The 57,671-nt window shown below is 46.0% G+C and carries 51 protein-coding genes and 1 pseudogene (1 of these 52 running past the window's edge); 12 read left to right on the forward strand and 40 right to left on the reverse strand.

The window, feature by feature from the left end:
• Nucleotides 1-162: 162 nt before the first annotated feature.
• The 8 genes from fusA to fkpA form a co-directional block, all read right to left on the reverse strand.
• Nucleotides 163-2,259: an elongation factor G gene (fusA, locus tag KI743_RS11635; RefSeq protein ID WP_032550048.1), complete on the reverse strand. Its 2,097-nt coding sequence runs from the start codon at nucleotides 2,257-2,259 to the stop codon at nucleotides 163-165.
• 151 nt (nucleotides 2,260-2,410) lie between these two features.
• The gene (gene rpsG / locus KI743_RS11640) at nucleotides 2,411-2,881 is read right to left on the reverse strand and encodes a 30S ribosomal protein S7 (RefSeq protein WP_004737195.1); all 471 of its coding nucleotides are present in this window, start codon (nucleotides 2,879-2,881) and stop codon (nucleotides 2,411-2,413) included.
• Between the two features lie 97 nt (nucleotides 2,882-2,978).
• A complete protein-coding gene (gene rpsL, locus KI743_RS11645) occupies nucleotides 2,979-3,353 on the reverse strand; it encodes a 30S ribosomal protein S12 (RefSeq protein ID WP_004399892.1) in 375 nt (124 codons plus the stop codon).
• Between the two features lie 181 nt (nucleotides 3,354-3,534).
• Entirely contained in the window at nucleotides 3,535-3,810 is a 276-nt protein-coding gene (tusB, locus tag KI743_RS11650) for a sulfurtransferase complex subunit TusB (protein WP_285466515.1), read from the reverse strand.
• 9 nt (nucleotides 3,811-3,819) lie between these two features.
• Nucleotides 3,820-4,176 carry a sulfurtransferase complex subunit TusC gene (gene tusC / locus KI743_RS11655; protein WP_285466516.1) on the reverse strand — a complete coding sequence of 119 codons (357 nt, stop codon included), beginning with the start codon at nucleotides 4,174-4,176 and terminating at the stop codon, nucleotides 3,820-3,822.
• The gene (gene tusD / locus KI743_RS11660) at nucleotides 4,173-4,571 is read right to left on the reverse strand and encodes a sulfurtransferase complex subunit TusD (RefSeq protein WP_150869367.1); all 399 of its coding nucleotides are present in this window, start codon (nucleotides 4,569-4,571) and stop codon (nucleotides 4,173-4,175) included. Before tusD ends, tusC begins: the two co-directional genes overlap by 4 nt.
• On the reverse strand, nucleotides 4,568-5,290 hold the full coding sequence (locus KI743_RS11665; RefSeq protein WP_032550043.1) for a transcriptional regulator: 723 nt from the start codon (nucleotides 5,288-5,290) through the stop codon (nucleotides 4,568-4,570). Before KI743_RS11665 ends, tusD begins: the two co-directional genes overlap by 4 nt.
• A gap of 182 nt (nucleotides 5,291-5,472) precedes the next feature.
• Nucleotides 5,473-6,249: an FKBP-type peptidyl-prolyl cis-trans isomerase gene (fkpA, locus tag KI743_RS11670; RefSeq protein ID WP_150869368.1), complete on the reverse strand. Its 777-nt coding sequence runs from the start codon at nucleotides 6,247-6,249 to the stop codon at nucleotides 5,473-5,475.
• Nucleotides 6,250-6,380: 131 nt separating this feature from the next.
• Here fkpA and KI743_RS11675 point away from each other — a divergent pair, with 131 nt between their 5' ends.
• Both KI743_RS11675 and KI743_RS11680 read left to right on the forward strand, forming a co-directional pair.
• The gene (locus KI743_RS11675; RefSeq protein ID WP_150893272.1) at nucleotides 6,381-7,358 is read left to right on the forward strand and encodes a WD40 repeat domain-containing protein; all 978 of its coding nucleotides are present in this window, start codon (nucleotides 6,381-6,383) and stop codon (nucleotides 7,356-7,358) included.
• A 5-nt stretch (nucleotides 7,359-7,363) separates the two neighbouring features.
• Entirely contained in the window at nucleotides 7,364-7,591 is a 228-nt protein-coding gene (locus KI743_RS11680) for a SlyX family protein (RefSeq protein WP_032550040.1), read from the forward strand.
• Between the two features lie 110 nt (nucleotides 7,592-7,701).
• Here KI743_RS11680 and KI743_RS11685 read toward each other — a convergent pair whose 3' ends face one another.
• The 5 genes from KI743_RS11685 to kefG all read right to left on the reverse strand — a co-directional run bounded on the left by KI743_RS11685 (nucleotide 7,702) and on the right by kefG (nucleotide 12,193).
• On the reverse strand, nucleotides 7,702-8,667 hold the full coding sequence (locus KI743_RS11685) for an isoaspartyl peptidase/L-asparaginase family protein (protein ID WP_285466518.1): 966 nt from the start codon (nucleotides 8,665-8,667) through the stop codon (nucleotides 7,702-7,704).
• Nucleotides 8,668-8,876: 209 nt separating this feature from the next.
• Nucleotides 8,877-9,443, reverse strand: a complete 567-nt coding sequence (slyD, locus tag KI743_RS11690) for a peptidylprolyl isomerase (protein ID WP_032550038.1) — start codon at nucleotides 9,441-9,443, stop codon at nucleotides 8,877-8,879.
• A gap of 94 nt (nucleotides 9,444-9,537) precedes the next feature.
• A complete protein-coding gene (locus KI743_RS11695; RefSeq protein WP_032550037.1) occupies nucleotides 9,538-9,738 on the reverse strand; it encodes a YheV family putative zinc ribbon protein in 201 nt (66 codons plus the stop codon).
• Between the two features lie 71 nt (nucleotides 9,739-9,809).
• The gene (kefB, locus tag KI743_RS11700; RefSeq protein WP_285466520.1) at nucleotides 9,810-11,606 is read right to left on the reverse strand and encodes a glutathione-regulated potassium-efflux system protein KefB; all 1,797 of its coding nucleotides are present in this window, start codon (nucleotides 11,604-11,606) and stop codon (nucleotides 9,810-9,812) included.
• Nucleotides 11,606-12,193 carry a glutathione-regulated potassium-efflux system ancillary protein KefG gene (gene kefG, locus KI743_RS11705; protein ID WP_285466521.1) on the reverse strand — a complete coding sequence of 196 codons (588 nt, stop codon included), beginning with the start codon at nucleotides 12,191-12,193 and terminating at the stop codon, nucleotides 11,606-11,608. Before kefG ends, kefB begins: the two co-directional genes overlap by 1 nt.
• 170 nt (nucleotides 12,194-12,363) lie before the next feature.
• On the opposite strand from kefG, the gene KI743_RS11710 reads away from it, so the two are divergent.
• The 6 genes from KI743_RS11710 to crp all read left to right on the forward strand — a co-directional run bounded on the left by KI743_RS11710 (nucleotide 12,364) and on the right by crp (nucleotide 18,027).
• Nucleotides 12,364-14,286, forward strand: coding sequence for an ABC transporter ATP-binding protein (locus tag KI743_RS11710; protein ID WP_285466522.1), 1,923 nt, complete (start codon nucleotides 12,364-12,366; stop codon nucleotides 14,284-14,286).
• Nucleotides 14,283-14,771, forward strand: a complete 489-nt coding sequence (locus KI743_RS11715) for a TIGR02444 family protein (RefSeq protein ID WP_150869372.1) — start codon at nucleotides 14,283-14,285, stop codon at nucleotides 14,769-14,771. The genes KI743_RS11710 and KI743_RS11715 overlap by 4 nt, the downstream gene beginning before the upstream one ends.
• A 155-nt stretch (nucleotides 14,772-14,926) precedes the next feature.
• Nucleotides 14,927-15,904: a hydrolase gene (locus KI743_RS11720; RefSeq protein ID WP_285466524.1), complete on the forward strand. Its 978-nt coding sequence runs from the start codon at nucleotides 14,927-14,929 to the stop codon at nucleotides 15,902-15,904.
• Nucleotides 15,905-15,993: 89 nt separating this feature from the next.
• Nucleotides 15,994-16,206, forward strand: a complete 213-nt coding sequence (locus tag KI743_RS11725; protein WP_032550029.1) for a YheU family protein — start codon at nucleotides 15,994-15,996, stop codon at nucleotides 16,204-16,206.
• Between the two features lie 77 nt (nucleotides 16,207-16,283).
• Nucleotides 16,284-17,153: a phosphoribulokinase gene (locus KI743_RS11730; protein ID WP_032550028.1), complete on the forward strand. Its 870-nt coding sequence runs from the start codon at nucleotides 16,284-16,286 to the stop codon at nucleotides 17,151-17,153.
• 241 nt (nucleotides 17,154-17,394) lie between these two features.
• A complete protein-coding gene (gene crp / locus KI743_RS11735) occupies nucleotides 17,395-18,027 on the forward strand; it encodes a cAMP-activated global transcriptional regulator CRP (protein ID WP_004410522.1) in 633 nt (210 codons plus the stop codon).
• 180 nt (nucleotides 18,028-18,207) lie between these two features.
• Here the strand turns inward: crp and KI743_RS11740 are convergent, their stop codons facing one another.
• From KI743_RS11740 to pilM, 21 genes and pseudogenes are all read right to left on the reverse strand, one after another.
• Entirely contained in the window at nucleotides 18,208-18,999 is a 792-nt protein-coding gene (locus KI743_RS11740; protein WP_150869374.1) for a DUF1338 domain-containing protein, read from the reverse strand.
• A gap of 207 nt (nucleotides 19,000-19,206) precedes the next feature.
• Complete coding sequence (astD, locus tag KI743_RS11745; RefSeq protein WP_285466525.1) at nucleotides 19,207-20,664, reverse strand: succinylglutamate-semialdehyde dehydrogenase; 1,458 nt, start codon at nucleotides 20,662-20,664, stop codon at nucleotides 19,207-19,209.
• A gap of 32 nt (nucleotides 20,665-20,696) precedes the next feature.
• Nucleotides 20,697-21,716, reverse strand: a complete 1,020-nt coding sequence (gene astA / locus KI743_RS11750; RefSeq protein ID WP_152469571.1) for an arginine N-succinyltransferase — start codon at nucleotides 21,714-21,716, stop codon at nucleotides 20,697-20,699.
• A gap of 109 nt (nucleotides 21,717-21,825) precedes the next feature.
• Nucleotides 21,826-23,037 carry an aspartate aminotransferase family protein gene (locus KI743_RS11755; RefSeq protein ID WP_032550023.1) on the reverse strand — a complete coding sequence of 404 codons (1,212 nt, stop codon included), beginning with the start codon at nucleotides 23,035-23,037 and terminating at the stop codon, nucleotides 21,826-21,828.
• Nucleotides 23,038-23,417: 380 nt separating this feature from the next.
• Complete coding sequence (locus KI743_RS11760; RefSeq protein WP_285466528.1) at nucleotides 23,418-23,996, reverse strand: aminodeoxychorismate/anthranilate synthase component II; 579 nt, start codon at nucleotides 23,994-23,996, stop codon at nucleotides 23,418-23,420.
• Nucleotides 23,997-24,143: 147 nt separating this feature from the next.
• Nucleotides 24,144-25,028: an endonuclease I family protein gene (locus KI743_RS11765; RefSeq protein ID WP_285466529.1), complete on the reverse strand. Its 885-nt coding sequence runs from the start codon at nucleotides 25,026-25,028 to the stop codon at nucleotides 24,144-24,146.
• Between the two features lie 47 nt (nucleotides 25,029-25,075).
• The gene (locus KI743_RS11770; protein WP_285466530.1) at nucleotides 25,076-28,450 is read right to left on the reverse strand and encodes an ExeM/NucH family extracellular endonuclease; all 3,375 of its coding nucleotides are present in this window, start codon (nucleotides 28,448-28,450) and stop codon (nucleotides 25,076-25,078) included.
• A 113-nt stretch (nucleotides 28,451-28,563) separates the two neighbouring features.
• The gene (locus KI743_RS11775; RefSeq protein ID WP_285466531.1) at nucleotides 28,564-31,761 is read right to left on the reverse strand and encodes an ExeM/NucH family extracellular endonuclease; all 3,198 of its coding nucleotides are present in this window, start codon (nucleotides 31,759-31,761) and stop codon (nucleotides 28,564-28,566) included.
• 21 nt (nucleotides 31,762-31,782) lie between these two features.
• Nucleotides 31,783-32,883 (reverse strand): porin, encoded by a 1,101-nt coding sequence (locus tag KI743_RS11780; protein ID WP_032550016.1) that lies wholly within the window; start codon nucleotides 32,881-32,883, stop codon nucleotides 31,783-31,785.
• Between the two features lie 591 nt (nucleotides 32,884-33,474).
• Nucleotides 33,475-34,491: a tryptophan--tRNA ligase gene (gene trpS, locus KI743_RS11785; RefSeq protein ID WP_032550015.1), complete on the reverse strand. Its 1,017-nt coding sequence runs from the start codon at nucleotides 34,489-34,491 to the stop codon at nucleotides 33,475-33,477.
• Between the two features lie 174 nt (nucleotides 34,492-34,665).
• On the reverse strand, nucleotides 34,666-35,352 hold the full coding sequence (locus KI743_RS11790) for a phosphoglycolate phosphatase (protein ID WP_150893257.1): 687 nt from the start codon (nucleotides 35,350-35,352) through the stop codon (nucleotides 34,666-34,668).
• 117 nt (nucleotides 35,353-35,469) lie between these two features.
• On the reverse strand, nucleotides 35,470-36,144 hold the full coding sequence (rpe, locus tag KI743_RS11795) for a ribulose-phosphate 3-epimerase (RefSeq protein WP_032550011.1): 675 nt from the start codon (nucleotides 36,142-36,144) through the stop codon (nucleotides 35,470-35,472).
• Nucleotides 36,145-36,354: 210 nt separating this feature from the next.
• Nucleotides 36,355-37,194, reverse strand: coding sequence for a Dam family site-specific DNA-(adenine-N6)-methyltransferase (locus KI743_RS11800; RefSeq protein WP_032550009.1), 840 nt, complete (start codon nucleotides 37,192-37,194; stop codon nucleotides 36,355-36,357).
• 69 nt (nucleotides 37,195-37,263) lie between these two features.
• Nucleotides 37,264-38,808 (reverse strand): SPOR domain-containing protein, encoded by a 1,545-nt coding sequence (locus KI743_RS11805; protein WP_285466535.1) that lies wholly within the window; start codon nucleotides 38,806-38,808, stop codon nucleotides 37,264-37,266.
• 82 nt (nucleotides 38,809-38,890) lie between these two features.
• Complete coding sequence (gene aroB / locus KI743_RS11810) at nucleotides 38,891-39,979, reverse strand: 3-dehydroquinate synthase (protein ID WP_032550007.1); 1,089 nt, start codon at nucleotides 39,977-39,979, stop codon at nucleotides 38,891-38,893.
• A gap of 25 nt (nucleotides 39,980-40,004) precedes the next feature.
• Complete coding sequence (gene aroK / locus KI743_RS11815; RefSeq protein ID WP_032550005.1) at nucleotides 40,005-40,523, reverse strand: shikimate kinase AroK; 519 nt, start codon at nucleotides 40,521-40,523, stop codon at nucleotides 40,005-40,007.
• Nucleotides 40,524-40,697: 174 nt separating this feature from the next.
• Nucleotides 40,698-42,329 (reverse strand): annotated as a pseudogene (locus tag KI743_RS11820) (type IV pilus secretin PilQ); the annotation flags it as partial.
• A gap of 125 nt (nucleotides 42,330-42,454) precedes the next feature.
• A complete protein-coding gene (locus KI743_RS11825; RefSeq protein ID WP_285466537.1) occupies nucleotides 42,455-42,973 on the reverse strand; it encodes a pilus assembly protein PilP in 519 nt (172 codons plus the stop codon).
• On the reverse strand, nucleotides 42,960-43,553 hold the full coding sequence (locus KI743_RS11830) for a type 4a pilus biogenesis protein PilO (RefSeq protein ID WP_150893246.1): 594 nt from the start codon (nucleotides 43,551-43,553) through the stop codon (nucleotides 42,960-42,962). The genes KI743_RS11825 and KI743_RS11830 overlap by 14 nt, the downstream gene beginning before the upstream one ends.
• Nucleotides 43,546-44,145, reverse strand: a complete 600-nt coding sequence (locus KI743_RS11835; protein ID WP_285466539.1) for a PilN domain-containing protein — start codon at nucleotides 44,143-44,145, stop codon at nucleotides 43,546-43,548. Before KI743_RS11835 ends, KI743_RS11830 begins: the two co-directional genes overlap by 8 nt.
• Nucleotides 44,129-45,154 carry a type IV pilus assembly protein PilM gene (pilM, locus tag KI743_RS11840; protein WP_285466540.1) on the reverse strand — a complete coding sequence of 342 codons (1,026 nt, stop codon included), beginning with the start codon at nucleotides 45,152-45,154 and terminating at the stop codon, nucleotides 44,129-44,131. Before pilM ends, KI743_RS11835 begins: the two co-directional genes overlap by 17 nt.
• A 147-nt stretch (nucleotides 45,155-45,301) precedes the next feature.
• Between pilM and KI743_RS11845 the strand changes: the two genes are divergently transcribed.
• A complete protein-coding gene (locus KI743_RS11845; protein WP_285466542.1) occupies nucleotides 45,302-47,860 on the forward strand; it encodes a PBP1A family penicillin-binding protein in 2,559 nt (852 codons plus the stop codon).
• An 84-nt stretch (nucleotides 47,861-47,944) separates the two neighbouring features.
• Here the strand turns inward: KI743_RS11845 and oxyR are convergent, their stop codons facing one another.
• Nucleotides 47,945-48,832: a DNA-binding transcriptional regulator OxyR gene (oxyR, locus tag KI743_RS11850; protein WP_150893240.1), complete on the reverse strand. Its 888-nt coding sequence runs from the start codon at nucleotides 48,830-48,832 to the stop codon at nucleotides 47,945-47,947.
• Nucleotides 48,833-49,037: 205 nt separating this feature from the next.
• On the opposite strand from oxyR, the gene KI743_RS11855 reads away from it, so the two are divergent.
• Both KI743_RS11855 and KI743_RS11860 read left to right on the forward strand, forming a co-directional pair.
• Nucleotides 49,038-49,766: a glutathione peroxidase gene (locus KI743_RS11855; protein WP_032549993.1), complete on the forward strand. Its 729-nt coding sequence runs from the start codon at nucleotides 49,038-49,040 to the stop codon at nucleotides 49,764-49,766.
• A gap of 200 nt (nucleotides 49,767-49,966) precedes the next feature.
• Nucleotides 49,967-51,433 (forward strand): dihydrolipoyl dehydrogenase, encoded by a 1,467-nt coding sequence (locus KI743_RS11860; RefSeq protein ID WP_285466544.1) that lies wholly within the window; start codon nucleotides 49,967-49,969, stop codon nucleotides 51,431-51,433.
• Nucleotides 51,434-51,571: 138 nt separating this feature from the next.
• Here KI743_RS11860 and KI743_RS11865 read toward each other — a convergent pair whose 3' ends face one another.
• Nucleotides 51,572-51,934 (reverse strand): RidA family protein, encoded by a 363-nt coding sequence (locus tag KI743_RS11865; RefSeq protein WP_285466545.1) that lies wholly within the window; start codon nucleotides 51,932-51,934, stop codon nucleotides 51,572-51,574.
• A gap of 87 nt (nucleotides 51,935-52,021) precedes the next feature.
• On the opposite strand from KI743_RS11865, the gene KI743_RS11870 reads away from it, so the two are divergent.
• Entirely contained in the window at nucleotides 52,022-52,285 is a 264-nt protein-coding gene (locus KI743_RS11870) for a DUF3624 domain-containing protein (protein ID WP_084181824.1), read from the forward strand.
• Nucleotides 52,286-52,501: 216 nt separating this feature from the next.
• Here the strand turns inward: KI743_RS11870 and argH are convergent, their stop codons facing one another.
• The 4 genes from argH to argC all read right to left on the reverse strand — a co-directional run.
• The gene (gene argH / locus KI743_RS11875) at nucleotides 52,502-54,376 is read right to left on the reverse strand and encodes an argininosuccinate lyase (RefSeq protein ID WP_032549990.1); all 1,875 of its coding nucleotides are present in this window, start codon (nucleotides 54,374-54,376) and stop codon (nucleotides 52,502-52,504) included.
• Nucleotides 54,377-54,679: 303 nt separating this feature from the next.
• Entirely contained in the window at nucleotides 54,680-55,891 is a 1,212-nt protein-coding gene (locus KI743_RS11880; RefSeq protein ID WP_032549988.1) for an argininosuccinate synthase, read from the reverse strand.
• Nucleotides 55,892-56,015: 124 nt separating this feature from the next.
• Nucleotides 56,016-56,804, reverse strand: a complete 789-nt coding sequence (gene argB / locus KI743_RS11885) for an acetylglutamate kinase (RefSeq protein WP_032549987.1) — start codon at nucleotides 56,802-56,804, stop codon at nucleotides 56,016-56,018.
• A gap of 11 nt (nucleotides 56,805-56,815) precedes the next feature.
• Nucleotides 56,816-57,671, reverse strand: the 3' portion of a protein-coding gene (argC, locus tag KI743_RS11890) for an N-acetyl-gamma-glutamyl-phosphate reductase (RefSeq protein WP_285466548.1). It continues 149 nt past the right edge of the window; the window shows 856 of its 1,005 coding nt (coding positions 150-1,005); its start codon lies beyond the right edge, outside the window — the gene reads right to left on this strand; the stop codon is at nucleotides 56,816-56,818.

Below are 57,671 nucleotides of genomic sequence, written 5' to 3' on the forward strand. Positions count from 1 at the left end.
TTTTCTTTAGACACGATCGTGTTCCTTCCTAGTTATGATTCGCCACGACCATTATTGGTCGAGACGCGCCAGAAATTGCTATTTTATGCGCCAACTCTCGTTAGCGCAATATTTGGACGCATTAGATCTTTCAAAAAAATGAAAAAAATGCAGCCCTATTGTTTAACCACGCTCTGCAATGATTGCTTTTGCAACATTGTTAGGCACTTCAGCGTACTCACTAAACTCCATAGAGTAAGAAGCACGACCTTGTGTCGCAGAACGTAAATCAGTTGAGTAACCGAACATGACAGACAACGGAACTTGTGCACGAATTATCTTCAGGCCAGCTGTCCCCTCGTCCATACCTTCGATGATGCCGCGACGACGGTTAATATCGCCAACAACGTCACCCATCCAGTCTTCTGGAGTAGTTACTTCAACTTTCATCATAGGCTCAAGCAGAACTGGTTGCGCTTCAAGTGCACCTGTTCTGAAAGCCATAGAGGCAGCGATTGTAAACGCCATCTCACTTGAATCTGTTTCATGGTAAGAACCATCGTATAGTGTAGCTTTGATATCCAGAACTGGATAGCCAGCAAGCACACCATTGTTCATCTGCTCTTCAACGCCTTTAGCCACTGAAGCGATAAACTCTTTAGGTACCGTACCATCGGCAATTTCATCCACGAAGACAAAGCCTTCGCCAACTTCTGATGGTTCCAGTTTCAGCCAAACATGACCGTATTGACCTTTACCACCGTGTTCACGGATAAATTTACCTTCCGCTTTCGCTGTACCACGAATTGTTTCACGGTAAGCCACTTGCGGGTTACCAACGTTGCAGTTCACGCTAAATTCACGCTTCATACGGTCAACGATGATATCTAAGTGTAGTTCACCCATACCAGAAATCAGTGTCTGGCCAGTTTCGTCGTCCATATCGACGCGGAACGATGGGTCTTCTGCTGCTAGCTTAGCTAGAGCGATCGTCATTTTATCTTGATCAGCTTGTGAGCTTGGCTCTACAACGATCTGGATAACTGGATCTGGGAACTCCATACGCTCAAGAACAATCTTATGGTTCTGGTCACATAAGGTTTCACCAGTGGTCACATCTTTTAGACCGATAATAGCGGCGATGTCACCTGCTCGTACTTCTTTTACTTCTTCACGCTTGTTTGAGTGCATCTGAACGATACGCCCCAAACGCTCACGCTGTTGCTTCACTGAGTTATAAGCCGTTTTACCGCTTTCAACTACACCAGAGTAAACACGGATGAAAGTTAGAGTACCAACGAATGGGTCGGTTGCGATCTTAAATGCAAGTGCAGAGAACGGTTCATTGTCATCTGCGTGACGTTCTGCTTCATTCTCGTCTTCATCGATACCTTTGATTGCAGGTACATCAACTGGAGAAGGAAGGAAGTCAACCACTGCATCAAGAACAGCTTGTACACCTTTGTTTTTGAATGCACTACCACAAGTTGCTAGTACGATTTCATTGTTAAGGGTACGAGTACGAAGACCTTGTTTAATCTCTTCTTCTGATAGCTCACCTTCTTCAAGGTATTTGTCCATCAATTCTTCAGAAGCTTCAGCTGCAGCTTCAACAAGTTCTGTACGGTATTCTTCAGCCATTTCTTGCATGTCTGCAGGAATGTCTTCGTATGTGAACGTCATGCCTTGGTCAGCTTCGTTCCAGTTGATTGCCTTCATCTTGATAAGATCGACAACACCTTGGAAGTTTTCTTCAGCACCAATGTTCAATTGAATTGGAACAGGTGTCGCGCCTAGGCGATCCTTGATCTGATCAATTACACGCAAGAAGTCTGCGCCTGTACGGTCCATTTTGTTAACGAAAACCATACGTGGAACTTGGTACTTGTCAGCTTGACGCCATACTGTCTCTGATTGGGGTTCAACACCAGATGAACCACAGAACACAACAACTGCACCATCAAGTACACGCAGAGAACGTTCTACTTCAATCGTGAAGTCAACGTGTCCAGGGGTGTCGATGATGTTGATACGGTGATCTGGGAATTGCGCTTCCATACCACGCCAAAACGTAGTGGTTGCTGCTGAAGTGATTGTGATACCACGTTCTTGCTCTTGCTCCATCCAGTCCATGGTTGCTGCACCATCGTGAACTTCGCCGATTTTGTGAGAAAGACCGGTATAGAACAGAATACGTTCACTTGTGGTTGTTTTACCTGCATCTACGTGAGCAACAATACCGATATTACGGTAGCGCTCAATAGGAGTTTTACGAGCCACGGTTGAATCCTCTTTACTTAGAGACTTAGGGACTATTGCTATACCCAGAGTAGTTGCTAAAAAAGCATCCCTCTAGAAATAGCAATAGTTCCTAGCATACGCATAGGAACTAAAGAAGTGCTGCAAGGAACCTTGCAGCACTGAAAAGGTATTACCAACGGTAATGTGCGAACGCTTTGTTTGCGTCAGCCATGCGGTGAACGTCTTCACGCTTCTTAACCGCAGTACCTTTGTTCTCAGACGCGTCTAGCATTTCAGCTGCTAGGCGTTGAGCCATAGATTTTTCACCACGCTTACGCGCAGCTTCAACTACCCAACGCATAGCAAGTGCGTTACGGCGAACCGGACGTACTTCTACAGGTACTTGGTAAGTTGAACCACCTACACGGCGAGATTTAACCTCTACCGCTGGGCGAACATTTTCAAGAGCTTCTTCAAATACAGCTAAGTGATCTTTACCAGATTTCTCAGCCATTGCATCTAGTGCAGTGTAAACGATTTTTTCTGCAGTAGATTTCTTACCGTCAACCATTAGGATGTTAACGAATTTTGCCAGCAGTTCAGATTTGAACTTTGGATCTGGAAGGATCTTACGCTGACCGATGACGCGACGACGTGGCATGGATTTTCTCCGTTGTCTTCTTCAGGTTATCCAAAACTTTTCAGTTTCTTCAAAAATTAAAATTAATTTAGTGTTTGGCCTTACTTAACGGATACCATTAAGATTTTGGACGCTTAACACCGTACTTAGAACGACCTTGCTTACGGTCGTTAACGCCAGCACAGTCTAGTGCGCCGCGAACTGTGTGGTAACGTACACCCGGAAGGTCTTTTACACGACCGCCACGGATTAGAACAACACTGTGCTCTTGAAGGTTGTGACCTTCACCACCGATGTACGAAGTTACTTCGAAACCGTTAGTTAGACGTACACGACATACTTTACGTAGTGCCGAGTTAGGTTTTTTAGGTGTAGTAGTGTAAACACGAGTACATACACCACGTTTTTGTGGACACGCTTCTAGTGCAGGCACGTTGCTTTTAACAACTTGCTTTGCACGAGGCTTACGTACCAACTGGTTAATAGTTGCCATTAACTAGCTCCTGAAATTTACTTGAAAGTAAGCTTTGTGAAAAATCTATCCCTAACTACACGTGGCAATTAGGGACGCAAAATTCTATTCAGCAGTGGGATGTGTGTCAAGAAATATACAGATCTTTTTTAGCCATCTAGAGCTAAGGATGCTCTATTTGGTCGATAAAAGTGGTAAAGGGTTACCAAGTGATGGATTGCTGGTGCTGTTCAGTGAGTGTAACGAAGCCCAAATAATCCACTTTTGTTAATGATTTCGACGCGAGGTTTTGCAAACCACGGCTGTTGAGATCTGGCTCGAGCACAGACACTTCTTCGATATTCATTAGCTGCTGCGCAAGCTCATGGTTTGGCAATGCTGCGTAAACCGCGTCTTCCGTTAACAGTAAGTGTTCACTCGGCTGGCGATAGGCAAGCGCGAGATTAAGCTTTTCGATCGTCTTAATGATGTGCAGCATGTTAAACCTTTAAAATGTGAGTATCTGGTCGCATTGAGCAAACTGCTGCGCCATAGCACTTGGTGCCAGTACTTGAGTATCAATAACCAGTTGTTCACTCGATAGTCCGAAGCGCTGTAAGCTCTGCTCACACACGTAAACCTGCTCGATATCGTAAAGCTCCATCAACTTAAATGCCGCAATGTAATCACGAGACAAAGACTCGCCTGGCCGCTGTTGCTCTAGCAGTTGTGTTACGCCATTGCCGACGAAGAACACCGAAATCTCCTCGGTGTAAGCGGAAGCCGCTAGAAGTGCATCTAAGCCTTCTCTGCCCGATGCTGTACTATGAGGAAAGCTGTTAAATACGTACCCTAACTTTTTCAAAACTGCACTACCCTATCTTGAGTCAACATCGCCTCAGCAAGACTGCCTAGCCCTGCTTGCTCAAAACCATCCGCCAAGTTGTGATTTTCAAGCTGATGTTGATTCGCTTCATCTTCACTGACAACGCCTCGACGCAATGCAGCTGCAACACAGGTTTCCAAGCGAACTTCATGTTGTGATGCAAGCTTTTGCCACGCTCCAGCAAGATCAAATTCATCGTTAGCCGGCACGGTCAGTGCGGAACCATTACTCACCCCGTCTTGATAAAAGAAGACACTCTTCAGTTGGTGTCCTCTCTCTATCAAAGCAAGCGCAAACTGGTAGGCATTTTTCGCAGATTGGGAGCCATAGATTGGCCCATTAACTAACAGGGTATACGTTAGGCTTGAACTCAACTCTCATCATCCTCTGTTTTACGCTGACGGATATACAGGTAAACCGTATGTTTTGAGATATTTAGGCGCTCTGCAACGCGGTTAATCGCATCTTTAATATCAAAGATACCTTTGTCGTAAAGCTCCATCACGATCTGACGGTTCTTAGTGTTGTTCGATACCGACTTATCAGCATTGATCTCTTCGATGGTACGCTCCACGGTTTGGTCTACCAGCTCTTCAACGTCACTTGCAAAGTTCACTGAAGACGCCGCTTCATCTGCATCTTGCGTTGGCATGAAAGATTGCAGTACTTGTGAGAACGGAGCATCAAGGTTTACGTTGATACAAAGCAGGCCGATAACTCGGTCGTCACCATTACGGATAGCCACCGTAATCGACTTCATCAATACACCGCCTTTTGCGCGTGTAAAGTACGAACGAGAGAAGTTACGCTTAGAGCCTTCAATATCTTTCAGCATCTTCAGCGCTAAATCGGTGATTGGAGAACCAACCTGACGCCCAGTGTTCTCGCCGTTGGCAATCTTAATCGCAGAGGTATTGAGATCCTCTAGCGAGTGCAAAACGATTTCACAAAACGGACCAATAAGACTTGCGATGCCATCAACAACGGCTTCATAAGACCTCAGAATGATTTTATCGTGTTCACTGAATGGCATGACATTGACTGATTCCATTTCAAGTAACACATCCGCATTGACTGTTTCTGTAGTAGTCACTTAATTCCTTACCTTCGTGTGAAAAATCAACAAATTTATGTAAGTTTATCAGAAATTTTTAATTGCACACCTAGCTAACATTGCAACTAGTGATTTAGAACAAGTTAAAAAACCAATTACTCAAAATGACAGCATAAAAAAAGGCCTAACTGAGTTAGGCCTTAGAACACTTCGTGAAACGATTATTGTGCAGCTGTTTCTTCTGCGTTATCAATCTTCAGTAGCTCAACTTCAAATACAAGCGTTGAGTTTGCTGGAATTGTTGGTGTGTCTTGCTCACCATACGCTAGCTCTGGCGGGATAACGAACTTGTACTTAGAGCCCACTTGCATTAGCTGTACGCCTTCCGTCCAACCTGGGATTACGCGGTTTAGTGGGAATGTTGCTGGTTCGCCACGATCGTAAGAGCTATCAAACTGAGTACCGTCAGTTAGTGTGCCTTTGTAATGTACTTGTACAGTGTCAGTATCTTTTGGAGACTCACCTTCCGCCGCTGTCATTACTTGGTATAGTAGGCCAGAGTCAGTTTTTTGAACGCCTTCTGTTTTCTCAAACTCAGCACGGTAGTCTTCACCCGCTTTCTTAGTTGCTGCTGATTTCTCTGCAGCTTGAGCTTGCATTGTTTCTGCTACACGCTGATCAAGAGCTTCTAGTGCAGCGCGCGTCTCGTCTTCGTTTAGTGCAGTGTTACCTGCGAATACATCTTCGATACCTTTCAGTACCATCTCTTTATCTAGGTTGATGCCTAGTTCGCTTGGCTTATCAATGCTTGTACTTAGGTAGTTTGCAAATGAAACACCGATTGCGTAAGCCGCTTTGTCGTCTTCTGTTTTAAAGTTTACTGCTTCAACTTTCACTTCTTCGACTTGAGGAGCTTCTGCCTTTGGTTCTTCTTTCTGACAACCAACTGCTAGCATAACCGTCGCGGCAAGCAGTGATACTTTTAAAACTGATTTCATTGAATACTCCAATTAATGGCCAAGCCATTGGTTATTGTGCACAAATCTAATGATTAGATTGGTGTGAATACGTTAGTTATAACAATATACTAGTTCTATGTCTTCTGACACAAACCGGATTGTTAGACGTGATGCGAATATTTTTTCACTCATTACTATATGCAATTGTCATCACTCTGTTAAATGGATGTTTTTTCTTCCAAGAGGATGATCAACGTTGGGATATCGAACCCAGCGGTGCCACCAGCTTTGCGTTAAGCAGAGACGGTCGTTTTGCCCTGCTCTATTCCCAGCAGAAACACTTGCTGCTATGGGATCTTGCAGAGAATCAAGAACTCGCCCAACTTGGAGAGCAAGATCAAGAAAGCTCTCCTGTTACACGAATCAAAATCTCTGACAATGGTCGCTATGCGGTGACAGCCAGTCAGATGAACTTTGCCGTTTGGGACCTAACTTGGACGCAAGCCGAAGGACTTTGGTCGATCTCTGACGGATTGATCCGTGATGTCGACATCTCCAGTAACGGCGAGAAAGTCCTACTCGGGTTATCAAACGGTAAAGCCATCTACGTGGACTTAGTCACTGGTCGCCGCTTAGAGTTCCTTGCTCACCGAGAAAAAGTCAATTCAGTGTCGCTCTCGTCCAATGGCCGCTATGCGCTTTCAGGTGGCAACGACTACAAAGCCTACCTTTGGGATACAGAAACAGGGCTGGTTTTGCGTACCTTCGAGCATGAACAGCGCGTTGTGCGAGTCGTACTCCAACGGGATGGTGAGCTGGCTTTTACCTCTGATGGCGGAAACCAAGCCATAGTTTGGGATCTTGAAACGGGTGAGCCACAAGCGGAGCTACAAAGCTGGTCGCGCCAACTGATCTTCTCAACCGCTCGCTTCTCTGATGATGGTCTGCAACTCGTCACGGGTACACCATCAAGCCAGGTTAGTATTTGGGATACGCAGACCGGCAAGCGCATCGCTCGCTACGAAGCGGAGCCGTTAAAAGATGCTCGCCCTCCTCGTGCGGTAGTGTATGATGCAGCCTTTGATAATCAGAGCCGTGTAATATCGGGAACATCAGCGGGCATTGCCCAAGCTTGGAACGTGGATTAAGAACGATGACAGAGAAGCTAGTTGAACAACTAGAGAGCCGAGTGAATGACCTTGAGTGTCAGCTGGCTTTCCAAGAGCAGACCATTGAAGAACTCAATGAGGCACTGAGCCAACAACAATTGCTGATCACTAAGATGCAAGACCAAATGAAATATGTTGTCGGTAAGGTTAAGAATATCGACGGCTCAAATCTGGCTGACGCATCAGAAGAGACGCCACCGCCACACTACTGATATTCAGATGTCGGCAGTGAGAGTTTCTGTGAATGCAAAAAGGGTGACCATGAGTCACCCTTTTTGTTTTATACACATCAGTTAATGCTCAACCCTGCCGATAAGTCCGTTTAATCATCGGCGTAGATTTTCACTTCTACGGTACCATCTACATCAACACTCGCACGATACATACCTGAGCTGTTCATGCCGAAGTGAATCTCACCTTGGCTATCAATGGCGATTAAGCCACCTTCTCCGCCCATCTCTTTCAATTCACCCTGAATGATATGTTCACAAGCTGTATGCACGTCTTCTTTCAAGTAACGCATACGCGCCGCCACATCACTTGCAACCATCTTACGCAGGAAGAACTCACCCATTCCTGTGGTAGAAACGGCAACATTGCCATTCTCAGCAATAGTCCCTGCACCTATGATGGGTGAATCGCCAACACGACCGTACTTCTTGTTCGTTACGCCACCGGTACTGGTCGCTGCAGCGAGATTACCCGCTTGGTCTAATGCGACAGCACCTACCGTGCCGTACTTTTTATCATCTGGGTATTTGTTGGCTTGCTGTTCATCATATTTCGCCTCAGACAGTGCGAAGATACCTTTCTCTTTCATCGACTGCAGCTGATCGTAACGACGCTCGGTGAAGAAGTAATCTTGCTCAGTAAAGGTATAGTCATGTTCAAAGGCAAATTTCTCTGCCCCTTCACCAATCAGTAATACGTGATCGCTTTTCAACATCACATCGCGAGCCAGCTCGATCGGATTTTTAATATGACGCACTCCAGCAATGGCACCCGCATCCATCTCTTTACCATGCATCACAGATGCATCCATCTCGACGAATTCATCATGAGTCAAAACCGAGCCTTTACCCGCATTGAAGTGTGGGCTGTCCTCCATCACTTTAACAGCGGCCACAACGGCATCCAGTGCATCACCACCCGACTTTAGAATTTGATGCCCTGCCAATACGGACTTTTCTAAGGCTTCAACGATGCCAGTTTTGAGCTCATCACTCATCTGTTCTCGTAAAATCGTCCCAGCGCCACCATGTATCGCGATAGAAAAAGGGTGTGACATAGATGCTCTCCATTTGCCTGTCTTGGTCTTTTGCTTACCAATACCATATTCATCAGGCTGTGTCTGGTAAAGGCGAATAATTTAGGTCCGCCAGCTCGAAGAGTCTGTCTCAAAAGTAACGACGTAAACCCGCATCGACAACGACCATACAGCAGATACAAAAAAGCCTCCACGAGGGAGGCTTTCTATATTCAGCTTGGGTTCACTAATTAGTGAGAACCACAGCCACCGCCACCGCAGCAGCCTTCTTTTTTCTCTTCACCGTGGTCGTGACCTTCGCCACCACAGCAGCCGCCTTCATGGTCGTGACCTGCTTGGTGAATGTGACCGTGTTGAATCTCTTCTTCAGTCGCTTCACGAACCGCTACAACTTCAACGTCGAACGTTAGAGTTTGGCCAGCTAGCATGTGGTTGCCGTCTACAACAACTTCGTCGCCGTCAACTTCAGTCACTTCTACTGGGATTGGGCCTTGGTCTGTGTCAGCTAGGAAGCGCATACCAACTTCGATCTGCTCAACACCTTGGAATACGTCTGCTGGTACACGTTGAACAAGTGCATCGTTGTGCTCGCCGTATGCTTCTTCAGGTGCAACTGTTGCAGAGAATTTGTCACCCGCAACTTTACCTTCAAGCTCTTTTTCAAGACCTGTGATTAGGTTGTTATGACCGTGAAGGTAATCTAGTGGAGCTTCTGCAGTTGATTGGTCAACTACTACGCCATCTTCAAGTTTCACTTGATATGCAACACTAACTACTACGTTCTTTTCAATTTTCATGAGAGCTCCAAGGAGGTTTGGACTAAGCTCCAACAATTGAGCTTAGGAAAAATTCTGTACCGGGATATTATGGGGATCAATTAACGAAACTCAATCATTCCGGCTTAAAAATACCGATCATTTCTTGATTAGCGTGTTCAGATTTCTCTACAGTTTTCGGTTTACGCTGCTCTGTAAAGTCACAATCAACACACTCAACCAGCTCAATATTGTTCTCTACCCACCAGCGCAGAGTATCTTGAGAGTTGCAGCTTGGGCAGCTAGCGCCAGCAATAAAGCGTTTTTTCTGTTTCACGTTATCTATCCTTTACAACTTGGATGCGTGCCATTTAACCATGGCTGTTATCTTATTATTTTATCGGCAGTTTACTGCCAGTAGTTTCGAGATTGATGATCATTTTCCATCTCATGCCCAAAAATCTCTTCCAACTCTTTACGAGCCTCTTTGGCCCTTTGTGCTAATTCCGCATCTTCACTGTGCTGAGGAAGCAGGTCTTTTAGCATGGCGTTATCGAGTTTGCGGAAATGCGCCTCCGCACGTTTTGCTTTGTATGGGTGCATGCCGAGTTCAGTCAGAGCTTGTCTACCCAAGTCTAACGCTCCTAAGAAGGTTTCACGAGAGTAGTTGGTCACACCGTGGTTCAATAGTTGGTACGCTTCAACACGACTTCGAGCACGTGCCAAGATTTTTAGGCGCGGGAAGTGTTGGCGACACAGATCGACCGTTTTCATGATCTCATCTGGTGAGTCAGTACAAAGAATAATGGCTTCGGCTTTATCAGCGCCCGCAGCACGCAAAAGTTCTAGATGCGTCGAGTCACCGTAAAACACTTTATAACCGAACTTACGCAAGATATGGATTTGGCTCGCGTCGCTCTCAAGAATAGTGATACGAATCTTATTGGCATACATCAAGCGCCCAATGATCTGACCGAAGCGACCAAAGCCCGCAATGATCACGCGTGGGCTGCGATCCACGACGTCAGAAGACATCGCATTCTCACTGATTTGATTCAACTGACGTGCAAAGAACCTATCTTGCAATTTAAGCATCAGTGGCGTGGTGACCATTGATAGGCTCACAACAACTAATAGGAAAGAGACTTGCTCCATACTCAAGATGCCTTGAGCGCTCGCTGCCGTGAAGATAACGAAAGCAAACTCACCACCTTGGCTTAAGATCATCGCCATACGGCTACGCGCTTTCGCTTGTGTACCAAAGATACGAGCAAGGGCATACAACACCAGGCCTTTCATCACAACCAAAGCAGATACAGCCATCAAGATTGCAAACGGGCTTTCGGCAAGTAGTCCTAGGTTTACTGCCATACCCACAGAGATAAAAAACAGACCTAAGAGCAGCCCTTTAAATGGTTCAATCGCAATCTCTAACTCGTGGCGGTATTCACTCTCAGCCAGTAGAACGCCCGCCAAGAAAGTACCGAGAGCCATCGACAATCCAATCTGCTGCATGATCACCGCAATACCAATTACCAGCAGTAGCGCTGCAACGGTAAACAGTTCACGAACACCGCTCAATACTACGTAGCGAAACAACGGACGAAGTAGGAAGTGACCACCGACCAACAAACCGACGACACCAGCCAGCATCCACAACATGTCTGCCCAACTACCACCGGTATTACCCGCGAGCAATGGTAGCAGCGCCAGCATTGGGATCACCGCAATATCTTGGAACAGCAATACTGCAAAGCCTGACTGCCCGGCCTCCTTGCCGCTCAGCTCACGCTCTTCAATAACGCGCAGCGCAATCGCGGTTGATGAGAGTGCCAGACCCATACCGATAACCAAACTGGTCTGCCAACTCAAACCAAAGAGACACGCTACCCCTGTGATCAGTAGCGTTGTTATAACCACCTGAGCGCCACCGAGGCCTAATATGGGCCCCCGCATGGTCCAGAGTTTTTTGGGATTAAGTTCGAGACCAATGAGAAAGAGCAGCAGCACCACCCCGAATTCGGAGAAATGGAGAATCGCTTCGACGTCGCTGATTAATCCAAGTCCCCAAGGGCCAATCGCCACGCCCGCCAAGAGGTAACCAAGTACAGAGCCTAGTCCAGCACGCTGAGCAATAGGCACCGCGACGACGGCAGCCGATAGGAAAATCACACTGCTTTGGAGGAATTCATTGGTTAATGCCATTACTGCGCCTCCCTGTGCTGCTGTTCAAGAAGTTGCAATGGTTCTCTCAACCAATTTCGGTACGACTCGGCGTGTTGATAACGCGTCATGTCTGATACATTTCGAGCCCAATGCAGAACCAGAGGCTCTAGCCAGTGCATTTGACACAGGGCTGCCGTCAGCTCAAAGGGTTGCAAGATCTCTTGTAGTGGATATTTATTATAGCCCGAAGCACCAAATGCCTCCTCTTTACCACCTGTCGTGATCACACTGCGCCAGTACTTACCTTTCAATGCACTTTGATCACCAAACGCAAAACCTTTACCTAGTACGCGATCAAACCACTCTTTGAGTAACGCAGGGCAAGAGTACATAAACAGAGGGTGTTGGAAGACGATGATGTCATGTTCAAGAAGCAGCCCATGCTCAAACGGAACATCAATAAAGAAGTCCGGATAGGCCGCATAGAGATCATGAATTTTAACATGACCGAGCGACTCTATTTTTTTCAGCATCACTTGATTAGCAATAGAGGTTTGAGGCTCTGGGTGAGCAAAAATCACCAAGACCTTGGGTACTGTGTTATTTGTAGATAACAAATCACTCATTCCTTTGAAACATTCCTTACAGGGCAAACGGTGGCAATGCCAAGAAAATTCTAACAAAAGTTATTAATATGTTATTGGCATCATAACCCAATTTGCATTGTGATCGACTTTTATCTGGTTTCCGCCTACTATGCAGGCGTCTGTTCACCTCTTAATTCTTTGCGATTTCTATGATTACTTTCTCGGATATTCAACTACTGCGCGGCGGTAAACCTCTGCTTGACCAAGCATCTGCGACTCTACACCCTGGCGACAAGGTGGGTTTAGTTGGTAAAAACGGTTGTGGTAAGTCCACACTGTTCGCTCTTATCAAAGACGAACTATCGATTGATGCAGGGTCATTCAGCAAGCCAGCACACTGGGAGCTGGCATGGGTAGCTCAAGAAACGCCAGCGCTCGAGAGAACCGCAATTGAGTATGTGATTGATGGTGATCGTGAATATCGTGGTTTAGAAGAGCAGCTGCTGAAAGCAGAACAAGCGGATAACGGTACACTGGTGGCCGAGATTCACGGCAAGATCGAAACTATTGGCGGCTACAGCATCAAAGCAAGAGCTGCAGAACTACTGGACGGCTTAGGCTTTAGCCAAGAGCAGATGAGTTGGAACCTGACTCAGTTCTCGGGTGGTTGGCGTATGCGCCTGAACTTAGCACAGGCTCTATTGTGCCGAAGTGACCTACTGCTACTCGATGAACCGACCAACCACTTGGACTTAGACGCTGTAATGTGGCTAGAGCGTTGGCTGCAAACCTACCCAGGCACACTTATCCTAATTTCGCACGATAGGGACTTCCTAGACCCTATCGTCAATCGCATCGTTCACGTTGAGAACCAGAAACTCAATGAGTACACAGGTAACTACTCATCGTTCGAGAATCAGCGTGCCCAGAAGTTAGTGCTGCAACAAGCAATGTACCAGAAGCAACAGAAACAGATGGCGCATATGCAGAGCTACATCGACCGCTTCCGCTACAAAGCATCAAAAGCACGCCAAGCACAAAGCCGTATCAAGGCGCTCGAAAAGATGGAGCAAGTATTGCCGGCTCAATTCGATAACCCATTCAGTTTCGAATTTAGAGAGCCTGACGCGCTGCCAAACCCTATCTTGATGATGGATGAAGTATCAGCAGGCTACGGCGATAATCTGATCCTCGAGAAGATCCGCTTGAACCTTGTTCCAGGTAGCCGCATTGGTCTACTGGGTCGTAACGGTGCAGGTAAATCGACGTTAATCAAGCTGCTGTCTGGTGAGCTGAAGCAACAAGCCGGTGAGCTGAGCTACTCGCAAGGTGTCAAGATTGGTTACTTCGCACAGCATCAATTAGAAACCTTGCACCCAGAAGAGACGCCACTACAACACATGATGCAGATTGCGCCAAAGCATACTGAGCAACAACTGCGTGATTACTTAGGTAGCTTTGGTTTCCAAGGAGACAAAGCGCTGGATAAGGTCGCCCCTTTCTCTGGTGGCGAAAAAGCACGCCTCGTACTGGCTCTGCTGGTTTGGCAGAAACCGAACCTATTGCTACTCGATGAACCAACCAACCACCTAGATTTAGACATGCGCCAAGCACTCACCATGGCGTTGCAAACCTTCGAGGGCGCAATGGTGATTGTATCGCACGATAGATACCTACTTCGTGCAACAACCGATGATTTATACCTAGTGCATGACCGTCAGGTCGCGCCTTTCGACGGTGATCTAAACGACTACTACAAATGGCTCACTGACCAGCAAAAAATCGAGCGTAAAGAGGCACAGGCGCAGGCACCAGCTAAAGATGGCACCAACAGTGCTGCAGCTAAGAAAGAGCAGAAACGCCGTGAGGCAGAATTTAGAAAACTGACTGCTCCGCTGCGCAAGAAACTGACCCAGTTCGAGAAACAAATGGATAAGTTCACAGCGGATCTAGAGGAAGCTGAACAGCAATTGTCTGACACTTCGCTGTATGAAGCCGAAAATAAAGCTAAACTTAATCAAGTACTCGCACTACAAGCCACCAGTAAATCTCAACTTGAAGAGGTTGAAATGGAGTGGATGTCTGTTCAAGAAGAGCTTGAGCAGATGGAACAGGATATGGAAAATTTATGAGTTCAGAGCATGCACCGACAACGCTAACACTAGAGAGACTGTGGCAATTTAGCCTCAGCTATTACAGTGCTCGCGGCGTTAAAGATGCATGTCTGACCCTACAAAACCAATATCATGGTAACGTGAATCTACTGCTGCTCCTCAAATGGTTAGACGAGCAGCAATTGGCCTTCAAAGAGACTGAGTGGCACAACATTCAACAGTGTTTAAGCCGCTCAGAATCCCTGCTGCTCAGTTATCGAGAGCTACGTAAACACCTTAAGCCTCATGTGGTCGACTCACTGTATCGAGAAGCGCTGCAGTTCGAACTCCAACTCGAAAAGCAGCAACAATCGGATCTGGTAGACTGTATCAATCGCCTTCCTCTGACATCAAACGCAACTACACCGCTGGTGTTGCAGTACTGTCGCTTGCTCTCTGCCGAGTCACTATATGAATTCTTTTCAGAGCCACTGGCACCCGAAGAACATAGCGCTATTAACTAGACGTCACATTACTACACTTATTTTTCAATACATTAGCTGCGTCAATTCTTGGTCAACACTCATCACTCACCACTTGCGCACCGCGTCAAGATAGACCAAGCTCAAAGAGAAACGCGAGTGATATCTCAGCCCCAGAGAATGATGGAACCTCTACTATGACAATTTTTACCGCTGCGACTGGCCTATCTAACCCCCACCTTCAGACCTTGGTCCCTAGGTTTATTCGTAAGCAGGCGCTGTTCCACCCTCACTGGCAAACACTTGAAACGCCTGACCATGATTTTCTCGATTTAGCGTGGAGCGAAGACCCAAGTAACGAAGGTCTCGATCGCAAGCCAATCTTCGTGCTCTTTCATGGCCTTGAGGGCAGCTTTGAAAGCCCCTATGCCAACGGTCTTATGAACGCTTTTGCCGAAGATGGATGGTTATCGGTAATGATGCATTTTCGTGGCTGCAGCGGTAAACCCAACCGCCTAGCTCGCGCGTATCACTCCGGTGAAGTAGAAGATGCACGCTTTTTCTTAAGAAACCTGCATGCTCAGTTTCCGAATAATCCTAAGGTAGCTGTCGGTATCTCTTTGGGCGGTAACATGTTGGCCAACTACCTCGTTGAATACGCTGACGATCCTCTACTTTCCGCGGCGACCATTGTCTCAGCGCCGTTTGATCTTGCCAGTTGTTCAAGCCGAATCGAACAAGGGTTTTCTAAGGTCTACAAGAAATACTTGTTGAACTCACTTAAATCCAATGCGCTCAAGAAAGAGAAGCTGCTTTCAGAAAAGTTAGGCATCACCGCAGACACGATCAAGAAGATCGAAAAGCTGTATGAGTTCGATGATTTGATCACCGCACCTTTGCATGGCTTTAAGAATGCACAAGATTACTACGCGCAATGTTCTGCACTACCAAAGCTTAATCGCATTAAGCTGCCTACGCAGATCATTCATGCCAAAGACGATCCTTTCATGACCGATGATGTGATTCCGAAATTCATTCTACCGGATAACATAGATTACCGGCTGTTTCAGAAAGGTGGGCACGTTGGCTTCATTACTGGTAGCACCTTCAACCCTAAGTTTTGGTTAGAAGAGGCACTGCCTGCCTATTATGAAAGTATTCAAGATTCGGCATAATAGCGCCACATTAAGGCCAGTACTCAAAAACTAAAGCGAACCTTAGTAACCTTTAAACATATCCATGAACATAAAAGAGAGATGTATTTATGATCATTCCATGGCAAGACATCGCCCCTGAAACTCTAGAAAACCTTATCAAGGAATTCGTGCTCAGAGAGGGTACCGATTACGGCGATGTTGAGATCTCACTGCAATCAAAAATCGACCAAGTAAAACAGCAACTGCAATCAGGAGAAGCGAGCATTGTTTTTTCTGAACTACACGAAACTGTCGATATACAACTCACTAAACGCTTCTAGGCTGCCATAAAAAAATAGCCGTGTTATAGTGGAAAACGATTGCTAACAAGTAAGTTATTCTAACGACAAGGGTTGTCATGTCCGCTAAACATCCAATTATTGCGGTTACGGGTTCTTCAGGAGCCGGTACCACCACTACCTCAGAAGCCTTCCGAAAAATGTTCAACATGATGGATGTGAAGGCGGCTTGGGTTGAAGGCGATAGTTTCCACCGCTTTACTCGTCCAGAAATGGATGTCGAGATCCGAAAGGCTCGAGAGCAAGGCAAGCACATCAGTTACTTTGGCCCACAAGCCAACGACTTTGGTGCGCTTGAAGAGTTCTTCCGTCAGTATGGTAACGAGGGGACTGGGCAAGTCAGACGCTACCTGCACACCTTTGATGAGGCAGTGCCTTACAATCAAATGCCGGGCACTTTTACCCCATGGCAAGAGATTCCAGAAAACTCTGATGTGATGTTTTACGAAGGTTTACATGGTGGGGTTGTTGATGGTGATGTGAACGTATCGCAACACGTTGACCTGCTGATTGGCATGGTACCCATCGTCAACCTAGAGTGGATTCAAAAATTCGTCCGAGATACACGTGATCGCGGGCATTCACGTGAAGCGGTAATGGACTCTATTGTTCGTTCAATGGACGACTATCTCAACTACATTACCCCACAGTTTTCACGTACCCATATCAATTTTCAGCGAGTACCGACCGTTGATACCTCTAACCCACTTAATGCAAAGGGCATCCCTAGCCTTGACGAAAGTTTCGTAGTTATTCGTTTGCGTGGTATCAAAAACGTCGATTTCCCGTACTTACTCGCTATGATTGATGGCTCATTTATGTCTCGTCACAATACACTTGTTGTGCCAGGCGGGAAAATGAGCTTTGCTATGGAGCTCATCGTAAGACCAATCTTACAACAGCTCATTGAAACGGGAAAAATTGGCTAACGGAACAGCATTCCGGTTGATTACTTTTCATACCGTGATCATGTGCACAATTTTGCGTAAAAAATCGTAGCTTGGTCACGATTAAAATCAAGAAATAGTGACTGAAAAAGGATACTATTCTTAACCGAAACACAAGATAGCTTGCAGCACAGAACAAGTGCTCTTATCCTAAGAAGTCAAATTCAGGCTTAGCTAAAATATGGAAAGCGGCAAGCATACCCTGCAGAGGAAGTGAGATATTATGGTTCTAGGTAAACCTCAAACCGATCCAACATTAGAGTGGTTCCTTTCACACTGTCATATTCATAAGTACCCTTCAAAGAGTACTCTGATTCACGCTGGTGAAAAGGCAGAGACCCTGTACTACATCGTTAAGGGTTCTGTGGCAGTTCTTATCAAAGACGAAGAAGGTAAGGAAATGATTCTTTCTTACCTAAACCAAGGCGACTTTATCGGCGAACTTGGTCTATTCGAAGAAGACCAAGAGCGTACTGCATGGGTTCGTGCAAAATCTCCTTGTGAAGTTGCAGAGATTTCTTTCAAGAAATTCCGTCAACTTATCCAAGTGAACCCAGACATCCTGATGCGTCTTTCTGCGCAAATGGCTAGCCGTCTTCAAGTAACCAGCCAAAAAGTTGGTGACTTAGCGTTCCTTGACGTTACTGGTCGTATCGCACAAACGCTACTAAACCTAGCGAAACAACCTGATGCGATGACTCACCCAGACGGCATGCAAATCAAGATCACTCGTCAAGAGATCGGTCAGATTGTTGGCTGTTCACGTGAGACTGTAGGTCGTATCTTGAAGATGCTAGAAGAGCAAAACCTAATTTCTGCTCACGGTAAAACTATCGTTGTTTACGGTACTCGTTAATCTCGATTAACTGAGCAAAAATTCAAAAGCCACCAAACGCGAATTTGGTGGCTTTTTCTTTATCGATAGAAGATACGAGATACGAGATACGAATGGAGCACACGAGGCTCTCGCCTTGTAGACACTCTCGAAGCGAAGCGTCCCCAAATCTTTAGGGCAACACCGTGCTCGTACCTTTCGTTACCCGTTAGTACTTTCGAAGATCTTGTCGGCCGATGCTGCAACAAAACCTGTGTAAAGCTCGCCATTAGCCATTGGGTAGCGCTTAGCAAACTCATAGAAGCCGCCTGGAACTAACTCCGCACCTTCTGAGAATTCAACTTTCACTTTATCCGCCATTGTTGATGATTGCTCTAGCAGAACCTCTGGAGAGCCTTTCACTTGACCGCCAACACTATTGATCGTAAAGCCAGACTCACTCAGGTGATCATTCACGGCTTGGACTTCGGTGAACTCATTTAGCTGGTTCACACTCACGGTAAAGTGGTTAGCACCGTAACCATGCGCGGCCAACCAAGACGCGTATTCGCTCTCTGTCGCCAATTGTTTGTAATCTTGGAAATCCAAGTCCCAAAGACGACCGCCATATAGGAAGTCTTGCCCTTCTAACTTGCTTGCATCCACCTGCGCAACCAACTTAGCAACGATCGCTTGTAGCTCTGCAGAACACTCTTCCACTTTCAGTTCACTAATGAACACTTTTGGCTGGGTTGGATCTGGGTGTTCAAAGTGCTTAGCCACGAGTTTCTTACTTTCAAACAGGTAGTCACCACACGCTTTGTAACCAAGTGCTAAGAAAGGTTTAGCAAGCGTATCAATCCCCAAAGGCGCAACATTAAACGTACGCAGCGCGATGTGATCATTGATAAGGTCTTCCTCTTCTTTCAACAGCTGATGTACCTTCTCAGCAGATGGGCAGAGGCGTTCGATGTAGTCATCCCATAGGGATTTGAACAGTAGATCGGGTGTCATGGTGACTCCTTGTCGGGTTCTAGCAAGCTAGAGAGTTGGATTAGAAAGAGTGTGGCTGCGACGAGGCGTCAGCAGCCATCAGCTTGTGACATACTTATTTTATAATTATATCTCGCAAGGTCAGACGCCTTGCGAGTAATCCAAAGGAGGCCAAACTTCCCTGCCTCCAATTGATGGTTTACGTTGTTAGTGGTGATTAATTGCTTTCTACAATTCGATACCCGGGCTAAAGGTCGCTGGAAGTTGCGTTTCACCGCCTTCCATCGATGCCATTGGGTATGCACAGTAGTCCGCTGCGTAGTAAGCACTCGGGCGTAGGTTGCCTGAAGCACCTGGGCCACCAAATGGTGCGTCACCACTTGCGCCTGTTAGCTGACGGTTACGGTTAACAATACCTGCACGGATGTGATCAACGAAGTACTCCCACTCAGAGTCGTCTGTTGATACAAGTCCTGCAGACAAACCAAAACGTGTATCGTTCGCCAATTCAACCGCTTGCTCTAGTGACTCATAACGAACCACTTGTAGTAGTGGGCCGAAATACTCTTCATCTGGCAGCTCTGCAATATTGGTTGCATCGATGATGCCCGGTGTTACGAATGCAGCTTCACCAGCTTTCGCTTCAACTAGACTTACACCACCTAAAGATTGCAGGTTTGCTTGCGCATCTAGAATGAACTTAGCCGCCGCTTCTGAGATTTGTGGCCCCATGAAAGGAGCTGGCTCAGCGAAAGGTTGGTCTACACGAATCTTCTTAGTTGCTGCCACTAGGCTATCGAGCAGCTGATCACCCTTCTCACCCACTGGAACATAGAGACGACGCGCACAAGTACAACGTTGACCTGCACTGATAAAGGCTGATTGAATAATGGTATATACCGTAGCATCAACATCACCAAAGTGTTCACTGATCACCATAGGGTTGTTACCACCCATTTCTAGTGCCAGCATCTTACCCGGTTGACCAGCAAACTGACGGTGCAGTATGTGACCCGTGTTAGCACTGCCCGTAAATAGCACGCCATCGAGACCTTTAGCATCCGCTAGAGCAATACCTGTCTCTTTAGCGCCTTGAACAAGGTTAATGACACCAGCAGGTAGGCCAGCTTCTTGCCAAAGCTTCATCGCGAACTCACCTGTCCACGGTGTCTGCTCCGATGGTTTGAATACAATCGTATTGCCCGATAGCAATGCAGGAACAATATGACCATTAGGCAGGTGGCCTGGGAAGTTGTAAGGCCCAAATACTGCCATCACACCTAGAGGGCGATGACGCAGAACGATCTGATTACCTGCCGCTTCACGTGATGATTCACCAGTACGATCATGATATGCACGAATTGAGATAGCAATCTTACCCGCCATCGCACCCGCTTCAGTGCGAGTTTCCCAGATTGGTTTACCCGTTTCTTTAGCAATGATTTGTGCGATCTCTTCGCTGTTCTCTTTCACTTTTTCCGCAAACTTAAGCACAATCGCTTCACGCTCAGCAAAGCTAAGTTTCTTCCAAGTTAGGAACGCTTCGCGCGCCGCAGCTACCGCTGATTCAACTTGAGCAGGTGTAGCACTGTCGCCATTCCACACTACTTGGTTGTCGTATGGGCTAACTGATGTCATCGCTTCGCCTTGACCGGCTACCCATTGCCCTGCAATCCACTGAGTCATACTTCTATCCTTCTTTGACTAACCATCAAGCTCTATTGAGCCAACATACGAACAAAATCGCCTTCTTGAACTTCCAACGCCTCAGCCACATTCGGCGCAAGGATCACTTTACCGCTAGCTTGGTCATAAGCACCTTTAGCAGCGACCGCTCGGAAGTTTTCAAATGAGGTGTTACCAATCAGGTAATCTTGGGAGCTTGCATGCTCACTGATTTCAACCTGAGCACGAATTGAGTGGCGCACCGATTCGATATTACGCAAATCACACTCAACCGTTGGGCCTGCATCGAAGATGTCGACGTAACCACGGTTAGTAAAGCCTTCACGCTCAAGCAGTTTCAATGCTGGGCGTGTTTTCTCGTGTACTTGACCAATTACATCTTGTGCTTCTTGGCTCAACAGGTTGATGTAAATTGGCAGCTTAGGCATCAGATCAGCAATAAAGCCTTTCTTACCAATACCCGTTAGATAGTCCGCCAACGTAAAGTCGATTGAGAAAAAGTGCTCTTGAAGCCACTGCCAGAATGGTGAGTTACCATCATCATCAGATACACCACGCATTTCCGCAAAAATGGTCTCAGAGAAGCGCTCTGGGTGTTCAGCCATAAGTAGGAAACGACACTTAGACATTAAGCGGCCGTTTAATCCTTTACGGAAGTCAGGGCGTAAGAACAGCGTACAAATTTCACTGCAACCTGTGTAGTTATTACCAAAAGTCAGTAGCTTAACAACGTTATTTACTTTAAGTCGTTGTGAAGAGTGCACCACTTTGCTGATGTGGTAAGAGTAAAAAGGCACATCCCAGCCAATCGAGGCTTCAATGCCCGTCGTGCCAGCAACTTCGCCCGTTTCAACGTCAAAACCGACCATTAGGTAACCTTCGTCACCCGGCTCAGTTACGTTTTCTTTAGCAAAGCTGTATTCAGAGTGTGTAATTCGATTGGTTAACAGTTCTTCGTTAACCGGAAGAGATGTGAATCCATGTCCTGACTCGACCGCACAGGTGTGTAGCGCATCGTAATCAGATAATTTAATTGGGCGTACAACAAGCATCATTATTCCCTCCAGATGCAAAACAGGCCCAAAACATTAAGCTTGGGCCTTGAGCTGTGCGTCATGAGATCGCTCTTGTGGCGATCATTTCTATGACGCCGCTTGAGGCTTATACTAGCGAAGCAATTGCTTTATCTAGTTTTGCTAAGCCCTCTTCAATTTCTTCTTTAGTGATTACAAGTGATGGTGTGAAACGAACAACGTTTGCACCTGCAACCAACACCATTAGACCTTCTTTACCCGCAGCAACTAATACGTCGCGCGCACGGCCTTGCCATTCGTCATTCAGGGCAGCACCTAGTAGCAGACCTTTACCACGAACTTCACTAAAGATTTGATATTTTTCATTAATCTTCTCTAGACCATCACGGAATAGCGCTTCACGCACCTTCACGCCCTCTAGAGTTTCAGGTTGGCTAACAACATCAACAACCGCTTCTGCAACTGCACATGCTAGTGGGTTACCACCGTAAGTTGAGCCATGAGTACCCACTTTCAGGTGTGGTGCTAGCTCGTTAGTTGTTAGCATTGCACCGATTGGGAAACCACCACCAAGTGATTTTGCAGTGCTCAAGATATCCGGAGTCACACCCAAGCCTTGGTAAGCGTAGAAGTTACCCGTGCGGCCGTTACCTGTTTGTACTTCATCGAAAATCAGCAGTGCATTGTGCTTATCACACAGTTCACGCACAGTGTTCACAAACTCTGATGTTGGAGAAATGATGCCGCCTTCGCCTTGCAGAGGCTCCATCATAATGGCACAAGTACGATCAGAGATATGTGCTTCTAGTGCTTCGATATCATTGTATGGAAGGTGAGTTACATCACCAGGTTTAGGACCAAAGCCATCTGAGTATGCAGCTTGACCACCAACAGTAACCGTAAAGAATGTACGACCGTGGAAACCTTGTTTAAATGCAATGATTTCAGATTTTTCTGGACCATGAACGTCTGCAGCCCAACGACGAGCTAGCTTCAGTGCCGCTTCGTTCGCTTCTGCACCTGAGTTTGCAAAGAATACTTTCTCTGCAAAACATACGTCTGTTAGCTTTTTAGCTAGGCGCAGTGCTGGCTCATTAGTCATTACGTTACTTAGGTGCCACAACTTATTTGCTTGTTCAGTCACAGCGTCAACCATCGCTGGGTGACAGTGACCCAAACAGCTCACCGCAATACCACCAGCGAAGTCGATATACTCACGACCCTGCTGATCCCAAACGCGTGCCCCTTCCCCTTTTACTGGGATCATTTCCATAGGGTTGTAACAAGGCACCATGACCTCATCAAATAGACTACGTTCCACTTTATTTTCCACTGTCATCACACATTCCTTCTCGATACTGCAAGCTTCGCAAAATAAGCGTAATGGTTCATATCCGAGACAAAGGTATTTTGTCTCGCCATCATCCTGCTGCAGCATTATATTTACATTTAATTAACCTTTTCAATAGTAGATTATTCTTTCGCCACGCTAAACAGCCAGGCGAACGTTACTACCTATGACTATTTATGCATCAAGGTATCTATTTTATGAAGCTTTTTTTACTTATACGCGCTTTAGGAAAGAAGAAATGCAGGTAAAACAGGCTCTGAGAGGGGATCGAGAGGAAATAACGCGAATAACTTTGCATAGACAGAAAAAGCATTATTCACATCTATAAATGTTATAAAAAGTGATCGGTGTCAGAGGGATTCAAGCGCTCAGCGTGCTAGAAAATTAGCAAGCAGTTGGTGCCCTTGCTCTGTTTTAATCGATTCAGGGTGAAATTGCACTGCGTCGATCGGCAAAGTCTTATGTTGATAGCCCATGATTTCGTCCATACGGCCATCTTCAAACTCAGTCCAAGACGTCAGTTCAAAACAGTCCGGCAGAGTACCGTTCTTCACGACCAAGGAGTGGTAGCGAGTGACTGTTAGCGGATTGTTCAACCCTTGAAAAACGCTCTTACCAGTATGGCGAATTGGCGAGGTTTTTCCATGCATTACCTGTCTGGCTCTCACCACTTCGCCACCGAAGACTTGGGCGATAGCTTGGTGACCGAGACACACACCTAAGATAGGCAGCTTACCAGCAAAGTATTCGATAGCAGCAAGCGAAATACCCGCATCATCAGGTGTACATGGCCCAGGAGAGATCACAAGGTGATTTGGTTTGAGCGCTTCTATACCGGCAATATCAATCTCATCATTGCGCACAACCTTGACCTCTGCACCCAACTCACAAAAGTATTGGTACAGGTTGTAGGTAAAAGAGTCGTAGTTGTCGATGATAAGTAACATACGTAAATCGTAACCGTATTGAAGAGAACAATAGGATGTGTATTGTGCAGTAAGAGATTAGAAAGGCAAGTCTTTCTACTTATTTACTATTTAAACGAGCCCCATAAAGAAGAGGCGCACTAGGCGCCTCATATCGTTTTTCTTAGATTACTTACAATCTTTCTCGAAGATGGTATCAACCCAATGAGGGTTATCTACGAATGGGTTACGGTTGCCCTGAATCTTTTGAATTTTGCTGTTGCGGTTAAATTCAAAGTGATCAACTGGGTCTTGCTCATTCCATTCTAGAAGTACACAAACATTACCTAAAGCAGTGCCGTTATTGGTTACGCTTGGCACAAGTTCAAGGTCTGGGTTAGAGACATCGCTGGTATCTTTGCCTTCATAGCGCGTTGCCATGTAGAACATCATACGAGCAACATCACCCTTCACTTCATCACGAGGCTCAAACGAATCGCCGTCTTTTAAGTTACCCGCTTCAGGAGACTCTGAAGTTGGCGAACCACCATTATCAAACTCTAGGTTACCGCGCTCAGAGTTGATAGACGCATCTGTTGGGCGAAGGTGGTGAATGTCGGTATATGCCGCAGCACGACTGTCATTGAACTCACCATTCGATTTAGGGTAACTGTGCTCACGGTTCCAAGCATCACCATCGTTGTTGCCGCTGCTGGTAAATGTTTTCAACTGAGAGCGACCGGTATACATCAGAATAACATTACTGCTGTTGTCTGGGTCTTCATCAGTCGTAGCAAGAGCATCCCATACATCACCATAAGAGAGCTGTGTAATCCCCGTCGAGATGATGTTGTTTAGTGCTTCTTTCAGCTCATCGCCTGTTTTGTTCAATGCGCTGTCGTAGTAGCCATCTGGGTTGTGTACTTCACCTGGTGGAACCGGTGGCTCAACAATCGTCGTTTGACAAGTTACCTTAGGTAGCGTGCCGACAACATGTGGATCATGTGCTTGTTCATATGCCGCATTAACACTGAATGCACACGGGATAAGTAAAGTCAGTAGTGTCTTTTTCATACTTTTAATTAGGGGCGAAGAGGCCCCTACTCCTTAATGCAATGAGGTTACTTGTTAAAACGACGACGTAGGAAGCCAAGTCCTAATAGGCTCAATAGACCGCCTAGGCCAAATGAACCACCATCGCTGCCAGAGTCACTCATTTGAGTAATAGACACTTGCTGCGTTTCAATCACTTTACCTTCAACAGCTGTTGTTACTGTGTACTCACCAACCTCTAAACCTGAGATAGGCACTTCCGTCCAACCCAGTGCAATTTCGAACTGATCAAGAACGTCTTTCTGAACATTTGAAGAGGTTGCTACAAACGCTTGAGTCGCATTGTTGAAGCTTACCGACACTTCATCACCCACTTTCAAGTAAGCAGAGTCTGAGTACTTAGTCAGATCAACAAAGTGGTTAAAGGTAGCACCACCAATCGGAGACTCAGGGCGAGGCTCATTGATTGGCTCATCAGGAAGCTCTACTGGCGTACCCGGTTGTACTGGCTGATCAGGATCCGGGAACACTGGATCAACTGGATCAATTGGTTTACCTGCAAAGGCAATCGATAGTACTACTGGATCATGCCCTGCAGCGCGGAACGAGTCAGAGTAGGCTTGACCCAGTTCGTGCTTAGCGTCCAGTGTTTGAGATTCACCGGCGTTAATATTCCAATGGGTTGCACCAACAACTTTCGACTTAAGACCTGCAGAAGTCAGAATATAGTCGAGGCTACCATTCTCATCTCCTTGAACGACGTTGTAGCTATTTGGATCTACAATTTCCATTACGTTCTCAAAACCGTAGCTATCAGCAACAACCACACCTTCTTCGTGTAGAGATTCATCACCGATGAAGGTTTTTTCAGCCGTCTTGATCTCGTAGTTTTCAGGTGCGCCTGAACGATCAGTCAGTACGGTGATTGCATCTTCGTTATTGAAGGCATTTAGGCTACCAAGGATGACTTTTTCGCCTTCCATTTCAGCCAGTTTCCGGCCTAGATAATCCGCCGCAGACACACGTAGATTCTCACAACCGCCTTGGCGATCGTCATCCGATGTATCTTCTAGACAAACTTGGTCTTTATCCGCAAAGTGGTTAACCGCAACCACAAGCTTATCTTCACGATCTTTAAACGAGAAGACAGGGACAACAGCTGCATGTTGAGTCGTAAACTCACCATTTTCAGCTTCTTGTTTCGGCATTGGAATTACTTGTAACGAATCTAAGCCTACTGTGCTAGGACGGAAAATAACAAAGTTCGCTGTCGCTAGTTCACCTACCGTTGTTAGTCCTTCACTGCTAGCAATGTTGTACTGCTTAGTCTCTGGAAGGTCAGCATTAAGCTGGGTCACTAGGTAAGAAATCGCAGAGCTGTCTCCAAAGCCGTTATTTTCAACTTCCATCAAACCAACGATGTCCGCATCAAGCGCAGTTAACGCCGCAACAAGCTTCGCTGTCTGGTGATCAAATTGAGTTGAATCTTGCGCACCTGGTGTTGCATCAAATGCCAAGAAGTCATTGCTCTCACCACTACCTTGTAGGCTATTGAAGTACTCTTGAGCGTTAAACGTTGCGATACGAACGTCACCCTCATCGACTTTCGGCGCCAAATCACGGTTATTACCACGTGCAATAAAGCTGTCGTTGTTCGCATCTTCTGTTACGTAGAAACGGTAGTCTGAGTATGAGTACCCAAGCACACCTTGAAGGTTACTTGCACGATCACCTACGCGAATGAAATCTTCGGTCGAACCATTTTGATCAATATCTGTTTTAGCAAAGTCTGGGTACCACACTGGTGCTCCAACAGTATCTTTCTTAAATGACTCAACGACTAAGCGTGCATCATCATTACAATCCGCTGCTTTTGCAGCTTCGTCAGTACCCGGGAAGTTCGCTTGGTTCGGGTGAACATTTGCTTTTCCTTGGCTAAGAACGAGGTTGTAACGCTTAGGTCCTTCGTCCAAGCTGTAGCTGCGTGAAACGCGCATATCAACGGTTGAAGTCAGGTTAACCAGCATGCCTTCATGACGTTCTAAGGTGAAATCGAACTCAGAGTCTGAAGCAATTTGCTCAAGGTTAACAGCCGATACAGAGCCAGTGCCGACCGCTTTAATGGCTGTTGCAGGGATTTGAGTCCAACCATAGTTTTCTTGAACCGGACCAGTTACCTGAACCTTATCACCCACACTTAAGCCTGTTACATCACCGACAACAAAGATACCGTCAGAGGTTTTCGGATCGCTATCTGGCGTTTCATCTTGCATGTAGAAACCAACAGCAACATCACCATCAAGCGCTTCGCTCTGAATCGCGGTGATCACGCCTTCAACGGTAAAGGTTTCATCAGAGATGAATTTACCATTAGCTGGGTCTGTGTATGGAGAAGCCCAAGAGTCACCTTGAAGCTGACTGATCAGTGTATCTGGTGATGGGTCCGGATCTGGATCAGGGTCTGGGTCAACTGAACCGTTGACTTTACCTAGGCCGTCAAATGTATCTTTGGCTAGCTCTGTCCAGTCTGATTCATTGTAAGTCGCAGACGGTGATGTGCCATTTCTTTGCAATGTAATATCTTTACCCCAACCACTCGCTGTCGGGACTGCGCCTACTACATCGACAAGTGTATCACCGTTGAAGAGACCGACAGCATCGCCACCATTATGATATAAGCCACCGGTAATAGAGCTTACGCCATCATCTAGAGTGATAGTTGCTGAATCATGAAGAACAACCAGTACCGATTTCGCAGGTAGCGTTTGTCCATCAAGGTTCACCATCTCTGATGGGGTTTCGTCACCATCTTTATAGCGAACCAATTTATAGCCTGTTAGGTCGATATCTTCAGAACCATTGTTATAAAGTTCGATTGCCTTGTTGTTTGAGCTGCCTTCTACATATTCAGTAATAACAACTTCACCGGCACCGCCACCTAGCTCAACCTTGCCAAAGTCACTCCAATCGTTCATATCTACAACTTCAAACTTACTTGCATCGTAAGTTGTGCTTGGAGACATGTCTGTTCTGCGTAGTGTAACGTCTTTATTAAAATCTTGACCGTCGCCAGCACCTACGATATCAACGACAGTGCCATTGTTTCGCACAGCGACAGCATCATTACCATTGAAGTAAGTAACAGTAGACTCAACGTCACCTTTACCTTTTAATTCATCAGCAGCGCTTGCGTTAACAATGACATAAGTTTGCCCAGAAGCCAGCGTCACGCCATCCAAAGATTGGCTGTTATTCCAGTCACCACCATTCGGGGCAAGATCGACCGTATAACCATCCAAAGTCGCAGAAGAAGAACCGACATTGGCGATTTCAATTGCTTTGTTACTCCCAGATCCTTCGGTGATCTCAGAGATAATAATATTTGCATTTGCCATAGGTGCGATCACAGCACCAACAGCAATCGCTATTAAACTTTTTTTCATGTTTGAACCTCAAAGGTAAACAGATTTATATCCATATCAGCCAAGTTAATCTTGTATTTCCTCGGCTTTACTCAAAAGAAAGGGTTAGTAATAACTACTAACCCTTTTATCAATTACTGACGACGGCGGCGTAGGAAACCTAGACCCATCAGTGACAACAGAGCACCAAAGCCGAAGCTACCACCTGAACCATCGTATTCAGGAGTCACAGGTGACACATTGCTCGAATCTTGTTTGCTAATATTTGTAGCCATTGTCATCGACTCAATCACTTGAGACGAAGATGCCCCAGCATTTTGAGCCGCAACACGGTCTCCCATTAGTTTCATCGAAATCGTGTAAGTACCCGTATCCAGACCAACCACGTCAAACATTACTGTTTGTGCACCATCTTGATTCAACGTCACTTTCGGCAAAGAGACATTTTGTGGTTGTGGAGAAATAGAAATTTCAGCAACATCACCAGATCTCGCATCAGCTGATACTGGGAATGCGATGTCAGCACGGCCACTCTTCACAGCAATATTCACATTCGACTCACCCGCTTCACCGTACTTGTAGCCTAGCGATACCATTGCTGGATCGTGGTCAGAAGAACGAATAGGCGTTTCTCTAGCGAATGGGTTAGAAACCTCATCAGATGCTTTCTTATAGTTGCTGTAATCATTCAATGAAGATTCAGCTGCATTGATATGCCAGTCAGCAGCATCAACCAGACGATCTTTCAGTGAAGGTGTGATTAGAAGGTGGTCCAAAGAACCAATTTCGTTGTTGTATGAGTAACTCCAAGCTGTTTTGCCAGCAGGTGTTTTCAAATCAACTGCATTTAGGTAACCAAATGTTGTCGTTATCTTTTGGCCATTCTTTTCAAACACTTCATCGCCAACAAAGGTGTAGCTTGATGCGTAAATCTCTTTACCCGTTGGGTTATCTGTAAGAACAAGCATTGGGTCTTCGTAGGTGTATGAGTTCATGTCACCCAATACAACTTGGTCGCCACCAATTTTCGCCATTTCTGTACCTAGCTGGTATGCAGCTGATACACGGAAGTTTTCACAAGAACCTTGGTAGTCATCGTTGCGAACGTCATCGTTCACTGGATCAAAATCAGCCCAAGTTTCCCAGCCAACCCAGTCTTCATGACAAGTAGAACCTTTCGATTTCAAGTGGTTAATTGCAACCGTTAGACTCTTACCGGTATTAAGAACATTGAATGTCGCTGCAACGGTATTACGCTGGTAGTTATCACCACTTTCACGAACAGCACCATCGCCGTCAATGATCGCGCCACCTTCCGGGTACTCAACTAGCGGAGCATGCTGCTCAGGCATTTGAATAATGCGACCGGATGTAAGAGAGACTTTCGATGGACGGTAAATTACACCTGATGTAATTGCATCGGTACCAATCGTGTCGTTTTCATCTAGGATGGTGTCACCATTGCTATCGAAGCCAACAAAAACATAGCGATTGTGGATAGAGTCTTGGTCACCGCGCTTGGCGTAATCTTCTTCATTGTATTTTGCGTTAACAGAAGCAAGAAGCGTCTTAATTGCACCAAAGTCACCAAAACCGTTGTTCTCGATTTCCATCAAGCCAAGGATATCCGCGTCTAGACCGTAGATAGCTTCAACGATTTTCGCTTTTTGTAACTCGTACTCTTCTTCCGATTCTGCACCACGGTTGTCACCATGCTGGTTTGCACTGCCACCGTAAGGCGAGTTGAACAGGTTTAATACGTTTTGTGTTGCAACCTTAATCGTAAAGCCTGCATCGTAATCTTCATTAACGATGTCATACTCACCATTACTTGAAACTGGTCGTGGCGTATTTGGCGTAATATCCGCACTTGTCATCTGATAACCACCAGCAGCCGGATCTTTCACGACTAGACGGTATTCATCGTAGGTATAGGCGATAACACCTTCTACGTTCTTGATACCATCATTGATACGAATTGGGTTGTCGTAGCTAAAGTCTGCGTAATACGGGATTTTGCCGTTACTTGGTGCTTTTTCACTATCAAGGAATAGAGTCGCATCGCGGTTTTGTTCGATCTTAGCGATCGACTCGAAGCTGCCTGCTACGTACTCTTGGTTCGGGTGAAAGTTAGGCTCTTCATAAGCTAGAGCTAAGTTATTACGGAACTGACCTTTGTGGTAAAGCTCGAAGTCGAAGGCAAATGCACGAGTTACGCGCATATCTTGATTGCCCGTCTTAGTGTCGTCCATGTCTTCAACAAGCTTAACGAACATACCTTCGTGACGCTCAAGCGTATTCGCAAAAGAAGCACCGTCTTCCGGTAGGCGTTTTAGTTCAACTGGCCCTGGAGGAGTAACAGTATTGCCAGTTTCTACCCAGTTACCTGACATATTAAACTGTGTCTGACCGAAGTATTCGCGGACAGTACCAACTACAGTGATTTCTGTACCCACCGCTGGTTGAGTGCTTGAATATACAAACAGACCATCTGAAGTCAGTGGGTTACCATCGTGATCGTATAGGAAGAAGCCTTTAGAAAGACCGCTAGCTGCACTCGGCAGTACGTAGCCCACATAAGCAGTTAGCTTGTATGATGCTTCTGTCTCATAGAACTTGTCTTCTTTTAAAGACGTACCGAATTCCGCTTCTACTAGTGGAGAAAACTTACCTGTGCCTTGTACTTCAGCAATAGTTACTTCAACCGGCGGCGGCGGAGGTGTTGGTGGCTCTTCTAGCGTTAGTTTTCCAAGATCATCGTAAACATCTGTACCTACGTTAGCCCAGTGTAGTTCTACATAAGAGCTGTCTGGAGTTGTCGCGTCTTTTGTACGGCGCAGAGTAACTTCTTTACCCCAAGTTGAACCGCTAACACCAATAATGTCATGGATAGTATCTGGGTTGCTATCCGCACCAATCCAAACTGGATCATCACCATTAAAGTTCAGTGCGTCATGGCCAATGCCGCCGTAGCTGCCCGAGTAAACGATCGTCGCACCATTTGCTGCAACTGCGTTTTTCAGATCAGCAGTCGCATTGTCGCCAACCACTACGATGCTTTCTCCAGCAGCAATAGTGACATCTTTCAGTACTGGGGTTGCATCATCCGGCTTTAAAACTTTGTTTTTGTAGCTGCTGTAATACAGTGCATGGTCGGTAAAGGTAAATGGCGTAGTACCTGTGTTGGTGATCTCGATTGCACTGTTGATTGCGTAACTATCAACGCTCGATTCTACATACTCTGTAATCAGAATATTATTGATGTCAGCCAGTGCTGCGCCGCTAAGCACACTACTAATCGCACCAGCAAGTAGAGTCATTTTTTTATTCATTTCGATATCTCTCTGATTTAATTAGAAGTAAACGCGAGCGTAAGCGTAAGCGTCTTGAGCTGCTTCACCAGTGTTCCACTCAAGTGCAATCACACTAGAACGTGTTGGACGGTAGTTGACACCTAATGTGCCCCATACGCGCTCATCACCCCAGCTGTGCTTGTCGTTGCCACTTGCTGCTTGCTCATTGCGATTGTCAATCGCCCATTGCTCATACTCTTCGTAGTTGTATGAAGCAGTGAACTCCCAATTATCAGTAAACTGGTACTTCGCTGAAGCCAGGTAACCTTTGTTCTCTAGAGTTTGAAAATCATTGTTCACGTAAGTTTTCTCACCAGTAACAGGATCAACTGAAACCAGTGTTCTTGACTGTGCAATATCTTCTTCTTCGAAGAACGCATTAACACCAAGGTGGAAAGTTTCCGTCACAGCAAGGCGCGCGCCCGCACCTAGTAGACGCTGCTCGCCATACTTCGATTTACCATCAGAGCCACCGCGGCCTTCCGCACCAGCTACAACAGAGAAGCGATCGCCAAAGTAACCAATGTAACCATTCACGATTTCGCCAAGCTCAGAGCCAGAAGATGACTCAGCGCGGTTGGTGTACGAAGCGCCAACTTTGATTGCGCCAAAGTATTTACCTTCATACTTTGCGGTCATGTCTTGGTCGCCAGCTTCACCCGTTTCAACCGTGGTATCAAAAGTGAAGTCACCCCACTTGTCGTAATCATCAAATGCAGTATCGGTTAGACCTACCTCTACGTAGTGTTCTTGATTCTTGCTCTTGTACAGGTCATATCCAATAAAGACCTTATCGATCGCCAGAACCATATCACCTGAACCGTATTCCCAGTTCTCACGCTCATAGTCCAGCTCTAAGCGATAGTGCATCTTGTCTTGTTTACCTTTCACACCCATGGTTGCGAATGAGTCATCAATGAAAGTTTGGTCTGCGTAAAACTCACCGTATTCGTAGTTAGCGCCAATATGACCACCAACGCCGACCTCACCATAGAGTTTTACGAAGTCACCATTCTCATCTTCATAAATAGTTACGGCATTTACAGCCGATGCCATAAATAAAGAAGAAATAGCTAGCGCCACTGCATTTCTTTTTAACATCACTTATTTCCTTAAATTCAACACTCGTAATGGAATATCGTTCCAAAGCCAATTAGCGCGCAGAAATTCCAACCATTTATTTTATAAATATGGTTTCGATTGAAATTTACGCGTAAAAAAGCACAGATTCACAAGGGTGATTCTGAATGTAGCCAAGCTTACCTAGTTATATTAAACCTGTGTAATCTCTTACTTTTATGTAATTAGATAAAGCGATAAACACCATAAATGAGGTTTATTTCACATTTATGTCGCTGATATTACGGCGTTGATTATAAATCCAACAGAATGGGTAATGTGTAATAGAGCATTTCATCTAAATCTTCAAAATATTGCTCTACATCTCAGAAAGTTAATTAAGTTAGTGTTAAGTGAACTATTAATAAGGATTAATTTTATAGTTTAGAAAATTGGTACAATATAACAATTAAGGTGATTTTGATTACGCACGCTTACAAATATATCTATTAATTATCGCCGCAATATATATAGGTAGTGAATGTGAGGTTTTTATAAATCTAAATCAGTAGAAACAAAAAAAAAGCCTCTGTACTAGACAGAGGCTTTAGCAATGAATTTAGCGGTTGAAAACTATGGGCGAGTTACAAAACCTACGGCTTCGTAAGCTTTCTTCAGGGTAACTGCTGCGCGTTCTGAAGCTTTTTCTGCGCCAGCTTTCATTACTGCGTCCATGTAGGCACGATCTTCACGAATGCGGCGGTATTCTGCTTGGATTGGCTCTAGCATCTCAACGATTGCTGCGCCAACGTCTTTCTTAAATGGACCGTACATCTCTACGCCTTGGTATTGCGCTTCAATCTCTTCAAACGTTTTACCCGTTGCTGCAGAGTACAGCCCCATCAGGTTCGAGATACCCGCTTTGTTTTCCCAATCATGAGCAATGCGTGGCGGCATCTCCGCATCGGTTTGCGCTTTGTTGATCTTCTTGATGATCGACTTAGGTTCTTCCAGAAGCGTAATCACGTTCTTACGGTTGTCGTCCGACTTAGACATCTTCTTCGTTGCATCTTGTAGGCTCATTACACGTGCATTCACGGTTGGAATGTACGGTTCTGGCACTTCGAAGATTGGCTGCTCAGGAGAGTAGATGTTATTGAAGCGAGTCGCGATATCACGCGCCAGCTCCAGGTGCTGCTTCTGGTCGCTGCCTACTGGTACTTGGTGAGCACCGTAAAGCAGAATATCTGCAGCCATCAATACTGGGTAATCAAACAGACCTACGTTTACGTCGTTCGAGTGACGCGCAGACTTGTCTTTGAATTGAGTCATACGGCTCAGTTCACCCATCTGCGTGTAACAGTTAAGAAGCCAACCAAGTTGAGCATGCTCTGGTACGTGTGACTGAACAAATAGCGTGCTCTTCTTTGGATCAACACCGACAGCAAGACAGATAGCTAGTGCGTCTAGAGTCGCTTCATGCAGAGCTTTAGGATCTTGACGAACCGTAACCGCGTGAAGGTCTACAACACAGTATTGGCAATCGTAGTCATCTTGCATCTGTTGCCATTGACGTAGAGCACCCAAGTAGTTACCGATACTTAGTTCACCTGATGGTTGAACACCACTCAATACGATGGGCTTGCTCATGGTTTTAATTCCTTTGCTTGTTCGCTAGTTTGAACTCAACTCGTTTAACGTTGCGTCTTACAGACTAGCTTCTTAACTTAAATATAGAAAAGCCGCACAGCTCTTTCTGTACGGCTCATCCAGTGTACTCATTGACAAGTATTTTGCTAGTAGGTTAGCTAACTTTTGTCCGCATTATGCTGAAACGAGAACGACATCTAGTAATTGAGCAACGCTATCTGCCACGTAGTCAGGTTTTGATGCTGAAATTGGCTCACCATGGTTGTAACCGTAAGTCAGACCAAACGAGTGACAACCCGCATTCTTCGCCGCTTTAATGTCATTGCTTGAGTCACCGACCATCAGCATTTCGTCGGCCTTTACATTGTGCTTCTCTAACAGCCAGTTCAAAGCGACTGGGTTGGGTTTCTTTTCAGGGAACGAGTCACCACCCAGTACATCTACAAAGTACTTATCGATACCGTGCTGCGCTAGAACATCAGGAACAAACTTCGATGGCTTATTCGTTACCAATGCCATAGTGAAGCCAGCTTTATGCAGCTCAGCCAGTGTCTCTTTTACTGATGGATACAAGTGGCTTAGCTTGTGGCCACCTTGCTCATAGAAGTCATCAAACATCACACGAGCTTTCTTTAGTAACTCAGGATCTAGCTGAGGGTCAACCGTGAGGCTACGACTCAGGGAGCGCCCGATAAGAACATCTGCACCGTTACCTACGTAATCACGCACTTCCTCTTCGCTTACCGCAGAAAATCCCATCGCCTGACACGCTTGGTCCGCTGCAACAGCAAGATCTGGCACGCTGTCCAACAAGGTTCCATCCAAATCAAAGGCAATCAGTTTTATTGAGCTTAATGACATCTTACTTTCCTATTTTTGTATTCGCCTTATGAGTTGAGCAATAAGACGTAAAAAAGGGGCCAATCAGCCCCTTTATCTAAATTCTTTAGTTTAGGTCAACAGACCCTAGTTCTACTTTTATGCGTTAACTTTTGCAAGCTCTGCACGCATCTCATCAATGACTTCTTTGTAATCTGGCTGGTTGAAAATTGCAGAACCTGCAACAAACATGTCTGCACCCGCTTCTGCGATTTCGCGAATGTTATCCACTTTTACACCACCATCAATCTCAAGACGAATGTCACGGCCTGATTCATCGATCATCTTACGAACAGCGCGCAACTTATCTAAAGTGTGAGGAATGAAAGATTGGCCACCAAAGCCTGGGTTTACCGACATCAGTAGAATCAAGTCAACCTTGTCCATGATGTAATCTAGGCAAGAAAGCGGCGTTGCTGGGTTTAGTACTACACCCGCTTTACAGCCGTGCTCTTTAATAAGCTGCAGTGTGCGGTCAATGTGTTCAGAAGCTTCAACGTGGAACGTGATCATCGATGCACCCGCTTTAGCAAAATCAGGCACGATGTTATCAACTGGCTTAACCATTAAGTGAACGTCGATCGGCGCTGTAATACCGTAGTCACGAAGCGCTTTACAGATAGGCGCACCAAAAGTCAGGTTTGGTACGTAGTGGTTATCCATCACATCAAAGTGCACAACGTCAGCACCCGCTGCAAGAACGCGTTCTACGTCTTCACCAAGACGAGCAAAATCTGCAGACAAAATAGATGGAGCGATTAGAAAATCTTTCATACCAGACCTCTTAAGAGTGAGTAAAAATGCGAATATCACCGCCTTGGTGGCATCTCATACACAAATACAAGGCTCAAACCCAAGACTATCTGGTGCGCAATTCTACCTAACCGATGAAAGAGATCCTAGCAGTTCAAGGGAATTGTTTATCAAAGTGCCAAGTCAAAGGATCTAGCAATGTAATTGGCTGATTGGCTCAGTAAACCTTCGCTACTCTGCAGCTTGTTGGTTCTTCTCTGCATGGAACAGCGCCAGTAGCTCATCGACTTTATTGCGCCCTGCTCCGTTACGACTGATAGTACGTTTCACTTTCACAACGTTAAGGTCAGCACCGTGATACAGGCGGCGTGTCAAAGTGGTGTCGTGGTTAGAGATCAACACAGGAATGCCACGCTCCATTGCTGTTTTCTCAGCGATGTCAGCGAGTGCAGCTTGGTCATCCAGTGAAAAACCATTACCTGCGTAAGAAGTAAAATTCGCAGTAGTAGAAAGCGGCGCATAAGGAGGATCGCAATACACTACACAACCTTTACGAGCGCGGCTAAAGGTTTCGCTATAACCTTCGCAAACAAACGTCGCTTTCTTAGCTTTCTCAGCAAAGAACTCTAGCTCAGCTTCCGGGAAGTAAGGCTTCTTATAAGAACCGAACGGCACGTTAAAGCCACCTTTTTTGTTATAACGACATAAGCCATTAAAACCAAAACGGTTCATGTATAAAAATGCCAACGAACGGTACATCACGTTATCCGTATCGTTGAACTGTGCACGGATATCTAAGTACGCTTCTTTACGGTTGTTTTCAGGGCAAAACCAGCGTTTTGCTTCCGTAATATAGGTCTCAGGATCGGTCTTGAGGAGGTTATATAGGTTGATCAGATCAGGATTGATGTCAGCCAATAAGTATTGGTCATAATCCGTGTTCAGAAACACTGAACCGGCACCAACAAATGGCTCCACCAATTTACGAGCAGGTGGCAAGTGGCGTTGGATATCTTCTACTAGGCCATATTTACCACCAGCCCATTTTAGAAAGGCACGCTGCTTTTTCATTTACTGCTCTATCTATCAACTCAAAAATAAGGCTGCGGAATGTAACATATTTTGAGGCGAAGCTCAGCGTTATTTCGCACGTTCTATCTCTCGATGTACTTGATTCATCGATTTTGCCCAAGGTTCCAATGCTTGTAACTCTTTTGGTAGCGACTCTACCGCATCTCGAGCCACTTGAATGGTTGGGTAATCTTGGTAAGTGACAATGAACCACTCGATATCATTACGTACTGTTGGGTAGATACGAACATCATCAGCAATATCGTACTGCTCAATGAAAGACTGAACATCTTCAAGCTCCGTCATCGCACCAAGCTGTAAAGTATAGGCACGTGGCGACAAGGCTTTGAGTTCGTCTCTCGCAAACGAGAAGGTGATGGTTTTCGCCGGTGCTTGTGCCGCTTCTTGGGCTGCCAGCTCTGCTTGTTCACGAGCAGCACCTTCATCATCACTGGAAGCTTCAAGCGCTGCCTGTGACGGAGCAATTGGTTCGTTGCTGCTTGATGAACTATTTGCCTCAACAACATCGTCAATATTCTGGGTATCGACCGTCTCTGGTTTGCCTTCCAGAAGCGCATCGACAACATCAGAAGTAATAACCACACGTTGCTGAGTATCTTGCTCTGCTCCTACGCTTACTGTCTCTTCAACCACAACAGGAGGTAGAGAGGAGGTATCATCTTCTGCACCGACATAGCTATCACTACCATCAGATTCAGGCGCAGTCACGTCTTCCAAATTTTCGTCACTCTGACTTTCTTTGGTTTCAAAGGTAGGAATCGCGGTCTGCTCAATTGGGGCAATCAGAGATTCTGCTTTATCGTCGGGGGTTGGCTGGCTAAGCATCCACCAGTAGCCACCACCAATCACAACCAATAGCAAAGCCACCAAAATTGCGATGTTGGTTGGTGAGCCAATAATTGAGCGAATAATAATCCTTTTTTCCACTTTTAACTCTCCTAGAGCCATTAACTCACCCGGCAGAGGCGCAGCTTTCCTGAATGCGCTTCGTACCCGATTTTCCATATCGTCTTCCACATAACGCACCACCAGCGACTCAAAAAACTGCAGTGCCTCTTGTTCCGATAGAGGCTCAATTTCAAGGTCAATGGGCTTATGCTCTTGCCCGTAACTCAAGCGAGTTAAGAGAGAATCTAAATGTCCCGCTTCTGAAAACAGAACAACATTAATCGTCCATTGAGGGTTGTTTTGCGCTTCGAGTACCAACAACCACAGCTCCGACACCAACACTTCCGATAATCGATGGGCATTATCAACCACGATCACCACATCGCACGAATCACCATCAAGGATTCGCGTTAGGCTATCGCTTAGGGAGTCATGTTGATTAAAAAGAGGATCGGAAACGATTTGGCTCAGAATGAGCGCACGGTGTTGTTGGTCGTCTTGATTGGGATGACAAAACAGTAGGCATTGATTTTTATCAGTCGCCCAAGCTTCAAGGTAGCGTTGCGCTAACCATGTTTTTCCTGAACCGGGCTTACCCGCTACAGTTACTAAGTTTGAACCAAAATTGGTGAGTAGTTGTAACCGCTCTAGCAGCTCAACCTGAGACTCTAACTCCAATACTCTTAATTCATGAGCCAAACTCATTAGGCTTCCCTACTGACAAATCAACCAAACATCGAGATTGTCACTCTGAGCCACAATAGCTCAGAGTAACGTTACTTCTTGCTTAAAGCGTACGACAGAAATCAATCGCTTGTTTGATGATGTCCTGAGGTACATCGGCAACCACATCGGCTGTACCAATGCTGGTTGGTAGAACGAGGCGGAGCTGACCAGAGAGCACTTTTTTATCGCGCATCATGTGCTTCATGAAATCTTCAAAAGACATGCTTTCCGGCGTATGAATCGGCAACTTCGCACTCTTGAGTATAGAAATAATACGCTCAAGTTGCTGCTCGGTAATCAAGCCCTGCAGCTGTGCTGTTTTCGCAGCCATAACCGTGCCGGATGAAACTGCTTCGCCGTGTAGCCAATTACCATAGCCTAGTTCTGCTTCAATCGCATGACCAAATGTATGACCTAGGTTCAATAACGCACGGATTCCTGACTCTTTCTCATCTTGCGCCACAACTTCAGCTTTAATCGCACAACAACGAGCAATCGCTGTAGTTAGTGCTTGCTCGTCGAGTTGATACAGCTTATCAAGATTCTCTTCAAGCCAGCTAAAGAAGGCTTCATCATAAATGATGCCGTACTTGATCACTTCAGCAATACCCGCAGCAAACTCGCGCTCAGGTAAAGTCGATAGACAGTTGGTATCGATGATCACTGATTTCGGTTGATAGAAAGCACCGATCATGTTTTTACCCATAGGGTGATTAACCGCTGTTTTACCACCTACCGACGAATCAACTTGTGAAAGCAGAGTTGTTGGAATCTGAACGAAATCAATACCGCGCTGGTAACAAGCCGCCGCAAAGCCGACAAGGTCACCAATCACACCGCCGCCTAAAGCAATCACGACCACATCGCGGCTGTAATTTCCTTCAAGCATGTAGCTCATTACGGTGTTAAAGGTTTCAAGCGTCTTGTATTGTTCGCCATCAGGCAGCTCCAGCAGAGATGCTTGACAGCCAACATCACTTAAAAGCGACAAGATTTTATCCGCATACAAAGGCGCAACTGTGACATTACTGATCACAACGACTTTTTGTTTGCCAGATAAAAAAGAAAGGTACGCCGGGTCTTCAAATAACCCGGCGCCGATAGAGATTGGGTAGCTACGCTCAGCTAGATTGACCGTAATCCGTTCCATGGTTTGCTCTCCGAAAAAATTGAACTTAACGTTCTTCTAGCATTTTTACGATCTGGTTGGCTACCACTTTTGCACTTTGATCGTCAGTACGAACTGTGTAGTCCGCCACTTCTTCGTATAGTGCGTTGCGAGTCATTGCTAGATCTTCTAGCACATCACGCGGGTTATCCGTTTGAAGTAGAGGGCGCTTCTTGTCGCGGTTTGTGCGCGCAAGTTGCTTTTCAATTGTTGTTTCAAGGTAAACAACAATACCTCGTGCAGATAGACGGTTGCGATTTTCTTTGCTCATTACTGAACCACCGCCTGTCGCAAGAACAATACCTTGCTCTTCTGTCAGATCGTTGATTACAGATTCTTCGCGTTTACGGAAACCTTCTTCACCTTCTACATCAAATACCCAAGCGATGTCTGCGCCAGTGCGCTCTTCGATCACAGTATCAGAGTCTAGAAACTCCATGTGCAGTTGGGAAGCTAGGTGTCTACCAATTGTACTTTTGCCGGCGCCCATTGGGCCAACAAGAAAAATATTGCGTTTCTCAGCCATGTTTAGCAGTAATTTACAACGTTAATTCAATGACATCGCCACAAGGTAGGTCAGTAGTAATACTGAAATTAAAAGGCCCGTGGCACCGATTCCTCACAGATAATTCGTGATAAGACCCGAAATTATCAAGGTTAGGTGCCACTAATGCAACTTTATTTTTGATCTAATTGTCCGTTACTGAATCACAACTTTAGGTGTAACAAAGATCAACAGCTCACTTTTCCCTACATTTTCATAACTTCGGCGAAATAATGCGCCTAAAAGCGGTAAATCCCCAAGAACTGGCACCTTATCAACGGTATTACTCACACTATGTTGAAAAATCCCTCCCAACACTACGGTTTCTCCGTTGTTTACCAAAACCTGTGTACCAATTCTCTGAGTATCTATTGCCACCGCTTCACCCGTACCGGTTTTCACCACTTGTCCGGGCCTGTCTTGGGTCACGCTGAGATCCAGCACCAAGCGGTTATCTGGAGTTATCTGTGGCGTCACCTTAAGGCTCAATACCGCCTTCTTGAATGATACCGATGTCGCACCACTCGAAGACGATTCTAAGTAAGGGATTTCTGTTCCCTGTTCAATATAGGCAGGCTTCTTATTGGTGGTGATTAAACGAGGACTGGAGATGATCTCCGCTTTTGACTCTTGTTGAAGAGCCGATAACTCCAAATCAAGCAAGGTGTCCGATCCTAGCTTGGCCACTTGAAAAGCAATGCTCGATGCATTCGGAGAAGTTGCGCCAAGGTTGACGTTGAGATAGTTGTCGAGCGCACTGGAATCATCACCGCTATCGCCACCGTTATAGGGCTGGATTGTCGGATAATTACCTTCTATCGAGCCTCCGACTTTAAAGCTACCATTGGTTGATGAAACGCCCCAACGCACACCAAGCTCATCTAGATTCCCTTCAGTGACGGTCACTATTCTCGCCTCAATCTGAACCTGTTTTACTGGAATATCGAGTGACTCGATAATTTCTCGGATCACCGAAATGTTCTCAGCGAGCTCTCGAATCAACAACGAATTAGTACGTTCATCAATGGTAATGCTGCCTCTATCAGAGAGCATGCTAACGGTTCCATCACCACCAATCATATCGGCAATATCTGTGGCTTTGGCAAAGTTAATTTTAATGATCTCTGACTTCAACTCCCCTAGCTCTTGCTCTAGTCTCGATTTTTCAAGAGCTTGCTGTTCTCGCAGATCGAGTTCGGCTCTCGGAGCTACCAGTATCACATTACCATCAACTCGCTTATCAAGCCCTTTGACCTGAAGAATAATGTCCAGCACTTGCTGCCATGGCACACCATCAAGGCGCAGTGTGAGGTTGCCAGATACAGAGTCAGACACCACCAAGTTAAAATCGTTATAGTCAGCGATAAGCTGCAACACATTCCGCACAGGGATATCTTGAAAGTTAATCGAGATGAGCTTGCCCTCTCTGTCGAGAATACTCTTCTTCGGTTCATCCTCGACTATTGCGGGAGTGCTGATCACCACCTCGATTTCATGTCCGTTAATCTGATACTCATAATCGTAGTCAGCATTGATGCTTGCGAATAAACGGGTACTCGGTGTTTCTCTAAACACCTCAATCTCTTCCACTAAGGTTGAAAAGTCCTTCACATCTAACAGGTAAAGTTTGTCATCTGCGACTTGAGTATTAAGTAGCTCAATACTGAGCCCCTCTTGAGCTTTCTGCACATCGACGACCGTACTACTTGTGGCCAAATGAATAACAATCACAGCTTCACGAGCTTGATTAACCCTAAAATCGATACTCTTTAGTTCATTGGGTTGCGTTTGTGCTTTGACCCCAACCGTGACGCAACATAGCAACACAACGAAAACAGCTTGGCGCATCCGGCTCAATAACCGACTTAATCCTTTAATCATATCTACATCTCTATCCACGGCATGTGGTTGGTTTATTTGAGAGCTAAGCGGACATTGCGTCGATGCCAACAACCTAGACCATCTGGAAGGGTTTCATTAATCAATACGTATTGACTAGTGACTTTGGTAATGCGCCCACTGTTTAAGCCGATGAATTGGCCTTTCTGGACCTTGACGACACTTCCTTTGGGCGTTTGAACAAGACCAGAGATTTGACTTCCGCTGCCCATAACGCCCTTGAGCCGCAACTGTTCCAGCGGATACTTCTCTAACTTGCCCGTACGACTACGTCGAGTTGGTTGCCAACAATCTTTTTTCGCTTTGGGCTGGGTCAGTACAAGTGCCTCTTTGGGCAGTTCAAATGGTGGACGATGCGTCCTTTGCTGATATTGCGCGGCAATGAACTCGGAAGTAGGACTTAACTGCTCAACGTCTTTGCGTGCCCTTGCCTCGACCTGCACAACAAACTCCTCTAGAGAGTCTTGGTTTGCCTTACACCCGACGACGGTAGAAACAATCAACAGCACCAGCAGCGATCTAACGAGACTCATCTTTGACCTCTGCCTTGAATTGGTAGGTGTATGCGCGAACACGGAAATGCAGAGTGCTGCTCTCTTGGCTAACTCTTTGCCAAGTCACATCATCAAAACTGATAATGCGCGGTAGTTTGGCGATAGCGGCAGAAAAATCCCCAATCTCATGGTAGTCACCCGTCAGCTCAATATTCAGTGGCAGTCGATACAAAAAAGCCTTGTTCTCTTTCGCCCCCCAGTCAATACGGGTAAAAGTGAGGTTGTTGTCTAAGCCGAGCTCATTCACCGAGGCCAACATACTCGCTAACTCTTTTTGAACTGGCAGTTGTTCAAGTAGGTAGTCGTAGCGACTGGTCAATTCATCAAGTTGGTTCTGTAACGCAGGCAAGGTGGCCACTTTATTGGCTTTGATCCTGAGGGTGGTCTTTAAGGTCTGCTCTTGCTGCTTCATCTGCTCTAGTTCGTCATTGAGTGGCATCACATAGAACCAAGCGCCGAAACCTTGAATAACCAGCATCAACAAGACAATCACCAACATCTGCGGTAGCAGTGGCCACTCAGTGATTTCGTCGACATCGAGGTCTTGAAAGTTAACCATGCGACGCCTCTTGAGCTGTGCTTCGTATTTGCGTCTGTTTTATAGAGGGCGAGACGAAGCCAAATGAGACCTTGAAGGTCTGAAATTCTTTATTGAAGCGCTTGCGATTGTGCACTATCGAATGCATTTCAACATTACTGAGGGAAGTGGAACGTTCTAGGTTATCGAGCATAGTGGCGAGCCGTGCAGTGCTGTCACTGATACCCGACATCTCTATCTCTTGCCCATTCATCTTTATCTTGTCAACATACACCCCTTCAGGAATCAATTCGGGCATCAGATTCATAAAGTGCGTGGTTTTATTGCGACCAGACTGAAGTGATTCAACGACATCTAGGCGAGTTAAAATGGCTTTGTGCTCACGCTCTGCCACTTTCAAAGAGCGAATCTGTTTATCAAGCTGGCCGATATAGTGCTTAAGATAGGTAAGACGTGCTTGCTGACGAGCTTTCTCTTGTTGGAAGTAATGCCCGATGGCCCATTGTCCCATAACCGCAACTAAGGTTCCTAAGATCACCAATTGAATGAAGCGTTTCTTGTGCTGTGCTCTTAGCTCATCACGCCAAGGAAGGAGGTTAATTTGATGCAACATGCTTCACTCCTTGCCACTTCACACCACTCACTGCAATGCCAGCCGCAATACCAAAGGCATGACGGTCCATGCTCTTGTAGCGTTTGTTAGAGGCTTTATTCTCAAAGAGCGCTAAGGGATTAAGTGTTTCACACGCGAGCTGAAAATGGCGTTCCAACTGCTCTGCGAGCATCGGGGTTTCTGCTCCCTCTCCCGTCAACCAGATTCCTCTTAGTGCTTGAAGAGAGTTGGCCGACGCGTAGAGCTGAAACTGGCGTTTGAGCCTTTCGATCAAGTTCACGGTAAAGGATTGAGTCTGCTCTGCAGAGGCAAAGGGAGTCGTGTGTTCCCCTATGTTACCCGCCTGATAAAGCGCTTGAGTACCAAAGGCTATATCTTTGAAAAATGGAATCCCGCTTTGCGGAATGAGGCCAAGTGAGGTTTGATTGACCCCAATATCGATCATTATCCAACTCTGCTTCTCTGGATAAAGCCGAGTTGCCAGTTGCCAAATGTGAAGTAGCCCATGAGCTTGGGTATCTACCATAATCGGACGAAAACCAGCTTTCGTCAGCGCTTGGGAGCGACTCTCCACCACTTCTTTGCGCGTTGCATAAACCTGATAACTGGTGGTTGAGCCATTTCCAAATCGCTTATCGTCCAGTTTAATGAAATCTAGGCTCAGCTCCTCAATCGGAAAAGGTGATTGGTGAGCAAAAGTTTGATAGATAGAAAACTCTTTTTCTCGGTCTTCTAGGTCACTTTCTATCTGCAATACTTTGCTAATCACGGTATTATCTGGGACTGAAATAGCGGCGTGACGGCAGCCAAAGGGTAAGCCTTTCCTAAGTTCTTTGAGTTTCTTTACAGTTTTCTGATACTCCAAGGTGTGGTTATCTGTGAAAATGTCGTCCGTAATAGGCAGTTCTTTGTATCCCACTACGGCATATAACTCTCCAACGGGCTTTAAAACCACCGCTTTGATGCTGTGATTGTTTATATCTATACCTGTAACTAATGACGAACCCATACCAGCTCCTGACATGCCAAGCATTTCGTTGCTTATATAGGGGTTGTGATTATTGGTTAAATAAGCGTTAATAAACGAAAGCTAAGTTTTTAGTCTAGAGTACAAGGGTTTGCTGCTTATCAGCCTTAACTAATCAGGGATTATCCGGTGAAGTTCATAAAGCGATTATTCATATTTACATTGGTTTGCATGATTCTTGGAGTCAGTACAATTTTTGGTTTTTACTATTACGTAAAACCAGAATTGCCAGATGTCGCGACGCTACGCGATGTTGAGCTTCAAACGCCAATGCAGGTCTTCAGTCAAGACGGCAAATTGATCTCTCAATTTGGTGAAAAGCGACGCAACCCTGTCAGCTACGACGAAATCCCTCGTCATCTAGTTGAAGCACTCATCGCTACCGAAGATAGCCGCTTCTACGACCACCCTGGTATCGACCCGATTGGTATTACTCGTGCTGCGATTGTTGTTGCTATGTCAGGCTCAGCAAAGCAAGGGGCGAGTACCATTACCCAACAGCTTGCGCGTAACTTTTTCTTATCTAATGAGAAAAAGATCATGCGTAAGATTAAAGAGATCTTCATTGCGATCCACATTGAGCAGCTACTCAGCAAAGAAGAGATCATGGAACTGTACGTGAACAAGATCTTCTTGGGTCACCGCTCTTATGGTTTCGGTGCTGCTGCACGCGTTTATTTTGGTAAAGATCTTCCGGATCTAACCCTGAGTGAAATCGCAACGCTGGCTGGTATGCCAAAAGCACCATCGACGATGAACCCAATCTACTCACTAGAACGTGCGACCAATCGCCGTAATGTAGTTTTAGGCCGAATGCTGGATGAGAAGTACATTACTCAGGAAGAGTATGATGAAGCGCGTGCTGAAGAGTTAGTATCAAAATACCACGGTGCAGAGATCGAATTGAGCGCACCTTATGTCGCAGAAGTCGCTCGTGCTTGGATGGTCGAACGCTACGGTGAAGACGCTTATACATCAGGTATGAAGGTCTACACGACGGTTGATTCAACTCTGCAAGATGCAGCCAACCGCGCCGCTATCACTAACCTTCTTAACTACGATGAGCGACACGGCTATCGTGGTGCAGAAAAAGTACTGTGGCAAACAGAGCAAGCGGCTTGGGAACAAGAACAAATTGTTAAACACCTAAGATCGCAACCAACCTATGGTGATCTAACGCCTGCAGTCGTGACCAAAGTAGATGCTCAAAGCGCTCACGTTTGGGTTAAAAACCAAGGCGAAGGTGTGATTGAGTGGCAAGGCATGAACTGGGCTCGTAAGTTCCTAACTGACGACCGACAAGGCCCAGCCCCATCAAACGCAAAAGAGATCTTAGCTGTTGGTGAGCAGATTTGGGTTCGCAGTGAGGCGATCTCAGGCAAAGAAGCGACAACCGAAGAGAGTGAAGAAGCCACTGAAATCGCTAATGCGGCACTAGCTAACTGGCGTCTAAGCCAAGTGCCAAACGCAAATACCGCGTTTGTTGCGATGAACCCAGACAACGGTGCTGTGTTGTCTATGGTGGGTGGCTTTAACTTTGTTCACAACAAGTTTAACCGCGCGACTCAGTCAATCCGTCAAGTGGGTTCAGGTATCAAACCTTTCATCTACTCAGCGGCTATCGATAAAGGCTTAACGCTAGCGTCGCTGATTAACGACGCGCCGATTAACCAGTGGGATAAGAGCCAAGGTACTGCGTGGCGTCCAAAGAACTCTCCACCAACATATGTGGGTCCAACTCGTCTTCGTATTGGCTTAGCGCAATCGAAGAACGTAATGGCGGTACGTGTACTACGTGAAGTGGGCTTAGATGATACACGTAACTACCTGACTCGCTTTGGTTTTGATATTGATGAAGTGCCTCGCTCTGAAACCATCGCACTCGGTGCTGGCAGCTTAACGCCTATGAAGGTTGCACAGGGCTACTCGGTATTTGCTAATGGCGGTTACTATGTTGAACCTTTCTACATCAGCCGCGTTGAAAGCCCATTTGGTGACGTAGAATTTGAAGCATCACCAAAAGTGGTTTGTCACCAAGATTGCGAAACGACTCTAGAAACGGATCCAATTGCTGACGAGTTCGCAGAGCAAGACGTGGATGCAGAAACCCAATATGCGCCACAAGTTATCTCTGAGCAGAATGCATTCCTAGTTCGTGAGATGCTGTACAGCAACATCTGGGGCGGTGGTAACTGGCGTGAAGGTACAGGTTGGAACGGTACTGGTTGGCGTGCACAACCACTAAAACGTCGAGACATCGGTGGAAAAACCGGTACCACTAACGACTCAAAAGACACATGGTACAGTGGTTACGGCCCTGGCATTGTAGCAACAGTTTGGGTTGGTTTTGATAACCATAACCGTAACTTAGGTCGCACTAAGAACAACAGTAACCTAGGTAAGAACCAAATCACGGGTGCAGAAGCTGGCGCTAAAACCGCTCAACCAGCTTGGGTCGACTTTATGGGCTTAGCTCTGAAAGATGTGCCAGCACAGCGCAAAGATATCCCAGAAGATATTGTGCGTGTGCGTATCGATAGAGATACCGGTCTCCTGACCAACAAGTCAGATGGTTCTTCGATGTTTGAGTACTTCGTAAAAGGCACTGAGCCTACTGAGTACATCAGCGAGCGCTTTGGTGATGATATCTACTCATCATCGGGTGAAGCGGAAGAAGAACTGTTCTAATCCAACACTAAGAAGCAATTAAAGAGGGCTGATACCTAATAAGTATCAGCCCTCTTTTTATCTATAGCCTTAAGCTCTCAGACGTTATTTTTCTAATTGTGTGCGAATCGCTTCTGCAAGCTGTTCGAATCGACCACGCAGTGGTGAACCCGGTCGGTATGCCACAACAATACGGCGAGAAGGCGTTGGATTAACCGCAGGTACGTAACATACTCCATCCTTTTTCTTCTCAGCTGGCAGAGAAAGCTCTGGCAGTAGTGTAATACCCGCCCCCGCTGCAACCATGTTACGCAGGGTCTCTAGGCTGGTCGCTTTAAAGCGCTCATCGTCTCTTGCTCCTGCCGCGAAACAGAAACCCAATGCTTGGTCGCGCAGACAGTGGCCATCACCCAGTGCGAGTACGGTTTTACCATTGAGCTGGAGCATATCGACGCTATCTTGTTCCGCCCATTCATGGTCACATGGAACCGCAACACTTAATGGCTCATCGTAAACATCGATCTCTTTAAAAACAGCTGTCTCATCTACCGCAGCTAACACCAGACAATCGAGCTTGCCATCCTCTAGCTGACTCACGAGTTGGTGTGTTTGTGCTTCGTGAAGAAACAGCTCAAGATCTGGGAACTGCTCTTTTAGGTGAGGAACAATCTTCGGCAATATGTATGGACCCACTGTCGGAATGAAGCCGATATGCATAGGCCCTGTCATCGCATCGCCATGACCACTCGCCATATCTTTGAAGGTCTTCACCTCATTCAAGATACGCTTCGCCTGCTCCACTAGCTGCAAACCAGACTCAGTAAAAATAACCTTCCTTGGGCTGCGTTCAGTCAGTTGTAATCCAATCTCTTCTTCAAGCTTACGGATCTGACCGCTTAAAGTAGGCTGACTAACAAAGCACGCCTCTGCGGCTTTTCGAAAATGTTTATGCTCGGCTAAAGCCACCAAGTATTCAAAGTCACGAATGTTCATGATTGGTCTCTTACCTAAGGTGTAAAGAATGCACTTCCTGTAAAAGAAAGCCCTTAATAGAAAATACCTATCAAAACCATAACATCAAACGATTAGAGCTATCAAAGGATTTATCTAATAATGGGCTCAACAAAACGAAACAGAGCGCGGAAAAACGCTAAGCTCTATACGAACCAAATTAAAAGTAATCTCTAAGGAAACCATTATGTTTGCATCTAAAGAAGGTCAATCAATTCCTCAAGTAACATTCCCTACTCGCCAAGGTGATGCTTGGGTAAACGTTACAACAGAAGAGCTATTCAAAGACAAGACGGTTATCGTATTTAGCTTACCGGGTGCGTTCACACCAACTTGTTCTTCAAGCCACCTACCGCGTTACAACGAGCTTTACTCGGTATTTAAAGAAAATGGTGTTGATGACATTCTGTGTGTATCAGTGAATGACACATTCGTAATGAACGCTTGGAAAGCAGACCAAGAAGCTGAAAACATCACCTTCATTCCAGACGGTAACGGTGACTTCACAGACGGCATGGGCATGCTAGTTGAGAAGAACGATATTGGCTTTGGCAAACGTTCATGGCGCTACAGCATGCTGGTTAAAAACGGCGTGGTAGAGAAAATGTTCATCGAAGAAGACGTACCAGGCGACCCGTTCAAGGTTTCTGATGCTGACACTATGCTTAACTACATTGCACCTGAGCACAAAGAGCAAGAGTCCATCACTGTATTCACTAAACCAGGTTGCCCGTTCTGCATGAAAGCAAAACAGAACCTTATCGACAAAGGCCTAAACTACGAAGAAGTGGTACTAGGTAAAGATGCAACAACAGTAAGCCTACGTGCTATCTCTGGTCGTTCTACGGTTCCTCAAGTCTTCATCGGTGGTAAACACATCGGTGGTAGCGAAGAGCTAGAAGCTTTCCTAGGCTAATCACTGCTAAATGGCTAACCCACTCACTTGTGGGTTGGCTAACCCTATCGGGTTGAATCAAGCTTGTGGCTCGCATTATCCACAGTCACAAGCTAAACCTAATAAAACAAACCACAAAACGTCACCATCCTGACTCTTAACACATCATCGGAGTTGGAGGGATTCGTTTACGTTTAATTTAATCATTGCGGGAAATTATTATGAAACAAGTCAATGTAGATGTCGCAGTTATCGGGGGCGGTACAGCTGGTCTAGGTTCGTACCGTGCTGCAAAAGCACACACTGACAGTGTAGTGATGATTGAGGGTGGCCCATACGGCACCACTTGTGCTCGAGTTGGGTGTATGCCTTCTAAGTTGCTGATTGCAGCAGCGGAAAGTGTTCACCAAATCGAAAAAGCACCGGCATTTGGTGTCCATCCGCAAGGTGAAATCGCCATCAATGGCCGTGAAGTGATGGACCGAGTTAAACGCGAACGTGACCGTTTTGTTGGTTTTGTTTTAGAAGGCGTGGATGAAATCCCAGAGCAAGACAAAATCGTTGGCTATGCCAAGTTCCTAAACGACAACACGCTTCAAGTGGATGAGCATACGATCGTGAATGCGAAACGCATTGTGATAGCAACTGGCTCTCGCCCTGCATACCCTGCCGTTTGGAATGAACTAGGCGACCGCCTAATCATTAACGACGACGTATTCAGCTGGGATGATTTACCAGAGTCCGTTGCCGTATTTGGCCCTGGTGTTATTGGCCTAGAGCTTGGTCAGTCGCTACATCGATTAGGTGTTAAGGCCAAACTGTTTGGTTTGGGTGGTCAAGTTGGTCCAGTAACTGACCCAGAGATCATGGCTTACGCCGATAAGGCCTTCAACGAAGAGTTCTACCTAGATGCTGACGTAAAAATCGAAAGCATGAAGCGTATTACCACTGAATCCGGTGAGCCACGTGTCGAAATCCAATTCATCAATAAACAAGGTGAACTAGAAACCAACATCGTTGAGTACGTGCTAGCAGCAACAGGTCGTCGCCCAAATACGGACAAGCTTGGTCTAGAGAACACCTCTCTTAAGCTTGATGAACGTGGTGTGCCAGTTGCAGACCATTACACGCTTCAAACATCGCTACCATCGATATTTATTGCTGGTGATGCAAGTAACCAACTGCCTCTGCTACATGAAGCAGCAGACCAAGCACGCATCGCGGGTGACAATGCAGGTCGTTTCCCAGAGATTCGAGCAGGGCTACGCCGATCTAAAATCTCAGCTGTATTCTCTGACCCGCAAATCGCGATGGTTGGCGAAACCTACAAAGAGATCACCACGCGTTTAGGCACATGTGGCTGTTTCGCAACCGGTGAAGTCTCTTTCGAGAACCAAGGCCGATCACGAGTGATGCTACGCAACAAAGGTATTCTGCACGTCTACGGCGAGCAAGGTACAGGTAGGTTCCTTGGTGCTGAGATGATGGGACCAAACGCAGAACACTTGGCGCACTTGTTAGCATGGGCACACCAGAACAAGATGACAGTTTCAGAAATGCTGGACATGCCGTTCTACCACCCAGTGATTGAAGAAGGCGTTCGAACTGCACTGCGTGATCTGAATGCGAAACTGCACTTAGGCCCAGAGATGGTGAAACACTGTCTAGACTGTGGTCCAGGTTGTTAATTGCTGTTAATTAAAACAGATAGAAAACACTAGATACTAAAAAGGAAAGCCAATGGCTTTCCTTTTTGTTTTTAATTAAATACATCATTCCAGAATCGAGGAACGAGATGTCTGGAATCTCTTATGTAATTCGAAAGATTAACAGCAGCTGCTGTTCTTCTCTGCAGCAATCACAGAGATCTCAACCAATAGCGCTTCACGAGCCATATCAGCCGTTACACAAGCGCGAGCTGGTGCGTGACCTTCTGGAACCCATGCGTCCCATACTGCGTTCATCTCTTGGAAGTCGTCCATTGTTTTTAGGTAGATCGTTGCTGACAGCATGTGCTCTTTGTCACTGCCCGCTTGCTCAAGCAGAGTCTCAACCTTGTCTAACATAGTTTGAGTTTGCTCTGTAATACCTTGAGTTGCATCAGCACACACTTGGCCACATAGGTAAATCGTACCGTTGTGCTTTACGATACGGCTCATACGTTGTTTGGTTTCTTGACGTTCAATCATCACTTTCTCTCTCGGTGTCACCGTGATTAACCATAGGGTGACGTGTTATTATCAAAGACCATTAGGATAACGCGAATTCAACCCAAGATGACATGTAAGCATTGCAATAAAAGCGAAAAAATCCGCGATAAGCTCGGACGATGTCAACGTTGCATGAACCAGCTAACAATACTGTCGATTCTCAGTTGGGGAACTTGGTGGCTGTTTTTCTCAGACCAACCCAAGAGCATTAATGCTATCGCTCTTTTGATGGCCGCCAGCGCCTTTAGTGGCTTGCTTATGATCCATTGGATCATGAAGTGGTTGATCTTACCAAGAAGAAGCAAGCGAAAAAGATCGTCGACAAGATAAACAAGGTCGATACTAGTCTCAATAAATCAACAATTAGAAAATAGCGCGGAGCAAATCGCAGGCATAAAAAAAGCCCTGAAGCCAATCGGTTTCAGGGCTTTCTTAGAAAATTCTAAGAAAAAGCAGTGGTACTTTAATAGACCGTGCTTCCCTTAATTTGTTCCCAGAAAAACGATCTTTTTTTATCTTTTTTCTAAGAACTTTAAAATCAACACGTTATGCAACGTTTGTCTTAGCAATCACTTGTTCGACTAGATTTACTTCCAGTGCAACTTCATCACAAGCATGCTGACGAGGACACTGGTCACAATCTTTAAGTACTTTCTCAGGCAGTAGCGACTTCGATGTTGGCAAGAAGTCATGCTTCATAAAGAACTCTGGAGTACGTGTCAGAACAAAGACTTTCTTGATTGCCATTTGGCGCGCTTTCTCTACAAGGTGTTGAACAATCGCAGAGCCTTGTCCTTGACCTTGCCAACCCGCCTCGACACCCAAAGATCGAATCTCAGCTAGACCGGAGTCATAAACGTAGAGCGATGCACAACCTGTCACTTCACCATGATGCTCAGCTACCGCAAATGAGCCAATATCACGAACGAGTTCATTGCGTGAACGTGGTAGGTTCTCACCCATATTCGCCCAGTAAGCAACCATACCTTCCAGCGCTTCAACATCAGTCAAGCGCGCAGGACGCACCTTAACAATAGAGGTATCACGCTGCGCGAGACGCTTCTCGGCTTGGTCGACAGCAAAAGCCACCTGTTTTGGTGATACGCCACCTAGAGCACTACGCTTCTCAAGACACGATTCAATCGTCAGGATGTCATACACATCCTCTTCAATCACCTCAGAGAACTCTTTCATTTCTGCGATAGACAGCTCTTCCAGAGCACAACCTTTAGCAATCGCCGCGACAACAGTTACGCCGACAATATGGTGCGCTTCACGGAAAGGAATACCCTTCGCTACAAGGTAATCAGCCAGCTCTGTCGAGTTTGCGTAACCTTGCTTCGCAGCTTCTAGTGTACGCTCGCCGTTGACTTTGATGCCGTCAAAACAAAGCGCCGCCATCTCCATACAGTCATTCCAAGTATCTAGAGCATCAAATAGACCCTCTTTATCTTCCTGCATATCTTTGTTGTAAGCCAAAGGTAGAGCTTTCACTGTCATCATCATGCCAGCAAGTGAACCGTATACACGGCCAGTTTTACCACGGATAAGCTCAAGCGCATCTGGGTTTTTCTTCTGTGGCATCAGAGATGAACCAGATGTCACTGTATCCGCTAACTCGATGAAGTTTGATTCACCAGAGTTGTAGAAAATCATATCTTCAGCAAGACGCGACAGATGAAGCATAGAGATAGAAGCAATCGACATCAGCTCCATCACATGATCACGGTCAGATACTGAATCTAGAGAGTTACGCGTTGCACGACGGAAACCTAAGTTATGCGCCAGCGCTTCACGGTCCATTGGGTATGCTGTACCCGCAAGAGCACCAGAACCCAGAGGACAAGTATCAAGACGCTTAATTGCATCATTCAAACGCGAGTAATCACGTTCGAACATCTCAACATATGCCAGACACCAGTGAGCGAAGGTGACAGGTTGTGCACGTTGAAGGTGGGTATATCCCGGTAGCACGGTTCCTTGATGTTGAGCCGCCACATTCACCATTTGGCTTTGAAGGCGATCCAGCGCAATCAACAGTTGTTGGCCTTGCTGACGACACCAAAGTTTCAGGTCTGTCGCCACTTGGTCGTTACGAGAACGGCCAGTGTGTAGCTTCTTACCAAGATCACCAACCTTACCGATCAGCTGTTGTTCAACCCAACTGTGAATATCTTCTGCGTCTGAACGTAGGATTTGCTCAGGATCTTCCATCACCTCTAACTTCAGCTCATTCAGCGCAAGCTCAAGCTTTTGCTGTTCTTCTGCAGTTAGAACGTTGACCGACAGTAGAGCTTTTGACCAGGCAATAGAGCCCACAATGTCTTGCTCAGCCAAGCGGTAGTCAAAACGAAGTGAATCGTTAAAATCTTTAAACCGTGTATCTGCTGCTTGGGTAAATCTCCCGCCCCATAATGCCATTGCGTATCTCCTAATTGCCCAGTGCTCACTGTGTTTTGCAAATAATAAGTCTGATAGAAATTCAGTCTTTTTCTAATGGTTTAAACTTACGGCAAATCAGATTAAAAATAAAGTATAAATTCATTATTTTTACATATTTATTCACCAGTAGCTGATAAAAACGATTTTCATCACCATACTGATGCGATTATATGCCATCCAAACGTAAAAACCGATGCTCAACCACCCAACAAAAAGCCCACTCGCTAAACCAATAGCGAGTGGGCTTTGAACAACTTCTAGTATCTTAAGTAACTGTATTCGTTACTTTTGGCTGTTTAGAGCACGGATACGGCTTGATAGAGAGTAAAGGCGGATGAAGCCCTCTGCATGGCTTTGGTCGTAAACTTCATCTTCACCAAAGGTTGCAAACTCTTCTGAGTATAGGCTGTTGTCAGAACGCTTCTGAGTCACAGTTGCGTGACCTTTGTATAGCTTAACAACCACTTCACCATTCACATCTTGTGCTAGCTCTTCTGTTGCCGCTAGGATTGACTTGCATAGCGGAGTGAACCAACGACCATCGTATACAAGGTGAGAAGCCTTAACACCTAGCTCTTCACGGAATTCGAATGCTGCTTTGTCTAGCACAAGTTGCTCAACCGCACGCAGTGCTTCCATGATGATCGTGCCCCCTGGAGTTTCGTAACAACCACGAGACTTCATACCTACAAGACGGTTCTCTACGATATCGATACGACCAACACCGTGCTTCGCGCCTTTTTCATTTAGGTAAACCAGTGCGTTGTATGGCGTCATTGCTTCGCCGTCTACTGCAACCACTTCACCCTTTTCAACTTTCAACGTTACTGTTTCAGATTCGTTTGGTGCTTGCTCTGGATCTACTGTCCACGCCCAGCAATCTTCGTTTGGTGCATTCCATGTATCTTCTAGTACACCACCCTCTGTAGAGATGTGCCAAGCGTTCGCGTCACGCGAGTAGATCTTAGTTAGAGAAGCAGTACAAGGGATGTTACGCTCTGCTAGGTAGTCTAGACACTCTTCACGGCTCACAAGATCCCACTCACGCCATGGTGCAATTACGTGTAGATCTGGTGCTAGTGCAGCAAATGCGCCTTCGAAACGAACTTGGTCGTTACCTTTACCCGTACAGCCGTGACATAGTGCGTCTGCACCCACTTTACGTGCAACTTCAACCTGCGCTTTAGCAATAATTGGACGAGCCATCGACGTACCTAGAAGGTATTTACCTTCGTAGTAAGCACCGGTTTTTAGCGTTGGGAAGATGTAGTCTGCAACCATCTCTTCTTTTAGGTCTGCGATGTAACACTCAGACGCACCAGACGCTTTCGCTTTCTCTTCAATGCCTTCTAGCTCTTCTGCGCCTTGACCAACATCGGCCACGAACGCCACAACCTCACAGTCGTAGTTCTCTTTTAACCACGGAATGATTACCGAAGTATCTAGACCGCCAGAATAGGCTACAACAACTTTATTAACTTTAACCTTGCTCATTTGAGTTTCTCCTAAATTCCCGGGCCTGCACTTTGGCGGTCAGCTCCTCGGGGTTTATCCATTCGACTTAATTAATTCTTTAACTTCACTTTCTGAGTTCAGAAGCTACTGAGATAAAAACATGTTACTGAGGTAAAAACTGAGTACCGATGCTCTCACCTGAAAATAGTTGTGCTAGCTTGTCTGGGTAGCGCCAGGTCGCGACTTCAATCGGACGGCCAAGGTCATTGGCTGCTTCAAGTGCCGCTTGTACTTTAACGATCATGCCGTCGGTGATGACTTTGCCTTCAATCAGCTCATCCGCTTGTTGTTGGCTTAGGCTCGGAATAAGGTGACCTTTTCCATCAAGAACGCCGCTCACATCTGATAACAGTACCAGCTCTGCATCCAATGCCCCTGCGACAGCAACAGCAGCTTGGTCTGCATTGACGTTCATTAGTTGCCCTTGGTCTGTCAGACCGATCGAGCTGATGATTGGCAGTGCGCCCGTATCAAGGATGGCTTGCAGAACCTGAGAATTACCCGGCGCTGCTTTACCTACTGCACCCAATTCAGGATCTAACTCGCTTACCTGACATAGGCCGCCATCGGCAAGGCTTAGACCTACAGCATTGAGACCATCTTTGATCGCTTGGCCTTGAAGAAGCTTATTTGCTGTTCCTGCTAGTGCGCCTGCAATCACAGGAATCTGATCATAAGGCGTCACACGTAGGCCCTGCTTTTTTACGGTCTCTAGATTGAGCTTGCCCATCAGCTCATCAACCAGGTAGCCACCGCCATGAACGATGACGATAGGTCGTTGCGCTTGCTGTTTGTATTGTGAAATTGCCCCGAAAAGCTTGCTCAACGTTTCGCTACAAGACAGTGCAGCGCCACCTAACTTTATGATTAATGGTTGATTATTTTGGCTCATTAGAGAATTCCTTACACTAGCGCAGTTAATGGCGCAAAGCCATACCGTAAATTTAAACACTGCATCGCTTGGCTAGATGCACCCTTCAATAAGTTATCAATCGCAGAAACAACGATGATGTGTTGACCCTGAACCTTCCATCCCAAATCACAGAAAGGAGTATGTTCAACGTCTTGAATTCTTGGCAGTGTTTCTTCGAGCAATCTCACTGCCGGCTTATCTTGGTAAGCAGTATCAAACGCTTGCTGTACTTGCTCTTCAGTCACGCCATCTGCCAACTTCATGGTGATGGTAGCTAAAATGCCACGCTTAAAGTTTCCTAGGTGCGGCGTAAAAATAACATCGCAACCCAAGTGCGCTGCAATTTCAGGTTGGTGACGGTGATTGAATACACCGTAAGGCTGCAAGCTCACTTCACAGAAGCTATTGACCATGCTTGCCTTGCGACCTGCGCCACTTACACCACTGGTTGCGTTAATCACAGGCCATTGGTTCTTATCTAGCAGGTTGCTTTCTACCAAAGGCTTAATTGCCAGTTGAGAAGCTGTTGGGTAACAACCTGCGACAGCAACCAATTGTGCTTCTTTAATTTCAGCTTCATTCCACTCAGCCAGTCCATAGGCAGCGCTATCTAGCCACTGCTCATGCTGATGCTCAAAGCCGTAAAAATCTTGATAGAAGTTTTCACCCTTAACTCTGAACGCGCCTGATAAGTCGAAAACTTGGCAACCGTTCTCTAGAAAAATCGGCGCAAGGTCATGACTAACCTCGTGTGCCGTCGCTAGGAAAACCACATCCGCCTCTTTAGCTACACTAACTGGGTCGACTAATGGCTCGACTGGCATATCGATTAGACCTGCCAATTTT

It is taken from the genome of Vibrio sp. D420a (assembly GCF_030248625.1).
Classification (GTDB): domain Bacteria; phylum Pseudomonadota; class Gammaproteobacteria; order Enterobacterales; family Vibrionaceae; genus Vibrio; species Vibrio fortis_A.

Coding starts and splice junctions, on each gene's coding strand:
- rpsG (WP_004737195.1), bottom strand. CDS start 2,881: ATGCCACGTCGTCGCGTCATCGGTCAGCGTAAGATCCTTCCAGATCCA.
- rpsL (WP_004399892.1), bottom strand. CDS start 3,353: ATGGCAACTATTAACCAGTTGGTACGTAAGCCTCGTGCAAAGCAAGTT.
- tusB (WP_285466515.1), bottom strand. CDS start 3,810: ATGCTGCACATCATTAAGACGATCGAAAAGCTTAATCTCGCGCTTGCC.
- fkpA (WP_150869368.1), bottom strand. CDS start 6,249: ATGAAATCAGTTTTAAAAGTATCACTGCTTGCCGCGACGGTTATGCTA.
- KI743_RS11675 (WP_150893272.1), top strand. CDS start 6,381: ATGCGAATATTTTTTCACTCATTACTATATGCAATTGTCATCACTCTG.
- KI743_RS11680 (WP_032550040.1), top strand. CDS start 7,364: ATGACAGAGAAGCTAGTTGAACAACTAGAGAGCCGAGTGAATGACCTT.
- KI743_RS11685 (WP_285466518.1), bottom strand. CDS start 8,667: ATGTCACACCCTTTTTCTATCGCGATACATGGTGGCGCTGGGACGATT.
- slyD (WP_032550038.1), bottom strand. CDS start 9,443: ATGAAAATTGAAAAGAACGTAGTAGTTAGTGTTGCATATCAAGTGAAA.
- kefB (WP_285466520.1), bottom strand. CDS start 11,606: ATGGCATTAACCAATGAATTCCTCCAAAGCAGTGTGATTTTCCTATCG.
- kefG (WP_285466521.1), bottom strand. CDS start 12,193: ATGAGTGATTTGTTATCTACAAATAACACAGTACCCAAGGTCTTGGTG.
- KI743_RS11710 (WP_285466522.1), top strand. CDS start 12,364: ATGATTACTTTCTCGGATATTCAACTACTGCGCGGCGGTAAACCTCTG.
- KI743_RS11715 (WP_150869372.1), top strand. CDS start 14,283: ATGAGTTCAGAGCATGCACCGACAACGCTAACACTAGAGAGACTGTGG.
- KI743_RS11720 (WP_285466524.1), top strand. CDS start 14,927: ATGACAATTTTTACCGCTGCGACTGGCCTATCTAACCCCCACCTTCAG.
- KI743_RS11725 (WP_032550029.1), top strand. CDS start 15,994: ATGATCATTCCATGGCAAGACATCGCCCCTGAAACTCTAGAAAACCTT.
- KI743_RS11730 (WP_032550028.1), top strand. CDS start 16,284: ATGTCCGCTAAACATCCAATTATTGCGGTTACGGGTTCTTCAGGAGCC.
- crp (WP_004410522.1), top strand. CDS start 17,395: ATGGTTCTAGGTAAACCTCAAACCGATCCAACATTAGAGTGGTTCCTT.
- KI743_RS11740 (WP_150869374.1), bottom strand. CDS start 18,999: ATGACACCCGATCTACTGTTCAAATCCCTATGGGATGACTACATCGAA.
- astD (WP_285466525.1), bottom strand. CDS start 20,664: ATGACTCAGTGGATTGCAGGGCAATGGGTAGCCGGTCAAGGCGAAGCG.
- astA (WP_152469571.1), bottom strand. CDS start 21,716: ATGCTTGTTGTACGCCCAATTAAATTATCTGATTACGATGCGCTACAC.
- KI743_RS11755 (WP_032550023.1), bottom strand. CDS start 23,037: ATGACAGTGGAAAATAAAGTGGAACGTAGTCTATTTGATGAGGTCATG.
- KI743_RS11760 (WP_285466528.1), bottom strand. CDS start 23,996: ATGTTACTTATCATCGACAACTACGACTCTTTTACCTACAACCTGTAC.
- KI743_RS11765 (WP_285466529.1), bottom strand. CDS start 25,028: ATGAAAAAGACACTACTGACTTTACTTATCCCGTGTGCATTCAGTGTT.
- KI743_RS11770 (WP_285466530.1), bottom strand. CDS start 28,450: ATGAAAAAAAGTTTAATAGCGATTGCTGTTGGTGCTGTGATCGCACCT.
- KI743_RS11775 (WP_285466531.1), bottom strand. CDS start 31,761: ATGAATAAAAAAATGACTCTACTTGCTGGTGCGATTAGTAGTGTGCTT.
- KI743_RS11780 (WP_032550016.1), bottom strand. CDS start 32,883: ATGTTAAAAAGAAATGCAGTGGCGCTAGCTATTTCTTCTTTATTTATG.
- trpS (WP_032550015.1), bottom strand. CDS start 34,491: ATGAGCAAGCCCATCGTATTGAGTGGTGTTCAACCATCAGGTGAACTA.
- KI743_RS11790 (WP_150893257.1), bottom strand. CDS start 35,352: ATGTCATTAAGCTCAATAAAACTGATTGCCTTTGATTTGGATGGAACC.
- rpe (WP_032550011.1), bottom strand. CDS start 36,144: ATGAAAGATTTTCTAATCGCTCCATCTATTTTGTCTGCAGATTTTGCT.
- KI743_RS11800 (WP_032550009.1), bottom strand. CDS start 37,194: ATGAAAAAGCAGCGTGCCTTTCTAAAATGGGCTGGTGGTAAATATGGC.
- KI743_RS11805 (WP_285466535.1), bottom strand. CDS start 38,808: ATGAGTTTGGCTCATGAATTAAGAGTATTGGAGTTAGAGTCTCAGGTT.
- aroB (WP_032550007.1), bottom strand. CDS start 39,979: ATGGAACGGATTACGGTCAATCTAGCTGAGCGTAGCTACCCAATCTCT.
- aroK (WP_032550005.1), bottom strand. CDS start 40,523: ATGGCTGAGAAACGCAATATTTTTCTTGTTGGCCCAATGGGCGCCGGC.
- KI743_RS11825 (WP_285466537.1), bottom strand. CDS start 42,973: ATGAGTCTCGTTAGATCGCTGCTGGTGCTGTTGATTGTTTCTACCGTC.
- KI743_RS11830 (WP_150893246.1), bottom strand. CDS start 43,553: ATGGTTAACTTTCAAGACCTCGATGTCGACGAAATCACTGAGTGGCCA.
- KI743_RS11835 (WP_285466539.1), bottom strand. CDS start 44,145: ATGTTGCATCAAATTAACCTCCTTCCTTGGCGTGATGAGCTAAGAGCA.
- pilM (WP_285466540.1), bottom strand. CDS start 45,154: ATGGGTTCGTCATTAGTTACAGGTATAGATATAAACAATCACAGCATC.
- oxyR (WP_150893240.1), bottom strand. CDS start 48,832: ATGAACATTCGTGACTTTGAATACTTGGTGGCTTTAGCCGAGCATAAA.
- KI743_RS11855 (WP_032549993.1), top strand. CDS start 49,038: ATGTTTGCATCTAAAGAAGGTCAATCAATTCCTCAAGTAACATTCCCT.
- KI743_RS11860 (WP_285466544.1), top strand. CDS start 49,967: ATGAAACAAGTCAATGTAGATGTCGCAGTTATCGGGGGCGGTACAGCT.
- KI743_RS11865 (WP_285466545.1), bottom strand. CDS start 51,934: ATGATTGAACGTCAAGAAACCAAACAACGTATGAGCCGTATCGTAAAG.
- KI743_RS11870 (WP_084181824.1), top strand. CDS start 52,022: ATGACATGTAAGCATTGCAATAAAAGCGAAAAAATCCGCGATAAGCTC.
- argH (WP_032549990.1), bottom strand. CDS start 54,376: ATGGCATTATGGGGCGGGAGATTTACCCAAGCAGCAGATACACGGTTT.
- KI743_RS11880 (WP_032549988.1), bottom strand. CDS start 55,891: ATGAGCAAGGTTAAAGTTAATAAAGTTGTTGTAGCCTATTCTGGCGGT.
- argB (WP_032549987.1), bottom strand. CDS start 56,804: ATGAGCCAAAATAATCAACCATTAATCATAAAGTTAGGTGGCGCTGCA.